Source organism: Bizionia argentinensis JUB59, assembly GCF_000224335.1.
GTDB lineage: Bacteria > Bacteroidota > Bacteroidia > Flavobacteriales > Flavobacteriaceae > Algorimicrobium > Algorimicrobium argentinense.
The window spans coordinates 1-57,671 of record NZ_AFXZ01000047.1 but is presented as its reverse complement, the minus strand read 5'-3'; the positions used below and the strand labels follow the sequence as shown (position 1 = coordinate 57,671).

General features: G+C 34.8%; 48 protein-coding genes (1 of these 48 running past the window's edge). 10 read left to right on the top strand and 38 right to left on the bottom strand.

The annotated features are described in order from the left end of the window. The 5 genes from BZARG_RS11860 to murI form a co-directional block, all read left to right on the top strand. On the top strand, positions 1-559 hold the 3' portion of the coding sequence (locus BZARG_RS11860) for an isoprenyl transferase (RefSeq protein ID WP_040288638.1). It extends 182 nt beyond the left edge of the window; only the last 559 of its 741 coding nucleotides appear in the window; the start codon falls outside the window, past its left edge; the stop codon is at positions 557-559. Then, positions 492-3,170 carry a BamA/OMP85 family outer membrane protein gene (locus BZARG_RS11855; RefSeq protein WP_083823850.1) on the top strand — a complete coding sequence of 893 codons (2,679 nt, stop codon included), beginning with the start codon at positions 492-494 and terminating at the stop codon, positions 3,168-3,170. Before BZARG_RS11860 ends, BZARG_RS11855 begins: the two co-directional genes overlap by 68 nt. Before the next feature lie 161 nt (positions 3,171-3,331). Continuing rightward, entirely contained in the window at positions 3,332-4,348 is a 1,017-nt protein-coding gene (locus tag BZARG_RS11850; RefSeq protein WP_008638635.1) for an OmpH family outer membrane protein, read from the top strand. A 56-nt stretch (positions 4,349-4,404) separates the two neighbouring features. Next, positions 4,405-4,914, top strand: a complete 510-nt coding sequence (locus BZARG_RS11845; protein WP_008638682.1) for an OmpH family outer membrane protein — start codon at positions 4,405-4,407, stop codon at positions 4,912-4,914. A 62-nt stretch (positions 4,915-4,976) separates the two neighbouring features. Beyond that, a complete protein-coding gene (gene murI, locus BZARG_RS11840) occupies positions 4,977-5,762 on the top strand; it encodes a glutamate racemase (protein WP_008638710.1) in 786 nt (261 codons plus the stop codon). A gap of 4 nt (positions 5,763-5,766) precedes the next feature. Here murI and BZARG_RS11835 read toward each other — a convergent pair whose 3' ends face one another. The 4 genes from BZARG_RS11835 to BZARG_RS11820 all read right to left on the bottom strand — a co-directional run bounded on the left by BZARG_RS11835 (position 5,767) and on the right by BZARG_RS11820 (position 10,757). After that, positions 5,767-6,282: a gamma carbonic anhydrase family protein gene (locus tag BZARG_RS11835; RefSeq protein ID WP_008638739.1), complete on the bottom strand. Its 516-nt coding sequence runs from the start codon at positions 6,280-6,282 to the stop codon at positions 5,767-5,769. Between the two features lie 274 nt (positions 6,283-6,556). Continuing rightward, positions 6,557-7,291 (bottom strand): LytR/AlgR family response regulator transcription factor, encoded by a 735-nt coding sequence (locus BZARG_RS11830; protein WP_008638670.1) that lies wholly within the window; start codon positions 7,289-7,291, stop codon positions 6,557-6,559. A gap of 64 nt (positions 7,292-7,355) precedes the next feature. Next, positions 7,356-9,521 (bottom strand): histidine kinase, encoded by a 2,166-nt coding sequence (locus BZARG_RS11825; protein ID WP_040288624.1) that lies wholly within the window; start codon positions 9,519-9,521, stop codon positions 7,356-7,358. Positions 9,522-9,752: 231 nt separating this feature from the next. Next, positions 9,753-10,757, bottom strand: a complete 1,005-nt coding sequence (locus tag BZARG_RS11820; protein WP_008638678.1) for a PorP/SprF family type IX secretion system membrane protein — start codon at positions 10,755-10,757, stop codon at positions 9,753-9,755. A gap of 228 nt (positions 10,758-10,985) precedes the next feature. Here BZARG_RS11820 and BZARG_RS11815 point away from each other — a divergent pair, with 228 nt between their 5' ends. The 3 genes from BZARG_RS11815 to BZARG_RS11805 all read left to right on the top strand — a co-directional run bounded on the left by BZARG_RS11815 (position 10,986) and on the right by BZARG_RS11805 (position 13,284). Further along, positions 10,986-11,888 carry a NifU family protein gene (locus BZARG_RS11815; RefSeq protein ID WP_008638760.1) on the top strand — a complete coding sequence of 301 codons (903 nt, stop codon included), beginning with the start codon at positions 10,986-10,988 and terminating at the stop codon, positions 11,886-11,888. 57 nt (positions 11,889-11,945) lie between these two features. Further along, positions 11,946-12,146 carry a dodecin family protein gene (locus BZARG_RS11810; RefSeq protein ID WP_008638701.1) on the top strand — a complete coding sequence of 67 codons (201 nt, stop codon included), beginning with the start codon at positions 11,946-11,948 and terminating at the stop codon, positions 12,144-12,146. A 319-nt stretch (positions 12,147-12,465) separates the two neighbouring features. Further along, positions 12,466-13,284 (top strand): mechanosensitive ion channel family protein, encoded by an 819-nt coding sequence (locus tag BZARG_RS11805; RefSeq protein ID WP_008638657.1) that lies wholly within the window; start codon positions 12,466-12,468, stop codon positions 13,282-13,284. A 1-nt stretch (position 13,285) separates the two neighbouring features. Here BZARG_RS11805 and tsaB read toward each other — a convergent pair whose 3' ends face one another. The 32 genes from tsaB to BZARG_RS11645 form a co-directional block, all read right to left on the bottom strand. After that, the gene (gene tsaB / locus BZARG_RS11800; protein WP_008638651.1) at positions 13,286-13,963 is read right to left on the bottom strand and encodes a tRNA (adenosine(37)-N6)-threonylcarbamoyltransferase complex dimerization subunit type 1 TsaB; all 678 of its coding nucleotides are present in this window, start codon (positions 13,961-13,963) and stop codon (positions 13,286-13,288) included. A 4-nt stretch (positions 13,964-13,967) separates the two neighbouring features. Further along, a complete protein-coding gene (locus tag BZARG_RS11795; protein WP_237702595.1) occupies positions 13,968-15,356 on the bottom strand; it encodes a TolC family protein in 1,389 nt (462 codons plus the stop codon). Further along, positions 15,346-16,455 carry an efflux RND transporter periplasmic adaptor subunit gene (locus tag BZARG_RS11790; protein WP_008638756.1) on the bottom strand — a complete coding sequence of 370 codons (1,110 nt, stop codon included), beginning with the start codon at positions 16,453-16,455 and terminating at the stop codon, positions 15,346-15,348. The genes BZARG_RS11795 and BZARG_RS11790 overlap by 11 nt, the downstream gene beginning before the upstream one ends. 59 nt (positions 16,456-16,514) lie before the next feature. Further along, on the bottom strand, positions 16,515-17,759 hold the full coding sequence (locus BZARG_RS11785; RefSeq protein WP_008638726.1) for an ABC transporter permease: 1,245 nt from the start codon (positions 17,757-17,759) through the stop codon (positions 16,515-16,517). 1 nt (position 17,760) lies between these two features. After that, positions 17,761-18,990 carry an ABC transporter permease gene (locus tag BZARG_RS11780; RefSeq protein ID WP_008638723.1) on the bottom strand — a complete coding sequence of 410 codons (1,230 nt, stop codon included), beginning with the start codon at positions 18,988-18,990 and terminating at the stop codon, positions 17,761-17,763. After that, positions 18,983-19,684: an ABC transporter ATP-binding protein gene (locus BZARG_RS11775; RefSeq protein ID WP_008638699.1), complete on the bottom strand. Its 702-nt coding sequence runs from the start codon at positions 19,682-19,684 to the stop codon at positions 18,983-18,985. The genes BZARG_RS11780 and BZARG_RS11775 overlap by 8 nt, the downstream gene beginning before the upstream one ends. A gap of 263 nt (positions 19,685-19,947) precedes the next feature. Next, complete coding sequence (locus tag BZARG_RS11770; RefSeq protein WP_008638686.1) at positions 19,948-20,175, bottom strand: hypothetical protein; 228 nt, start codon at positions 20,173-20,175, stop codon at positions 19,948-19,950. Positions 20,176-20,224: 49 nt separating this feature from the next. After that, entirely contained in the window at positions 20,225-20,755 is a 531-nt protein-coding gene (locus BZARG_RS11765) for a DUF420 domain-containing protein (protein ID WP_008638685.1), read from the bottom strand. Beyond that, positions 20,755-21,510 carry an SCO family protein gene (locus BZARG_RS11760; RefSeq protein WP_008638662.1) on the bottom strand — a complete coding sequence of 252 codons (756 nt, stop codon included), beginning with the start codon at positions 21,508-21,510 and terminating at the stop codon, positions 20,755-20,757. Before BZARG_RS11760 ends, BZARG_RS11765 begins: the two co-directional genes overlap by 1 nt. Next, positions 21,503-22,213, bottom strand: a complete 711-nt coding sequence (locus BZARG_RS11755; RefSeq protein ID WP_008638728.1) for a hypothetical protein — start codon at positions 22,211-22,213, stop codon at positions 21,503-21,505. Before BZARG_RS11755 ends, BZARG_RS11760 begins: the two co-directional genes overlap by 8 nt. A gap of 59 nt (positions 22,214-22,272) precedes the next feature. After that, positions 22,273-22,653: a cytochrome C oxidase subunit IV family protein gene (locus tag BZARG_RS11750; RefSeq protein WP_008638637.1), complete on the bottom strand. Its 381-nt coding sequence runs from the start codon at positions 22,651-22,653 to the stop codon at positions 22,273-22,275. Between the two features lie 21 nt (positions 22,654-22,674). Then, positions 22,675-23,655 (bottom strand): cytochrome c oxidase subunit 3, encoded by a 981-nt coding sequence (locus BZARG_RS11745; protein ID WP_008638729.1) that lies wholly within the window; start codon positions 23,653-23,655, stop codon positions 22,675-22,677. Between the two features lie 137 nt (positions 23,656-23,792). Then, on the bottom strand, positions 23,793-24,374 hold the full coding sequence (locus BZARG_RS11740) for a cytochrome c oxidase subunit 3 (RefSeq protein ID WP_008638717.1): 582 nt from the start codon (positions 24,372-24,374) through the stop codon (positions 23,793-23,795). Positions 24,375-24,376: 2 nt separating this feature from the next. Beyond that, entirely contained in the window at positions 24,377-25,270 is an 894-nt protein-coding gene (cyoE, locus tag BZARG_RS11735; protein WP_040288620.1) for a heme o synthase, read from the bottom strand. 60 nt (positions 25,271-25,330) lie between these two features. Beyond that, positions 25,331-27,439 carry a hypothetical protein gene (locus BZARG_RS11730; RefSeq protein WP_008638715.1) on the bottom strand — a complete coding sequence of 703 codons (2,109 nt, stop codon included), beginning with the start codon at positions 27,437-27,439 and terminating at the stop codon, positions 25,331-25,333. Positions 27,440-27,703: 264 nt separating this feature from the next. After that, a complete protein-coding gene (locus BZARG_RS11725; protein WP_008638698.1) occupies positions 27,704-28,423 on the bottom strand; it encodes an energy transducer TonB in 720 nt (239 codons plus the stop codon). 64 nt (positions 28,424-28,487) lie between these two features. Then, positions 28,488-28,865: a VanZ family protein gene (locus BZARG_RS11720; RefSeq protein WP_008638660.1), complete on the bottom strand. Its 378-nt coding sequence runs from the start codon at positions 28,863-28,865 to the stop codon at positions 28,488-28,490. After that, complete coding sequence (gcvH, locus tag BZARG_RS11715) at positions 28,858-29,238, bottom strand: glycine cleavage system protein GcvH (RefSeq protein WP_008638674.1); 381 nt, start codon at positions 29,236-29,238, stop codon at positions 28,858-28,860. The genes BZARG_RS11720 and gcvH overlap by 8 nt, the downstream gene beginning before the upstream one ends. 57 nt (positions 29,239-29,295) lie before the next feature. Beyond that, the gene (gene sov, locus BZARG_RS11710; protein ID WP_008638693.1) at positions 29,296-36,504 is read right to left on the bottom strand and encodes a T9SS outer membrane translocon Sov/SprA; all 7,209 of its coding nucleotides are present in this window, start codon (positions 36,502-36,504) and stop codon (positions 29,296-29,298) included. Positions 36,505-36,510: 6 nt separating this feature from the next. Then, positions 36,511-37,092: a Holliday junction branch migration protein RuvA gene (ruvA, locus tag BZARG_RS11705; RefSeq protein WP_008638656.1), complete on the bottom strand. Its 582-nt coding sequence runs from the start codon at positions 37,090-37,092 to the stop codon at positions 36,511-36,513. Positions 37,093-37,169: 77 nt separating this feature from the next. Then, complete coding sequence (locus tag BZARG_RS11700) at positions 37,170-39,452, bottom strand: NADP-dependent malic enzyme (protein ID WP_008638688.1); 2,283 nt, start codon at positions 39,450-39,452, stop codon at positions 37,170-37,172. 84 nt (positions 39,453-39,536) lie between these two features. After that, a complete protein-coding gene (gene queG, locus BZARG_RS11695; protein ID WP_008638724.1) occupies positions 39,537-40,463 on the bottom strand; it encodes a tRNA epoxyqueuosine(34) reductase QueG in 927 nt (308 codons plus the stop codon). Next, on the bottom strand, positions 40,463-41,797 hold the full coding sequence (locus BZARG_RS11690) for a cytochrome P450 (protein ID WP_008638754.1): 1,335 nt from the start codon (positions 41,795-41,797) through the stop codon (positions 40,463-40,465). The genes queG and BZARG_RS11690 overlap by 1 nt, the downstream gene beginning before the upstream one ends. A 72-nt stretch (positions 41,798-41,869) precedes the next feature. After that, complete coding sequence (gene ruvB / locus BZARG_RS11685) at positions 41,870-42,892, bottom strand: Holliday junction branch migration DNA helicase RuvB (protein WP_008638712.1); 1,023 nt, start codon at positions 42,890-42,892, stop codon at positions 41,870-41,872. A gap of 548 nt (positions 42,893-43,440) precedes the next feature. Then, complete coding sequence (locus BZARG_RS11680) at positions 43,441-45,231, bottom strand: cytochrome c oxidase subunit I (RefSeq protein ID WP_008638659.1); 1,791 nt, start codon at positions 45,229-45,231, stop codon at positions 43,441-43,443. Between the two features lie 36 nt (positions 45,232-45,267). Then, on the bottom strand, positions 45,268-46,335 hold the full coding sequence (locus tag BZARG_RS11675) for a cytochrome c oxidase subunit II (RefSeq protein WP_008638681.1): 1,068 nt from the start codon (positions 46,333-46,335) through the stop codon (positions 45,268-45,270). A 26-nt stretch (positions 46,336-46,361) separates the two neighbouring features. Continuing rightward, a complete protein-coding gene (locus tag BZARG_RS11670; RefSeq protein WP_008638676.1) occupies positions 46,362-47,723 on the bottom strand; it encodes a hypothetical protein in 1,362 nt (453 codons plus the stop codon). 24 nt (positions 47,724-47,747) lie between these two features. After that, positions 47,748-48,215: a c-type cytochrome gene (locus tag BZARG_RS11665; protein WP_008638649.1), complete on the bottom strand. Its 468-nt coding sequence runs from the start codon at positions 48,213-48,215 to the stop codon at positions 47,748-47,750. Between the two features lie 91 nt (positions 48,216-48,306). Beyond that, on the bottom strand, positions 48,307-48,843 hold the full coding sequence (locus BZARG_RS11660; protein ID WP_008638634.1) for a DUF3341 domain-containing protein: 537 nt from the start codon (positions 48,841-48,843) through the stop codon (positions 48,307-48,309). Positions 48,844-48,846: 3 nt separating this feature from the next. After that, positions 48,847-50,592, bottom strand: a complete 1,746-nt coding sequence (gene nrfD, locus BZARG_RS11655; protein ID WP_008638721.1) for an NrfD/PsrC family molybdoenzyme membrane anchor subunit — start codon at positions 50,590-50,592, stop codon at positions 48,847-48,849. A gap of 34 nt (positions 50,593-50,626) precedes the next feature. Continuing rightward, positions 50,627-53,818 carry a TAT-variant-translocated molybdopterin oxidoreductase gene (locus BZARG_RS11650; protein WP_008638664.1) on the bottom strand — a complete coding sequence of 1,064 codons (3,192 nt, stop codon included), beginning with the start codon at positions 53,816-53,818 and terminating at the stop codon, positions 50,627-50,629. Between the two features lie 62 nt (positions 53,819-53,880). After that, positions 53,881-55,176, bottom strand: coding sequence for a c-type cytochrome (locus BZARG_RS11645; RefSeq protein ID WP_008638677.1), 1,296 nt, complete (start codon positions 55,174-55,176; stop codon positions 53,881-53,883). 215 nt (positions 55,177-55,391) lie between these two features. Here BZARG_RS11645 and BZARG_RS11640 point away from each other — a divergent pair, with 215 nt between their 5' ends. Continuing rightward, positions 55,392-55,793 carry an SPOR domain-containing protein gene (locus BZARG_RS11640; RefSeq protein WP_008638654.1) on the top strand — a complete coding sequence of 134 codons (402 nt, stop codon included), beginning with the start codon at positions 55,392-55,394 and terminating at the stop codon, positions 55,791-55,793. A 140-nt stretch (positions 55,794-55,933) separates the two neighbouring features. After that, positions 55,934-56,335 carry an SPOR domain-containing protein gene (locus tag BZARG_RS11635; protein WP_040288612.1) on the top strand — a complete coding sequence of 134 codons (402 nt, stop codon included), beginning with the start codon at positions 55,934-55,936 and terminating at the stop codon, positions 56,333-56,335. 58 nt (positions 56,336-56,393) lie between these two features. Here the strand turns inward: BZARG_RS11635 and BZARG_RS11630 are convergent, their stop codons facing one another. Next, the gene (locus BZARG_RS11630) at positions 56,394-57,083 is read right to left on the bottom strand and encodes a T9SS type A sorting domain-containing protein (RefSeq protein WP_008638689.1); all 690 of its coding nucleotides are present in this window, start codon (positions 57,081-57,083) and stop codon (positions 56,394-56,396) included. Positions 57,084-57,112: 29 nt separating this feature from the next. Then, on the bottom strand, positions 57,113-57,671 hold a 559-nt coding region (locus tag BZARG_RS11625; protein WP_050807311.1), incomplete at its 5' end, for a phage tail protein.

Below are 57,671 nucleotides of genomic sequence, written 5' to 3'. Positions count from 1 at the left end.
CCTTTACGCGTTTTCAACCGAAAATTGGAATCGCCCGAAACTGGAAGTAAAAACACTTATGAAACTTTTGGTTTCTTCCTTAAAAAAAGAAATCAAAACACTTCAAAAACACGATATTCGTTTAACTGCTATTGGCTGTTTGGAATCATTACCCAAAAAAGCACATAGCGAATTACTAGAAGTTATAGATAAGACTAAAGGCAACAAACGCATGTGTTTAACGCTAGCATTGAGTTACGGCTCACGCGAAGAATTAATAAATACGGTTAAAGAAATAAGTCTTAAAGTTAAAAATAATATAATTTCTCTAGAAAATATTGATGAATCAGTTATAAATGAGCATCTTTACACGCAAAATTTACCAGACGTAGATTTGCTTATTAGAACCAGTGGTGAGCAGCGCATTAGTAATTTCCTGTTATGGCAAATTGCATACGCTGAATTTTATTTTACAAAAGTGCTTTGGCCCGATTTCACCAAGGACCATTTGTATGAAGCAATTATTGAATATCAAAAAAGAGAACGACGATTTGGGAAAACAAGTGAACAACTCCATTAATATCACATCATTGAAAACTTATATAGCAGCAGTATTTACTTTTTTATTTTTAGTAAGCAGTTCAAACACTCAAGCACAGGAGTTACAACCGGCGCCAACAGGCAAGAAATACACCGTGGGTGATATTTCCGTTACAGGTGATACGCATTTTAGTGCTCAAACTATTGTAACCTATTCGGGACTTCGAAAAGGTGAAGAAATTATTATTCCAGGAGATAAAATTAGTGAAGCCATTCGTAAACTTTGGAAATCTAATTTATTCAGAGATATTAACATATATCTTTTAAAAACCGAAGACAATGCGGCATTTCTTGAAATTCGCCTATTTGATTTACCGCAATTAAAGACTTTGGAAATAGAAGGAATTAAGAAATCTAAAAAGAAAGACATTATTTCCGAAAATAATTTACAGGAAGGTGTAAAAGTAACTGAAAACCTTATAACGACCACCAAAAACTACTTGACTAATAAATACCAAAAGGATGGTTTTTATAACACCAAAGTTATTATTACAACAACAGAGGTTCAAGATTCTATCAATCGTGCAGCTGTTAATATGTCTTTAAGCATTGATAAAGGCAAAAAAGTAAAAGTGAGCGAAATTAATTTCAATGGAAACGAAGCTATTGCTGACTCGAAGTTGAGAAAAGCCATGAAGAATACGAAACAGAAAAGTTTCATTCGTATTTTAAAACGTTCCAAATACATAAAAGCTGATTATAAAGAAGATTTAGAAAGTGTTATAGACAAATTTAAGGAGAACGGCTATCGTGATGCTCGTGTCATATCAGATTCTATAACGCACATTGATAATAAAAATATTGCTATTGATATTACAGTAGAAGAAGGTGAATTATATTATTTTGGTGATATATCATTTATTGGAAATACTATTTATAACGACGAACAATTAAAACGAATTCTTCGAATTAATAAAGGCGATATTTATAACGGCGTACTTTTAGAGAAACGTATTGCAGACCACACTAAACCTGACGCTGTAGATATTACCAACCTATATCAAAACAACGGTTATTTATTTTCTACAATTAATCCGGTAGAAACAAATACAGTTGGTAATGTTATTGATATGGAAATTAGAATTTCTGAAGGTAAGCCTGTCTATTTTAATAGTGTTTCAGTAGTGGGTAATGATGTTACTAATGACCGCGTTATATACCGTGAGTTACACACTAGACCGGGACAATTGTATAGTAAAGCTAATGTTATGCGTACCATTCGTGAATTAAGTCAACTAGGGTATTTTGATGCCGAACAGATGGCAACCAACTTTAACAACCCAAACCCTAACGAAGGTACTATTGATTTAGAGTATGGCGTAGTTGAAACTGGGTCTAGCCAAGTAGAGCTGCAAGGTGGTTATGGCGGTGGTGGTTTTATTGGTACTTTAGGGTTATCATTTAACAACTTCTCATTAAAAAACATTTTTAATACGGATGCTTATAAGCCAGTACCTCGTGGTGATGGTCAAAAATTAGCCTTGCGTTTACAAGCAAGTCGTTTTTACCAAACCTATAGTTTCTCGTTTACAGAACCTTGGATGGGCGGTAAAAAACCTGTTCAGTTTTCAACTTCAATTTCTCACTCGGCACAATTTTTATACGAGCCTAGAACAGGGAATGCTGATAGAGACAAACGATTTAATATTACCGGTGTAACAGTAGGTTTAGCAAAACGTTTAACAGTGCCTGATGACTATTTTACCTTATCTCAAGCAGTAAGTTTCCAACATTATAATTTAAAAAACTACAATACTGGGTTATTTACGTTTGGTGATGGTTATTCAAATAACCTGGCCTATACAATTGGCTTAACTAGAAATAACACCTTTAACGATCCTGTTTTCCCTACGGGAGGATCTAACTTTAGCGTAAGTGCTAAACTATCTTTACCGTACTCACTAGTTAACGGCGTGGACTACGATCAACTTATAGTAGAGCGTGATCAATGGTTGGAGGTACAAGCTGATCCTAACAATTCTCAAATCATTAGAAACCAAGCCGCAAAACAAGTTGGTAATATTGATCAAGAACGTTATAAGTGGTTAGAATTCTATAAAATTAATATGAAGGGTGATTGGTATATCAATTTAGTTGATAAGCTCGTGGTAAAATCGAGTGTAGAGTTCGGTTTTCTTGGCGCATATAATCAAGCTAGAGGTGTTATTCCTTTCGAACGTTTCTTTATGGGAGGTGATGGATTAGGAAGTTATAGTTTAGATGGTCGTGAAGCCATTGCGCTTCGTGGGTATCCAAATCAATCTTTACAGCCTGTAGATGATCAGAATTTCACAACTAATGATGGTGGTACTATTTATAACAAGTTCTCTATGGAACTACGTTATCCTATAAGTATGAGTCAATCTGCTAAAATATTTGTTTTAGGATTTGTTGAAGGTGGTGTATCATATAATGATTTTAAAGATTATAACCCATTCAATTTATATAGATCTAGTGGTGTAGGTGTGCGTATTTTTATGCCAGCATTTGGTTTATTAGGTATTGATTTTGGTTATGGTTTTGATTCGCTTCCTGGAGAAACGAAAGCAAATGGATGGGAGCCTCACTTTATTATTGGTCAACAATTTTAAGTTTGGCACGGTATTTTCTATTAACATAATTAATTATTTAAATCCCGATTTAAATTGTTTTCAAATTAAAATTCCTAATTTTGAAATCAGCAATTCAAAAAAGGATAGAATAATTTAAAATATCTGTCGTTTTAGAGTTTACATGTCATAAATTATAAAATATGAAACAGATACAATTAAAAGTTCTTTTTTTATTGGCGACCGTATTCATGCTAAGCATATCCAGTTTTGCACAACGTGGTGTAAGAATCGGTTATATAGACACAGAATACATACTTGAAAACGTACCTGAATATCAACAAGCAACCTCACAATTAGAATCGAAAGTTCAAAAGTGGAAAAGTGAAATTGAGCAACAACTAGGAGGTATTGAGCAAAAGCGTAAAGACTTAAGTAATGAAAAAGTACTTTTAACTAAAGAGCTGATTACAGAGCGCGAGGAAGATATTACTTTTGAAGAAACTGAAATTCTAGATTATCAGCAAAAACGTTTTGGTCCGAATGGCGACTTAATGATTCAAAAGAAACAATTAATCCAACCCATTCAAGATCAAATTTTTGCAGCAGTTCAAGATATCGCAGAAAAACAGAAGTACGATTTTGTATTTGACAAATCTGCCGATGTCGTGATGCTTTATTCAGCAAAACGATACGATTTTAGCGAACAAGTAATCAGAAGCTTAACAAGAACGTCCAAACGTACTCAAGCCACGTCGAAAGCAGAAAAGCGCGCTGCAGAAAGTGAGGACCTAGTTATAGAAGTTAACGAAGAGCAAGAGGCTAGAGAAAAGGAAGATGACAGCCGTAGACAAGGTATTTTAAAAGAGCGTGAAGCGCGTAAATTAGCTGCTCAAAAACGTCGGGATAGTATTATCGATTCTAGGAATGCAGCACGAGAAGAACGCGTAAATACTCGCGATCAAGATACAAATGCTGACGAAGATGAGCCTGTTGAAACAACTGTAAAGCAAGACAATAAAAAACAGAGTAATATAGAGTCTAAAACGCCGGAACAAATAGCAGAAGAACGCCGACAAGAAAAAATAGAAGATCGCGATCAAAGAAAACAAGAATTAGAAGAACGTAAACAGCGTATTTTATTAGAAAGACAACGTGCAAAAGAAGAGCGTGAAAACGCTAGGAATAACAAAAATGAAGAAACGCCTGAAGACGATTGATGGCGAAAAACAATTAGTAAATTAAATTTATAACACACATTAATACTATTTTTAAAATGAAAAATTTCAAGACCCTTTTATTTGCAGCAGCCTTATTCATTGGAGCAACAAGTTTCACTCAAGCTCAAGATAAAGTTGCGCACATTAACACCCAAGACTTAATTAAATCTATGCCGGAAATGGCAACAGCACAATCTGAAATGGAAAAACTTGGAAAAACCTATGAAGCTGACATCAGAGCAATGGGTACTGAGTATCAAAATAAAATGAAGCAATACGAAGCTGAAGCGAGTACTAAAACGGATGAAGAAAACCAAAAGCGTATGGTTGAAGTTCAAACTATGGAACAAAATATCCAACAATACCGTAGTACTGCTCAACAAGATATGCAAAAGAAAGAAGTAGACTTATTAAAGCCTATTACTGAAAAAGCAAAAGCAGCTATTTTAAAAGTAGCGAGAGCTCAAGGTTTCAAATATGTTTTAGACTCTACTCAAGGTGGTGGTGTTATCATGGCCGACGGTAAAAACCTATTAGACGATGTTAAGAAACAATTAGGCATCTAATCTTTCTTAAAAATAATCTTTAAAAAGCCACTTATATCAAGTGGCTTTTTTATTTTTGGTATATGAGTACAAAACCTATTGGCATATTTGATTCTGGTGTTGGCGGCACGTCCATTTGGAATGAGCTACATTTACGTTTGCCCAATGAGCATACTTTGTATCTAGCCGATAGTAAAAACTCGCCATACGGGACTAAAACGCAGCAAGAAATTATTGAGTTAAGTATTAAGAATACAGAGTATCTTATTTCGAAAAACTGCAAACTCATAGTTGTAGCTTGTAATACTGCCACAACTAGTGCTATTAAAGTTTTACGAGAGCGCTTTAACATCCCTCTTATTGGTATAGAACCTGCTATTAAGCCTGCAGCCCTTAACACCAAAACTAAAGCCATTGGCATACTGGCTACTCGAGGCACCTTATCTAGTGAATTATTTCACCAAACAACAGATTTGTATAATGATAAGATTCGGGTCATAGAACAAGAAGGGGAAGGTATTGTCCAGCTCATTGAGTCAGGAAAATTAGATTCGGTTGAAATGACCACATTGCTTAAACTATATTTACAACCTATGATACAAGCTAATATTGATTACTTGGTATTAGGCTGTACGCATTACCCCTATTTAATGCCGCAGTTATTAAAAATACTCCCGAAAGAGGTTAAAATTATTGATTCTGGGCGAGCAGTCGCCAAACAAACCGAGCTTATTTTAAATAAAAACAAGCTATTGAATATTTCTGGTAAAAAACCAGAAACGCATTTCTACACCAATGCAGACACACAAGTAATATCACAAATTTTAGGCGATGCTTATAAAGATCACATCTCCTATTTAGACTTTTAGCTATCTATTCTTTAAACCAACTTGAATACGCAACGTAGTTTTCGGCAATTCGATGTATTTCTCCAGAAATCAACTCCTCACTAATATCTTTTACCTTTTTAGCAGGTACACCCGCATAAATACTACCAGTTTTAATGTGCGTGTTTTTAGTTAAAACGGCACCTGCAGCAACAATACTGTTACTCTCAATAATACAATCGTCCATTACAATACTTCCCATTCCAATTAAAACGTTGTCGTGAATAGTACAACCATGTACTATGGCATTATGTCCAATAGACACGTTGTTCCCAATAGTGGTAGGCGATTTTTGATACGTAGCATGAATAACAGCACCATCTTGAATATTCACCTTATTTCCCATTTTAATAAAGTGCACATCGCCTCTAATTACAGCGTTAAACCAAACACTGCAAGTTGCTCCCATGGTAACATCGCCAACAATTGTGGCATTTTCGGCTATAAAGCAATCTTCTGGTATTTGCGGTGATTTTCCGTTTACTGATTTTATAATGGGCATGATTTTATGTTTTTGAAAATTTGTGTTTTGAAATTTAATTTATGTTTTGCTAATGTAAAGCTATTTTTAAGGATTGTTTTTGAGAACTTCAATAAGATTCCTTAACATTGAGCGCTTTCAAATTGTCAGGTTAAGCTAAATAGAAACCTAATTGAAAGGATGAGAAATTAAGCTTGATAGATTTCTCACTACGTTATAAATGCGTTACGATCTTTGCTAGATTGATTGTAATATTTTTAATAGCATATGAGATTTCTGCCTACGCAGGAATTAGTTACTTAAAAAAAGCTAATAAATCCGATTTCCTAGAAGCTGAAACACTTACTTGTTTGCCATTACTCAACACTACACTTCCACCCTTCCCTTTTACGTACTTTACTATTTCATTGACATTAACTAAATAAGATTTATGAACTCTTGAAAAATGACCATCTTTTAATATATCTTCAAAGTGCTTTAAGGTTTTACTCACGACTTTCCTTTTATCATTATTAAGATAAATTTCGGTGTAATTATCATCAGCTTTGCAATATAAAATATCAGCTGTGTTAATGATCTCAAAACCATCTTGCTGTGGAATGGTTATTTTTCCTGCAATCACATTTATTTTCGGCACCAGAACTTGATCTTGAAGCGCGGATTCTTTCTTTCTTATTTCGGTAACATAATCAACCGATTTAATGAGTTCATCTATAGAAATCGGTTTCATTAAATAATAAGATGCATGTGCATTCAAAGCTTCTAAAGCATATTGATTGTAAGCGGTAACGAATATAGTTTCAAAATTAATATCACCTACTTTTTCTAACAAATCGAAAGCATTGCCATAAGGCATTTCAACATCCAAAAACACCAAATCAAGTTCATTATTTCTTATTAAGACTAAGGCCTCTTCTACATTTTCAGCTTCACCTAAAACATCAATATTCGGACAATATTTGGTAAGATAATTTCTTAAAATATCGCGGCTCGTTTGTTCGTCCTCTACTATTATAGCTTTTAGTTTCATATTTTTATTCCTGCTTTCATAGGAATCTCTCTTTATAATTAGTACCTTTTTTAAAGATTTAAATTCAATCCTTTTTCAAAGTCACCAAGACCTGTGTTCCGGTATCTTCCGAATCTTGAAAATCTGAAATAGTAACGTCTACTTTATCCTGATACATTTCATTTAAAATAGTCACGCGTTTTTTAATATTACTCATGCCTTGCGAGCTATGCTTTTTCTGATTATCCGTTTTTAAAGCTCTAGAACGTTCACGGCCAATGCCATTATCTGAAATTGTAATGGTAATCTCTGTGTCACTTTTTTTAGCAATTGCTATGGTTAATATACCTTTGGTAATTTTGTAACGTAAACCATGCCACACAGCGTTTTCTATGTAAGGTTGTAACAGCATTGGTGGAATTTGAAAATCGGAAACCACTACCTCACTTGAAACCGATATCTCGTAATCGAATTTATCTTGAAAGCGAAAATGTTCTAACTTCGTATACAATTCCAATAAAGCGATTTCTTTTTCTAAAGGGATAAAATCTGCTTCACTATTCTCTAAAACAGACCGCATAAGTTGAGAGAAATCGGACAAATACCGATTCGCCGTTCGTTCATCATTGGAAGCTATAAAGCTATTCACCGAATTTAAAGCATTAAAAATAAAATGTGGATTCATCTGACTTCGCAAGGACTTTAAAGCAAGTAAATTATTAGCCAAACGTTGCTGTTTAATGTATTTATACATAAAATAAGCGGTTATCAGCAATAACAGTAATCCACCGATTAAAGAATAAATAATAAGCTGCTGACGCTTGTTGCGTTCAGATGTTAATTGATATTTACTTTCTGATAATTGTCTTTCGGACTCCAAACTAGTAATACGGTTCTGCTTTTCAGCAATTTCTTTACTAAAGCGCGCTGCTTGGATAATTTCTTGTTCTTTTTTTATATAAAGTGTTTCCACCAAATCTGTATACTCCTTATAGGTTTCTAAAGCTTTATTATATTCCCCAGAGCTACTATACACCTCGGATAGTTTACGTTTGGCATCTTTAGCAACGACTAAATCATTTTTAGCGTTAGCTTCATTTATACTTTTTTCTAAATACGATTTTGCACTATCATAATCCTTCTTTAAGTAATAAGCATTTCCAATTTTATAATTTTGCTTCTGAACCGTTAGCGCGCTTTCAATACCAATAGCAGAATCCATTTCAATGCCTTGAATATCCTGAATAGCTTGTTTACGGAGCTTAATTTCATCAGAAAAATTTTGACTTCTATTTTTAAAATCGGCCACTTTCACTTTCTCTTCAACAGATCGTGATTCGGTTTCTTCTAAAGCCAATTCCATAGCATTATTAAAATAATCTCCGGCTTCTTTCTCACTACCAGATTCGCTATAAGTTTGTGCAATTTTAGAGGTTAAATCGGTTTTTTTAGGTGTCATTTGGTGTTTAACTGCTTTTTCTAATGCCACATTGTAAGCTTTTAAAGCCTTTTGAAAGTCTTGCATGGCGTAGTAAGTGTCTCCCAATCCTTCATGCAAAAAAACATGCTGCCTATTGCTTAATTCGTCTTCGGTAATGCTCTTATAAATCGAGAGACTTTCCTGGTAGTTTTTATTGTACCTATAAGCCTTGGCTAATTTTAATTGAACAATTGCCAATGGCAAATTTTGTAAACTAATGCTATAATTGGAAATCGCTAAATCGTATTGTTTCCAGTACACATAAATATCTCCCAGTACTGTATACACTTCAGATTTATCCTTGGTAGATTGACTTTTAGAAAGCCCTTCAGTAATAAATTGAAGACTCTTTTCAATATCTGTTTTCAAGTAGTATTTAGAAGAGTCTACAGCCGCTTGAAACGACAAACCTCGATTTCTTTTTGGCGCTTGGGAAGCGTCTTGATTAGCACGAACTTCAATCTTAATGCGACTATTATCTTTTACGGTGTAATAAACAGTTTTAAAATCTTTATGTTTTACAACCAATTCATCGCCTTTTTTGACTTGAATTCTGAAGTCACCAGACAAATTAGTAGTTGTATAAGCGCCTCCACTAACTTCAATATTTACATTTGGAATGGCTCTATGAAATTCGGCATCGTAAACCGAACCTCGAACAATAAAGGAAGGCGTTTGCTGGTTGTTGTAAGTTGGTGTTTCCTGTGAAAAAACCCTATATGGAATCACACACACAAAGAGAAACATTATAAAAGTTATTAAGAGTTTCATTTATCTTATTTGCTAGCATAAACTTACATACTTTCTGCGGTAAAATAAAATGTGCCTTTATGAATTTAAGTCTGGTTACTTATCAAAATGATACGTATACAAACTCGAAAAGGCTTTTCACGAAAGAAAACGCACTGAATACGCATTCATATTTTTCTATAAACGAAATTGAACAGTATAAAAAAACTCGAAAATTTATTCCGAGTTTCTAAATTATTTATTTCTTCTCTATTAATTAACCGCAGGACATTTGCATTGGTAGCGCTCTTTTCTACAAGCAAAATTATATCCTAAAGTAATTTGATGAAAACCACCATTATTAAATACTACGGAATTCGATTGGTATGAATACGTATATGCCACCATAAATTCTTCAAATGTAACACCCACCAATGGTGAAACATATTGTAATTTCTGGCTTGAAATACTACCATTAGTTTCCCTAAACTCTGCTCCATCTAAACTACGACGATAGGATAATCCACCCCAAACTTTACCAAAATCCATTTCTTTATACACTTTAGCGTTGATGTCGATAGAAGATTCTTTAGTAGCATCTTTATATTGGAACATTATTGACGGCTCATAACTCCACTCGCTACCAAACTTGCCTAAAACAATTCCGGTAGAAAACAAATAGCGTCTTAAATTATTAGTGATTTCAATATCATTATTAATCCCTTCGTTATTCAACATGTTTTTAACCGTAGCATGCGCGTAGAAATTATATAAGAAATATGAAAATCCGAAATCGATATTAAAATTAGTTGAACTTTGCGCGATACCCGAAATAAGACGATCAGGCAGTTCATTTAAAAAAGCGGTTTCATCCAGTTTATATTGAATAGCTCCAACACTTAAACCGAAAGACAACATATTTAAATCGACTTCATTTCTAGAAAACAATAAATGATGCGCATAGGTTAAATAAGCACCATTTTGTGAATGAAATCCGTTTTTATCCGTATAAAATATAGCACCAATTCCAGAATTAGAATCGCCAATTCTACCATTGGCACTCACGGTTAACAACTTGGGAGCATTTTCATGTCCAAACCATTGCTGTCTACCTGTCATACGGATTTTGGCACAATTAGCAACACCAGCCATAGACGGGTGAATTAAATAATAATTATCTGTTAAATAATCAGAATAAACAGGCAAACCCTCTTGAGCGTGTCCAAATTGCGTAAAAAAGGCAACAGCGGCTATTAAAAAAAACCTTTTCATTGTCATAATATATTTTTCAGGATGGATTACTGACATTTCGAATCATAATAATCCTTGTATAAACTTGCATTTCATAATAAGATAATAAAAATCAATTTTTATTTCTCAGTTAAATGATTAAGGCTTATAATTAATTTACATGACTTCTATTAGCAATTGTAATTCAATGTTAAAACTCAAATATATGGATATCTGTAGTTTTGTTTTAGTATTTTTACGTAAAATATATTTACCATGACTCTATATACAGTTTCCATTCAAGAAACCTCCAATAAAACGATTGTTAAATTTGAACTTAATCAGTTTATTACCAACCACCAAAGCTTTGAATTTAGTAATATTGACGAAGCGAAAAACTCTCCTTTAGCACAGCAATTATTTCAACTGCCCTTTGTAAAAAAAGTGTATATCTCTAGCAATTTTATTGCTATTGAGCGCTTTGATATTGTTGAGTGGTCCGATGTTCAAGAAGAAGTTGCCGAGCAAATTAAGGACTACTTAAACTCTGGCGCCAAAGCTGTAAAAGAAACCACAACAGTAAAGAAATCACCTATAACTGTTTATGCAGAAAGCACACCAAACCCAGCTGTAATTAAATTTATAGCCAACAAAAAATTGGTAACGGCTACCTATGAGTTTACGTCTATTGATGAAGCGAAATTATCGCCATTGGCTACAGAATTATTCCACTTTCCTTTTGTGAAAAGTGTTTTTATAGAAGACAATTACGTTTCTGTAACCAAATATGATATGGCGGAATGGGAAACCATTACCATGGAAGTGCGTGAGTATATAAGATCATTTATTGAAAACGGTAAAGAAATTGTTTCTGCTAAAGCACAACAAGAATCCAATAGGACATCAGAAAAATTAGATGCAACTTATGAGACTCTTGATGATACATCAAAAGAAATTATTACAATTTTAGAAGAATATATTAAACCTGCTGTTGCCAGCGATGGCGGTAATATTCAATTTGAATCCTATAATCCGGACACGAAAACGGTTAAAGTTATTTTACAAGGTGCCTGTAGTGGTTGTCCATCGTCCACAATTACTCTTAAAAATGGAATTGAAAACATGCTAAAAGAAATGCTAAAAGGTCGTGTAGAAACTGTTGAAGCTATAAATGGCTAGTTTTATTTTTAATAAATTTTTTAGTAACTTAAGCTAAATTATAAAAATAAAATCATTATGGCCATTCTAAAAGTTATTGAAGTATTAGCAAATTCAGAAAAAAGCTGGGAAGATGCCACCAGAAAAGCAGTTAAGGAAGCATCGAAAACCGTAAAAAACATTCGTTCAGTTTATATTAAAGAACAAAGCGCCATTGTGAATGGTGATAATGTAACCGAGTTCCGGGTTAATTTAAAAATAACCTTCGAGGTTAGTTAATTTATAAAGCATAAGTAATTTATAAAAAACGCTCCATGCAGAGCGTTTTTTTTTATGACTTATTTCTTCATTATAAAGCTTTTAAAACAAATCTAAAATTTGGAATTGATCTCATTGAATCCCGATTTAGTCTTTTTCCATTATTATATTAATACTATATTTAAATAATTACATTATTAAACACCTCCAATTATTCTAAATTAAAGTTAAATTTAGTAATATGATCCTATTTCATTTCCATTAATATTTCTATAATTTTTAGAACGGTGAGATAATATGTAAATTTGCATCTTACTTAAAATCACACATTATATATTTTATGGATAAAAATTTGGATTACTGGATCGATCAAGCAATAGTTTTTGGAACCACTTATGGTTTAAAAGTTATTGCAGCTATTGCCATTTGGATTGTAGGTTCTTGGGTTATTAAAAAAATTGCAAGAGGCGCTACTAAAATAATGGAGAACCGAGATTATGAATTAAGTCTTCAAAAATTTCTTATAAATTTAATTAATGCCCTTCTAAAAATCTTATTAGTTATAACCTTATTGGGAACATTAGGGGTTCCCACAACACAATTTGCCGCTATTATTGCAGCTGCTGGTTTAGCAATTGGCTTAGCACTGCAAGGTTCTTTAGGGAATTTTGCCGGCGGAATTCTTTTAATGATTTTTAAACCCATTAAAATTGGCGATTTTATTGAAGCACAAGGACAAAGTGGTACGGTAAAAGAAATTCAAATTTTCACAACCAAACTTAATACAACAGATAATAAAGAAGTAATTATCCCAAATGGCGCACTTTCAAATGGGAATATTGTTAATTACAGCGTAGAAGATACACGTCGTGTAGATTTCACGTTTGGGGTTGGTTACGATTCAGATATTAAGAAAACTAAAGAGGTTCTTTTTGGCGTTATTAATTCGCATCCATTAGTATTAAAAGATCCAGCTACAGCCGTAAACGTCTCGGAATTAGCGGATAGTTCTATCAATTTTTTCACACGTGCGTGGGTTAAAAAAGAAGATTATTGGACTGTAAAATTCGATGTTATTGAGCAAACCAAAGAAGCACTAGATGCGGCTGGTATTGATATTCCTTATCCACATCAAGTTGAAATACATAAAGAAGGATAAATTATAATTTAGGTTTAGGCTTTAAAGCCACAAAATCTTTTAAGTAATAAGGCTCAAAATAAGCGACATCTTCAGTGTCGCTTTTTTTGTACTTATAATAAGCTAAGGCGCCCATTTGTTTAGCCGAAGGCAATTTATTTTCTACAAAATTGGCATGTTTATGTTGGATAAGAATTTTTGTTTTTGCAACGCCATTTCCTATAAAATAAACCATATTATTTTCTAGATATTCAGCATAAGACATTTCATCTAAAACTTCCGCTTTTATACCTCTTACCGATTTATACTGTGCATTAAAAACATCCGCATATACTTCCATGCGCCTAGCATCCAACATGGGAATAATAAACCCTTCTTCTATTTGAACCTGATGTGCTAAGGCTTCTAAAGTGGAAACACTTATTAAAGGAATGTCTAAGGCAAAACAAAGGCCTTTAGCTGCAGATACTCCAATACGCAATCCTGTATAAGATCCAGGACCTTTACTGACGGCTATGGCTTTAATTTCCGATTTATCGATTTGATTTTCCTTAAGAATATCGTCAATAAATACATGCAAGCGCTCTGCATGAGAAAAACTATTATTATAATCTTCTTTTAAAGCAAAAATCTCTCCTTCTTTTGAAAGAGAGACCGAACAATTGGTTGTTGCTGTTTCTATACTTAATATTATGGCCACGGCGTTATTCTGTTAAAGGGATTCCTAAATAGAAATCTAATACTTTCGTTTTAAATACAAAGTTATATTTAGCGTTAATTAAATTGGCTTGTGCATTTGTATAGCGGTTTCGAACTTGTTCGAGTTCAAAAGCATTCATCACACCAAAATTATAACTTTCCTGTGCATTATTAAACGATTCGTTTTGGGCTTCTAATGATGTTTGAGAAGCCTCAAATTGTTTAAAAGCAGCTTTAGCGTCAGCGTATGCTTGCTCTATACTAGTACGTAAATCTTGCTTTTCTTGTTCTAGCGAATAAGCAATTTTTTTACTATTAATAACTGCACGGTTTACATTTGCTTTGGTTTGGAACCCGTTAAAAATAGGGATATTTAAATTAAAACCTAAATTGTATCCTAAATTATCTTCAAATTGCTGTCCGAAACCGTTGGGTAGCACTGCAAAGTTAGTAGGATCGGATGGATCTGGAAACACGACACGTGTGTCGTTTTGACCTTGAAAATGCTGATATGAAGTTCCTAAACCGGCACCAAAACTTAAAGTAGGATAAAAAGCGCTTTTAGCTATGTCTACATCTAATTGCGCGTTTTCAATACTTAACTCTGCTTGTTTAATTTCCGGTCTGTTTTGAACCGCATATTCATAAATATCATCTGTACTCTTTCCTTGAATCATAACGGACGGAATATTTAATTCTATACTTTCTACCTCAAATCCATCATGAGAAACCTGCAATAGCTGTGCTAGGGCTAAAACAGCCAAATCCACACTATTTTCTGCGTTGATTAAACGCTCTTGGTCACTTGCCAATTGTGCTTGAACTTCATACAGATCGGCTCTTGGGCGAACGCCTGAATCTACCAATTCTGTTATGCGATTAACTTGTTTTTCAGAAATAAGGATTTGCTCCGTCGCCACTTTTAAATTTTCTTTATTCAAAAGAATATTCAAATATTGGTTTACTACATTTAAAGAAATGTTATCTTTTAAAATATCTAATTGTAACTGACTTGATTCAATACCTAATTTAGCCTGTTTAAAAACACTGGTGTTCCGAAATCCATTAAATAGGGTTACGCCAGTGTTTAGTCCAAAGCTGTTTCCTCTAGAATCTCTAGCTACTCGCGTACCGTCTTGACTAATAAATGAGCCGAAGTTCCAGTTTTGAGAGGCACTTCCATTTAAATTCGGTAAAAAATTTCCACGTGCGGTCACCAAATTTTGATCGGCAATTTCCGTGTCTAGCGCTGTTTGTTTAACTCTAATGTTATTTTCCAGGGCGTAATCTACACTTTCTTGTAAGGTCCAAACTTTTTCTTGAGCAAATAGACTAACAGAAAATCCGACAGTGAAAAATGTGAGGGTAAGTAATTTATTAAAATTAATCATCATTGTTATCTTCTTTAGCTTTGTTCCAAACTTTTATTTTATCTGTTTCCGTTACACCATCGGTAATCTCCACATTAATACCATCAGAAATACCTAGTTCCACATATTTTTCTTCAAAAGAACCATCCGCTTTTTGTACTTCTACATAAGGCTTTTCAGTGAATCTGTTAAACTGCAATAATGCTTCTTTTACAACCATTACACTATCCTTGCTTTCCATTTCAATTTCGGCATTGGCACTATATCCAGCTCTGATTTTTGTTGAATCTTCAACATCCACATCAGCTTTAATTACAAATTGTACCGCGCCATTTTCTTCAATACCTTTTGGGGCTACAAATGTTAATTTTGAAGGAAATTGTTTCTGATTAATCGCGCCTAAAATGACAATTATATCTTTACCTTCCTCTAGTTTTCCAACTTCCGATTCATCTACTTTACCTTCAAAAATCATTTTGCTCATATCTGCAATAGTTGCAATCGTTGTTCCGGCGTTAAAGTTATTACTTTCAATAACTTGGTCACCTTCACGAATAGGAATTTCTAAAACCGTTCCTGAAATTTGTGCAACAATATTGGTATTTGCAGAGCTTCCTCCTGATAACGATCCTTGTCTGATAATTTGAAAATCGTTTTGTGCCTGACGTAATGATTCGTTAGATTGATTTAACGACAATTCGCTGTTTTCGAAATCTTGTTTAGAAATTACACCTTTATCAAAAAGCGATTTATTCCTGTCATAAAGAGTTTTTGAATTATCGTAAGATAATTGGGCCGTATTAATACGACTTCTAGCGCTTACCAAACTTTGCTCATTTGGTACGACGCGAATTTTCGCAATTAAATCGCCTTTCTTTACAATATCACCTTCCAAGACCGCAATTTTATCTACGATACCTGAAATTTGTGGTTTTAATTCAATTTCTTCCTCTGGATTTAATTTCCCAGTTGCTACTACTTTTGTTTTGATAGAGGTAAAAAACGGTGTTTCTACTTTAAACTCTTCAATAGCTTTGGAATTTGAGTCTTTAAAATACTTAATTACCCAAACAAATAGTACTAATACTACTATGCCAATGATGATTTTTACTGCTTTATTCATTTGATTGTTTTATTATTTTTAATTGGTCAATGGTCTGTTTATATATCAATTTCTAGGTTTTATTCTTCGCGTAAAGCATCAATTGGTTTGACACTTGTGGCTTTAATGGCGGGAATAAGTCCGATTAAAGTTCCTAAAACAACAAGTATTAGGAGTGCTACAAATACGACTGTAATAGATACGGATGCATTTACAATAGCCGCATCGGGACCTTGCCCAAAAGCAGCGTCTAGAAAAATCAGTATCCAACCGCCACTTATAATTCCAAAAAAACCAGCTACTAGAGTAATAAAAACTGCTTCTAATAAAATCTGACGTTTTATCTCATAAGGTGTAGCACCTAATGCGCGCCGTACACCAATTTCTTTGGTACGCTCTTTTACAGTAATTAATAAAATATTACCAATGGCAAAAACACCTGCTATAAGCGTGGCTATACCAACAAACCAGGTTAGAAATTGCATCCCGACAAGAAAGCCTGTTATTTTTGCAAATTCCTTTCCTAAATTAAAACTTCCAAAGGCACGTTTATCTTCAGGGTGAACTTGGTTTAAGTTTCGTAAAATGAGCTTGGCGTCTTCTTCAATTTGGGTGATATCGTATTCTGGGTTACCAGTAATCATCATCCAATTGATGTTTTCGCCGCGATTATAAATTTGCTGAAACGTTGTAAAAGGAATGTGCATATCAGAGGATGGTCCCATACTCATATTACCATCTTCAAAAACACCAATCACTTTAAAGTTCATACTGTTTATTTGAATCAACTCGCCAATGGCCATTTCATCTTTTTCAAAAAGTTGCTTATACACACTTTCCGATATCACTGCCATTTTTTTATTACCATCAATATCATTTTGATTGATAAAACGGCCGTGAATTAACTTCTTCTTCTGAACTTTATCAAGCAACGGATAATCACCATTAATACTAAAGTTACCAGATAAAAAATTACGAATCACTAGTGCTTGACTCTGACTTCTTGGCACAACAAATTCGATACCTTCTACGTTTTCCTCTATCTTTTTAGCATCAGATAACGTTAGCTGAACGCGTTTCCCCTCTTGAAAACCTTTAAAAGGCTTACTGGTACTTTGTGCCCAAACAAACACACTGTTCGTGGCAAAATCGCCAAACAAACGGTTAAATGAGTTTTCAAGTCCCCGGGCAGAACCCAATAGACCAATAAGTAGTAAAATACCCCACCATACGCCCACCATGGTTAAAATAGATCGTAGTTTGTTTTTACTAAGACTATCAAAAACCTCTTGCCAAGTATCTCTCGCTGTTAAAAATTTAAACATATTAGTCGTCTCTTAGTGCTACAATAGGTTTGATTTGTGATGCTTTTTTTGCTGGCAAGTAGCCCGCAATTCCGCCTGCTACAATCAATGTAACGGTTGCGGCAATTATTAATGAGGGCTGTACACTTGGATCGGTAATAAAATAGGTTTCCAATGTCGGCGCAGCCAATTTTAAAATCCCCATACCGAGTAATAAGCCCACATAACCAGCAATGGCTGTAATTAAAATAGATTCTATTAAAATAATCGAAACAATAGATCTCGGTGTTGCACCTAATGCTTTTCGAATTCCGATTTCTTTGGTACGCTCTTTTACAATAAAAATCATAATATTACTAATACCAACTATACCAGCTGTTAAGGTTCCAAAACCAATAACTAGAATAATAAAACCTAAAGCTGTTGTCATTTGCTCTACTTGTTTGGTTCCTTCCGCCATATTCTGAATTCGAATACCCCGTTGATCTGTTTCAGCTATATCAAAACGATCTTTCATTTTAGTCGTCAATGTCCTACCAAAAGCAATGGCTTGATCATAGCTCATATCCGGTTTATAGGTCAGGTTTATCTGATCGATATAATCATTATTCCCATATAAGCGTTGTGCTGTAGAAATAGGCATAAAAATATAACGTTCTTCATTATCGCCACCATCATCCGAGAAAACGCCCACTACTTTATAAGCAATACCGTCTAGGTTAATGTACTTTCCTAAAGCGAATGTTTTTGGAAACAAATCTTCTTCAACCAGTCGACCGATAACAACAACTTTGGTATGCTGGCTAACATCCATTTCATTGATATAGCGTCCTTGATCGATCATAGTTTTTTCTAAATATTGATGATCGGGATGAACGGCTACAACGGAATAAGTACTTTTTTCATTTTGAAATGTAGCGGTTACATTTCTATAAACGCGTGAGGTTATATATTGAACTTTGTCATTATATTCCTCTTTTAAATATTGATAATCCTCGTTTTTAAATTGAATACGTCTGCCAGCCTGAAGTCCCTTATTCGCTTTGGAAGTCATTCCCGAATAAATCATAATGGCATTATTGGCATCGTCATTAAAGGCTTTCGAAAACGTATTCTGTAAACCATTTGCTAAACCAAAAAGAATGGCAAATAATAAGATAGCAAAGGCTACTGTAAATCCCGAGAGTAAACTTCGCGTTCGGTTTTTATTAATACTTTGAAATATTTCACGCCAAAGGTCTATATCAAACATATTGTTCGGCTCTTACTTGTTCTACAAACTCATCTTCTATAATAACACCATCTTTTAAACGTACAATACGTTTACACATATTGGCTATATCCTCTTCGTGTGTAACCATAAGAATAGTCTTTCCTTCATCGTTTAACTGCTGAATAAAAGCCATAATCTCATAAGACGTTGTGGTATCAAGTGCTCCTGTAGGTTCATCGGCGAGTAATAATTTAGGATTTGCAGCTAAAGCTCGCGCAATTGCTACACGTTGTTTTTGTCCACCTGACAATTCGTTTGGTAAATGCTTTGCCCAATTGGCTAAACCTACTTTTTCTAAATGAAACATAGCTAATTCCAAACGTTCTGCACGTTTTAAACCTTGATAGTATAATGGCAATGCAACATTATCAATGGCGTTTTTATAATTAATTAGATTAAAGGATTGAAAAATAAATCCTAAAAACTTGTTTCTATAAATAGCTGCTTTTTTCTCGGTAAGATTTTTAATAGGCACGCCGTCTAGAATATATTCACCTTCATCGGCTTCATCTAGCATACCAATTATATTTAACAATGTAGATTTACCTGATCCAGATGAACCCATAATAGCGACCATTTCACCCTCTTCAACAGAAAGATCAATACCTTTTAAAACATGTAAACTTGAGTCACCTATTGGATAGGATTTGTGCAGTTTGCTGATTGATAACATAATCTACTTTGGTTGGTTTAAATTCTATTCTACAAGTAAGACTTGCAAAACAACTAATTGTTACACCAAATGTAGATATATTTTAAACGATGGTTTTTCGAAATGTGTTAAAACTTTTACAAATAATTGGTTTTTAACAGGTTATTGTCTTAAAATCACGAATAATTTGATTAAGAATTTATTAGAAATCGCTATTTATCAAATTCTGACATAATGCCATCTTTAAAAAATAAATAAAATAAAACCTCTAAACATCAGTTGTTTTAGTTTTTATCCTTTTTAGTCCTAAAACTGCGAAAAATAAATAAACCTATACCACCAACTAAAACATACGGTACCGCCATTAAGTATACAATACCATTATTAATACCTTTAGCTTGTCCTTGACCTTCTTCAGTTTCTAAAACGGCGCGACACATGGCGCACTGTGCTTCAGCAGGAATAACATAAAAGAGTGTTATAATTAGGGTAAGAATAATTGCTTTTTTCATAATTAAAAATTAAACTATAATCGATTAAACTTGCACCATCATTTGCATATTAAGCGTAGTATGGTGAAATCATAATAAATACCACAACACCAGAAACCGCAACAAATAACCATAATGGAAAGGTTATGCGCGCTATCGTTTTATGACGCTCAATATTATTAGTAATAGCACGAACATAAGTTATTAATACAAAAGGAATAACTACGATTGACAAAACTATATGTAAAAGTAAAATAACATAATACACATATTTAATAACACCTTCTCCACCGTATTTTGTAGAATCGCTTGTCATATGATACGCCACATACATAGCTAAAAATGCCACGGAAAGCATAATAGCAAGCTTCATTAACTTTTCATGTAATTTTCGTTTGCCATTGGTAATTGCTAAAAAGCTTGCAACTAAAACCAAAGCAGTAAAGGCATTAATTGTTGCATAAATTGGCGGTAAAAATGTAAGCGGCTCTACATTCGGTATTTTAACACCAAAAAGAACGGCTACTACGATAGGAATAACCACAGACAGGATAATAATCCATTTGTTATATTTCTGTTCTGCTTGTACGTTTGAGTTCATTATTCTTTCAACAATTTAGCGATATCCTCTTTTAGCATACTAATTTCTTGCTCTTGTCCATCCTCATCATATTTTTCGGCTTCACTAATAATTCCTGAATAGAAAATTTTAGGATTACCAAAATGATCTTGTCTAGAACGTACAAAGCCATTTTTATCAATTAAAGCGAAATTCCCTGAATGTTCAAAACCAGCTTCCTCCGTTTCTTCTTCACCCACAAAGATATTAAATCCAATATTAGCCAATTCGAAAATAGCATCTTGATCACCCGTTAATAAATTCCAATTTGGATTGGTAATTCCATACTCTTCAGCATAAGCTTTTAAAACCTCAGGTGTATCAGTTTTTGGCATAATGGTAAAAGATGCCACACCGAAATTTTCATAACCTTCAAATTTATTTTGAATCTGCACCAAATTTTTATTCATTCTTGGGCAAATTGTTGGACAGGTTGTAAAAAAGAATTCAACCACATACACTTTACCCTCATAATCTTTTTCTGTAATCGTTTCACCATCCTGATTGGTAAAACTAAAAGAAGGCACCTTTTTAGGTGTACCATTGATATTTATAAAGTCCAAAGGGGCCGTTTCGTCTACAGAAAAATCGGATTTAGAAACCTGCTCACTTCGGTTGTCGTTTCTAACTGTATCTCCTTTGGTAATGCGATCTACAATTCTAGGTATAAACCATATTCCAAACACTAATATAACAAAGGCAATGCCTACATACGAATAACTAGTTTTCTTACTCATGACTTGAAGGTTTTAATTCATTAGCCCGACGTGTTTCCGAATCGAAATTACCTTTACGCTTTTGGCGATATTCAGTAAAAAGGACTCGTAAATCCTCGGAACTCATTTTATTTTTAATAATAGATACTTGAATAGAGTTATAAGCATCCAATGAATAGGCTGGTTTATTATTCTCTCTTTCTTTATCGCTTCGATCATCTAATCGACCACGTTGATGGCGATCCGTATCAATAATAAACACATTATCAGTAGCTAAGTTGTTAGAGAGGCTAAAAGATGCTTTTAAGCCATTAAAAGTTTTCTTAATTGCTTCTTCATCTGCATGAACAAAATGCCAAAAGCGCAAATCTTCATAACGTGCAATTTCTTTAAATAAGATTTCGGATTCTTCCTCTGTACCGAAAGGTACTAACACCACAATTTGAAATTTTTTAAAACCTTTAAACTTCTGATAGACCAATTCTTTTAAGTTAGAAGCGGAAGTTGCCATTTCCATAGGCTTTTTACCGAAAAAAGCTAGAACAGTAATATGCTCGTCTAATTTAATGCCTTTATCGTTTTTGGGAAGCTCAACGACGTTCTCATTAATTATTTCAAGAGGATTGTAGTTGTCCTCTGAAAGGGATAATACCAGAACAAACATGACTGGTAATAAGAATAAAACCCCTAAAATAACATTCCTTTTTATCTGCTTTGTTCTCATAGTGCAAAAATAAAAAAAGGCGGTTTAAAAAACCGCCTTTTGTAGAATATTTAACTGATTTAAAAATCTTGTTTTACAAAACCATTTGCAAACACATCTCCTATATAATCACCTTCTTGAAGTAATATAAAAATAAGATAGGAGATTAAGAAAACGCCTGTCCATATAGCCATACGCCTAAATGCTGCGGTTTCATCACGCATATGCATGAAGTCCCAAGTAATATAATAAGCTTTTACGATGGTTAGAATAATAAAAATCCAGTTCAGAATACTCATCCCTAGAACATTACCCATTAAAATCCCAGGTTTATAAATACCTAAAACTACTTCTACTGCTGTAACAATGGTAAGTAAAATTAAAACTCCCCAAATTTTTTGAGTATTAGATTTGAATTTCACTAAACCTCTAAATATTTCTAAATTATGTGCGTCTGCCATTTTTAACTGTATTATCTATAATTAAACAAGGTAGAAGAAAGTGAATACGAATACCCATACTAAATCTACAAAGTGCCAATAAAGACCAACTTTCTCAACCATTTCGTAACTTCCCCTGCGTTCGTAGGTTCCTACTATGACGTTAAAGAATACGATTATATTTAACATAACTCCAATCGATACGTGAAATCCGTGGAATCCTGTAATAAAGAAGAAGAAGTCTGCGAATAGTGGTGGACCATATTCATTTTGAATAAGGTTAGCACCTTCTACTACATTTTTCCCTTTGGTTTTTAATTCGTTTAATGACTTGCTTCTAGATAAAATGATTTTTTTGCCATTTTCGTCTGAATAAGTCGTCTGAACCAATAAGTTTGGATTGGCTTCAAAACCTTTTACAACTTCGTTAAAAGTAAAACTTGGAAGCGAGGTCTCACTTGTAAACCAAATCCCCTTTTTACTTTCATGTCTCTCACGTGCCGAAGCTTCTGCTGTTGCAAAATCTTTTAGCGCAACACGATTACCATCTGTATCAACAAAATGGATAATGTTTCCACCATGAGTTCCAACAGCACCATAATCACCTTTTATGAATGTTGACCACTCCCAAGCTTGAGAGCTTAAGAATATAACACCACCTATAACGGTTAAAAACATGTATAGTGTTACTTTAGCTTTATTCATATGGTGACCAGCATCCACGGCTAAAACCATTGTAACAGACGACATGATTAAAATGAACGTCATGAACGCTACGTAAATCATTGGTAACTCTTGCCCATGTAAGAAAGGTACGTGGGTAAATACGTCATCGGCAATTGGCCACGATTGACTAAATTTAAATCTGGAAAAGCCATAGGCTGCTAAAAATCCTGAAAACGTCAAGGCATCCGATACGATAAAAAACCACATCATCATTTTACCATAACTTGCTTTTAGAGGTTCGTTTCCGCCTCCCCAGGTTTTACCTTCGGTTCCAGTTTTTACAACTGTAGTACTCATATGTCAGATTTAGTTAATAAAAGTTGTACAAAAATAATCAATTTATCTTTTTAAAGAAATATCCACTACTATATTTTAGAAACATATAGCGCATATTAAATAATAGGTGTTTTTGTTGGTATGTTTAAGCGTCAATTTTACCCCACGAAATATAGGAATAAAAAGAGATAGACCCAAAGTAAATCTACAAAATGCCAGTATGTTGCGATTAACTCTAAGCCCAACATTTGGTTGGCTGTATACTTTTGTTTAAAATGATTATAAATTACAACCAACAAGCTAAATAATCCAACCGCCACGTGAATAATATGCACCACTGCTATCAAATAAATATAACTCATGGTAACATTACTGGTTGGTCCCGTGAAATTATAACCCAAATCTATAATTTGTTGAAAACCCATAAACTGGGTAGATATAAATGCAATACCCAAAACAAAGGTTGTTAATAACCAAACCGTCGTCATTTGCCTGTTACTTTGCGACATGCTCCGTTTGGCCATCCAAATCGTCATGCTGCTAATTAAAATAACAATTGTACTATAAATAAATGCTTGTGGTAATTGAAAATCTGTTGCCCAATCTGGTCGCGTGCTACTAACTACAAACGCACTTGTCCAGCCTGCAAAAGACATAATTAGTGACAATATACCAAACCAAAGCATCATTTTTTTTGCTCTGCCTCTTTTCTCTTCTAAAGTTCCTTGGGTTAAATCCATGGTTATCTAATAAATTTATCTACAACGTAGATTATTTGTAATAATGTGATATAAATTACGCTCACCAACATAAGATGTCTTGCTGATAGAACCGTCATTTTTTTATAGAGCTGAATAGCGTAATACAACATACCTAATCCAAGCAAAAAAACTATTACTGATGCTACAATAGACAATTGTAATCTACCTGTAAATCCGAAAGCTGGAACAATAGACACTAATAAAGTCCAAATGGAGTACATTATAACTTGTTTAGCCGTCCCTCGATCTTGTTTCCCTGTTGGCAACATAAAGAAGCCGCCTTTTTTATAGTCATCAAATAGAAACCATCCGATAGCCCAAAAGTGCGGGAATTGCCAGAAAAACTGAATAGCAAAAAGAGTTCCAGCTTCAATACCAAAATTATTAGTAGCAGCTACCCAACCCAACATAAAGGGAATAGCACCTGGAATAGCACCAACAAAAACGGACAATGGTGTTTTTGTTTTTAATGGCGTATAAACACAGGTATATAAAAATATAGATATGGCGGCAAACATAGCTGTTTGCTGATTAATAAAATACAAAATACCAATACCAAAAACAGTAAAGACACATCCCATAGCGAACGCGTTAGTTACAGATATACGTCCAGCGGGAATAGGTCTGTTTTTGGTGCGATCCATTAAGGAATCCAAATCTTTTTCAATAATTTGATTAAAAATATTAGAAGCACCTACCATAAAATAACCACCGAAAGCTAGTAAAATAAGAATAGAAAAATCGACAATTTCAGCACCCAAGAGATAACCTGCCATTGAAGAAAAAACAACGCTTAATGATAAGCGCATTTTCGTGATTTCTTTAAAATCAGAAACTAAAGAATGTTTAACTGAGAACGTGGCTTGCTTACTCAAAGTAATGGTTTGCTTTTTACGCGTTTATTGCGATTGCAAAGATACTTTGAAAAGTTAATTTTACAAATCAAAATACCAATTAAATAAATCAGTACGAATTCCTAAATTAAACCACACCGTATTTGATTTAAACGTAGTCGCATTTACTGTATCTGGATTAAAATCTCGGAAAGTAATATCGCCAAATATTTTCAAATTAGTTGCCGGATTAATTAAGTAGCCCGCTTGTAGATTGGCGAAAAATGTCGTGGCTTGATTTCCTTGCCCAACTGTAACACCTTTATCATAAGGTCGTTCCCCATAACTACGATAAATATCTCCACCATAACTAAAGTTATCAGTACCATCATTAAAATCTAATCCACGCTTGCCCATTACTAATTTAGCATTCCCAAACCACCGTTCATAATGGTAGCGACCTATAAGAATAAACTCACTAAAATTGGCTCCCCATAAATGTGCCATGCTCTGATTGTTGTGCCCATAATTAAGTACAACCGTATTATGAGAATAAGTATATGGACGTACACGGTTATATTCTGCCTGAATCATCAAGTTTTTAATCTTAAAAGCATCGTAATATTTAGCACCTAATTGATAACCATATTTGTTTTTCCAGCTTTTTTCGCCTCCCGTGATATCCGATAATGAGAATTCGTCTAAAATAAATTGTCCGTAAACATTTATTTCGTCACTCAATTTATATTTAGCGGACATTCCCATAACCGCATTTCCAGATTTCTGTCCCGTTTCAAATTCGATAGCACGATAAAAAATAATAGGGTTTAAATAACTAACATCGAAACCGCGATTATCTGATTTTGCCCAAATTACAGATTCGAAAAAACCAATATTTAACCGTTTCGTAGCATTCCAACTTAAGTAATGCGTTGCCATGTATTTTGTTAAATACGCGCCTTCAGGATCAATAACATCCCGTCTTGAATCTTTAAGCCACATCCATGTGTTGGTATATTTAATTTTCCAAAATGTTGTATTTAACTTTAAAAAGGGATTCGGACTTGCTACATCACTCGTAAATAGCGACCGATGTCCATCTCCAATAAAGTTTTTTCCTTGTCCAAACTGTACATTAAAGTAATTAACTGGCGTAAACGACAAATACGCTTCAGCAGCAGGATAATCGTATGCATCGTCTTTAAAACGTTTTGCTATACCACGTCCAGGCACAACAGCAACTTCATCCTTTGCTTTTATAGATTCGGCATATTGATTATAATATTCCGCAAAACGTCCTTGACTTTCAAAAACCGACGCGTAAAAACTAAATTTCTTACCCAATCCTCCCTGGATATTAACACCACGTGTGTTGTTGAATGTATAACTAAAATCCGCATCCAAATCCTTTCCAATTTGTAAATCGAAAATGGGATCTATAGTAAACCAATAATCTTCACCTTCTACCCGAACAAAACGTTCATTCCATAGTTTTCTACCAGTAAATGTTGACGTTGTTTTAGCTAGCGCTTCCTTTTCAGCTTCAAAGTTATAATATGATGAAACATCTTCATATAAAAACGGTTTAGAGCTAGTATGACTATTAGTTCCAACAAGGTTCATATTTTTACCAAATCGGGAATAAAACTCATGCGTAAAAGGAATATTTAACTGACTGGTATATTCTTTATTAGAAAACGGTTTTAGTTTCGTATTTACACTATCGTACTCTTGCCGGGCTCCGCGCTCTAATTCTGCTAGCTCTCGATTAATTGCTAAATCTTTAGTTGTTGGATCCGTTTGTTTAATTAAAGGAATTTTTAAGGCAAATGAATATTGCTTAAAAGTTGGATTCCCATTATAAGTAGCGGGTTTGATTTTTGGAAAGACTTCAAAAACACGTCGTGCTTCATCTTTTAATTCTGAATACAACGCATCAACATAAATAACACGAAAGACACCTTCTTTATCCACTTCGAATAAAATAACCACTTCACCTTTGTAATTATCTATCGAAACGACATCAGGAATCTTAAAGGAATTAAAAACTATATCAAAAACACGATTATCAAAACAAACTTGTAAGCCCGAAAGCTCAACCAATTCACATTCCGGAAACACAGGTGGTTTCTCATAATATTTGTTGTCTTGCGCGAACAAAACAATTTGAACTAAAAGAAGCAAAAAGGTAAGGAGGTTCTTTTTATTCATTTATAAAGAATTTTAGGCATTTGAAAGATACTATTTTTTTAATAACACGCATAAAAAATCATTTAACAAAACCAGCTTGACGGCACTGATTTACTTTTTTAAATACGCCAACGTTGCCTGTTTAAAAAAGGAAATACACTGAATGTCTTCCTGTTTTATAAGACCTAAACACCAACATTTATAAGACAATAAATGACTAAAATAAAAAATCCCGATACTAAAACGTATCGGGATTCTAATTTTATATAAAAGCGTATTTTTTATTTAGTCTTGGACTTGGAACTTTATAGGTAAAAAGTAAGGAACTCTTACGGCTTTTCCTCTTTGTTTTCCAGGCTGCATTTTAGGCAATAAACCAATAACACGCCTAGCTTCTTTCTCTAAACTTGGGTGCGGAGCTCGTGCTTGAACATCTACAATATCCCCATTTTTATCAATTTTAAAGAATACACGGATTTGCTGGATACCTGATAGACCTAATTCCTGAGCTAAATCTGTATTGAACTTTTTACCAATGAAATCTCTCAATTTCTCATTCATACAGTTCTTTTTATCTTCGTTGTTCCCTTTTTCACAACCTGGAAAAACTGGAACGTTTTCGATAACTGCAAAAGGAACCTCCTCTAATTCTGCTATCTCTTCTACTTGAACCTCTTCAATTTCAATAATCTCTTCTTCCTGACTTGTTTCAGTTGACTCGATTACTGTTTCTTCAATCTCTTCATCATCCTCAACAATTTCAATTATTTCCGGTGCTGCTGGTGGCGGTGGCGGTGGTGGCGGTGTAGCAATGGTTTCAGTAATTGGAACTTCTTCTTCTAATTCGTCACCCATATCCAAAGTACCGATATCAATCAATTCTTTATCATAGGTTTTATAATTGATAGCATAATTTGTTAAAAACAACATTAATGCTAAACCAATAGCAAAGAACAATGAACTGTTTCTGCCAACGTTTGCTTTCGGGTTTTTTTTAGGTTCCATAGTTATAGATTTATTACTGCCTGCTAAATAACCAAAAAAATGGTTATGAAACAAACGATTAATATTATTTAACGTCAGATTTTTTGAAAAAGAGCACTAAGTAAGTGGCTAAAAGTACACCTCCCACATTGGCTAATATATCATACCAATCAAAATAACGCGTGTTTGTTAATTCTTTTTGTAAGACTTCAATAATTATACCAAACGCAATACACGCAGTAGAAATAATTAACAAAGCTTTAATTCTGGACATATTATACCTATAATTAAAGGTATAAAACCAAACTCCAGTTAAAACCCCATATGCACCAAAATGAAATACTTTGTCTGCAAATGATGGTATTATAGTTTCAATCTCACTAAAATCCAACCTTATTAAACTAACCGCTAGTAACGATATCGTATAAGCTATAGAAATTAATAAGGTGTGTTTTTTAAGCACCCACTAATTCTTTATAATCGTCTGCAGACATTAGTTTAGCCACATCTGATACGTCCGAACATTTGATTTTAATCATCCAACCCTCACCATAAGGATCGCTGTTTACTAATTCTGGAGCATCTTCAAGTGCTTCGTTAAACTCGATGATTTCACCAGAAATTGGTAAAAATAAGTCAGATACAGTTTTAACGGCTTCTACAGATCCAAAAATTTCGTCTGCATCTAAAGTCTCATCTACAGTTTCAACTTCTACGTAAACGATATCACCTAATTCACTTTGAGCGAAATCAGTAATACCTACAATTACTACATCACCTTCTAGTTTTACCCATTCGTGATCTTTTGTATATTTTAATTCAGCTGGAATATTCATGTTTATATATTTTTTACAAATGTATTTATTCGTTTCATATTTTCAAACTAATAACTCTTAATTACCAAAAGTATATCGGAGAGTGATTCCAGAACGTATAGTTGTTTGTGGAAATGCCGTTGAAATAGCGTACTCTGAAAAGGCATAATCAAAATAGAAAATACCGGTTAAGTTTTTACTAAAGGAATAATCGGTCGAAAACTTTAGCGACCAAATTGTCTGACCAGATGTTACTTGATTATTTTCTAAATCCAAGTAGCGAATGATTGTTTTATTATCACGAACCGAAATATCAGCCTTTATATTTAAATCACTCACTATACGCTTTTTAGGACCGGCTAATTTAGATTTAATACGGACATCTTTTATCCGATATCCCATTCCAATAATATATTCATTACCCTGAATTTCGGTCATTAAATTATTATCAAAACTCAAGGATAACAAACGATCTTTTTTCATTTCTAATAGGATTTTAATGGAGCTTTTCATTTCCATATCAATCCGGAAAAGTGGACTAAACATTTCACTTAAGTTAATATTACTATATAGATTTTCATTTTTATAATTTCCACTTTGATCTACTGCTGAAGGGTTTTCAACGTCATAATCTAAATTAGAGCGGAATTGATTAATAGTATAATTAGAGCGATACCCATGAACAATGGAAAAACGCTTAAACTTACTCTTAAACCATTTTACATTCATTAAACCGGTATATTTAACATCCCAGTTTGGAATAGGTATATCACGGAAAGCGCCTAAAGAAACCTTTTCAGCGTTCTGCCCTGAATAGGCTGATAAAAATGACGGCAACAACACAGCTTGGTTGTTTTTACCAAAGCCAACTGGATAACCTTCCGCATCTAAAGGATATGAATTACCACCGTAGTAGCCTTGCGCTAATCGGTTTGCAACTTTTATACGGTTTGATCTAAATTCATTAAATGTTTGAGACTGAATTTCATTACTTTGACTAAATGCCGTTTTTATTAGTATGGTTGAAATATTAAAGTTTCCAAAAGAATTTGGTGTAAGCGATTCATATTCATAGCGACTACCTAAATCGTTTACACGGTAGTTTTCTGTAAAGTTTTCCGCATACATTCTATTTCCTACAACATCAATCTTTAAATCTTTAAAGGGCTCTATATTTGCCGAATAATCAAACTGACGTGTTTTATTAACACGATACTGATCATTAAAATCCGGATACATGGTTAACCAACCACGTCTTGCCGCCATATCACGAACATCATTTTGGCTACCAAAAGTAAAAGCTGTTGTGGGCTTTAAAGTTCCAACAAATCCAGGTGTTTGCAAGTAACCTGGCAAATATGTTCCGCTGGTTTCTGCGTAATTAAATTGAATTCGTTTTACGGCTGTAACTATATCAATTCCCGTATTTAAAAGTTTGGTTCCTGCGCTATTTTTAGATATTTTTTCAGCTCCCTTTGGCTTCTCTGCAATTTGAAGATCTTCGGCTCCAGGTGGTGTTGGCGTTCTTTTAGCATTTCGTGAAGCCGTATTTCTTTTAACCGATTTCTTTTTTAACCCAATATGATTATAAAATTTACTCATATTTAAGGTGGTATTCAAATTATGCTGATTGGCATTAGAGATGACGTTTCCTAAATCATAAGTGATACCGTTTACGTCTAAATCTCCCAATAAATCAGATCCTTTTTGCCATTGAAATTCTCCACTATAAGAATATGTTGCATCCAGAAAGGCAAAAGTTGGTATTTTATTTATAGGAATTTCGTAATTCACACCTAATTGTTGATATTGGGTGTTTGGATCTCCAAAATCGAAGAATCCATCCCAAACATCTAAACTTGCATCTTGTTCACCATTCCTAATATTATTTTTAAAATAATTTCGAACAATATTTACATTGGATGCTGTGAAATTCATGGATAATGCCTTGGTTAAATTATAATTCACCGTGTAACCAAAGTCAAATGTATAATTTCGTCTATATAATTCCTCAAGCCCAATATTGGCTCCTCCCAAATCAATTTCTCTAAATTTCTGTTTATTAAACTGTCTATTTATATTAGAGTTAACAGTAAAACTTGCAGGTAGCGGATTGAAATTAAAATCCTTTAATAGTTTCCAATACTTACTTGTAAACAAAGAATCATTTTTCTTGAATGGCTCTATATTTAATGGCGCAAAATTATAGGCATAATTGACCCCTGTTCGCAGATTTTTATCAACAGCATTTTCTATTTCAAAATCACGATGTTCTACTTTATTATATGAATAATTAAGGGTGAAGTTTTCCACATCATAGAAACGCGGCGCAGATTCGCCTGTTCTAATTTTTCGAACTCCAATAAAATTAATACTCTTACGCTTGGTATAATTTTCGTTGACATTTAATATAGAGTCTTGGTTTACGTTATTATCTAACTGCGTCTGCAATTCAATATCGCGATAAAACTCATCAAATCGCGGCGTAATTTTTTCTTCACCTACACCGTAATTAAACGGAATTTGAACACCCCATTTTTCAGGTAGCAACTGCCCTACATTTACATTAGTAACCACGTCATACTGTTGTACATCTTCACGGCTGCGCTCCTCTGGACCTTGCTCGATACTTCCAAATCCTGCAGTACTTTTTCTTCCAGTTGCACTTATACTTGCAAAATCGGCAATATTAGAATCCATACTTAAAACAGCTGCCCAACCACCTTCACTATCCATATCTGATAGTCGTAATTCGTTTATCCAAAGTACCGCACATTTACTAACAGACGCTCTGTTTTTTACACCAACCATTAAGGTTCGTATATCCCCAAAGTTTGGATTACCAACAATAGCCACTCGATGAAATTGATCGGAATCCGATAATCCAACAGGCAATGGATCGTATTGATTTACGGGGTTTTCTGTTAATTGGTCTCTTATAACATCATAGTAAGTTGGGTTATTACTACTAATATTTCCAGCTGCAATAGCTTTAGATTTAATTTCTTGTAATACTTTTAATGGTATATTTACTTGGTTTGCTTCTGGCCATAGCGCTTCTTTTGACAGTCCTTGCGATACTTTAAGAGGCACCATAATTTCGTAATAGTTTTGGGTTAAATCGTTACCCATTCTAATATATCCAAATAAGTCGTCGTCATTTAAACCAGGCTGCGAACCTTCCTCGGCGTGCATATACATGCGTAAACGTTTATATTGACGCATATCCACATTAATATTCTTAAAAACTGCACGACCATCTTCAGACTCTAAATCACAAACATCTAACAATAAAGATTGCTCGTTCTGTCTGATAACCGTATTGTTATTATACAATTCTTCTGGATCTACTCCTGGTGGCGACTGGTAACTGCCGTCATTTTTTAAGGTACTGATTACACCTACAGAAAAATCCGTATTATCCAATGATGGATCACCTAAATCCACATCTAATGTTTTTGAATAGCGTCTCCATTCACTTCGTACTAAATCTAAAGTACCAAAACGCATGATGGTTTGCTCTGTAAATTGCTTTAAGTACATTCTTGCAAAACGAACCGAACGTAAATCGGAAATACCACCAATAGATGTTTTTGCAACATCGTCAACCGGAATTCTAAACTGATACCATTTTGGTGTAACTGTTTGTCCGTTTGGTAAAGTTCTTATTTGATTTTCTTTAATATCAACAATGTATGGGTTGTTGATATTTAAATCACTTGGAGTAATATCCAATTCATACTCATAGTAACTATCTATAGTATTCATGGTGTTATCCCGGTTTACATCTTCCACATCCGGTTGTGATGTTGAACCACGATTTGTATCTGAAAATGTATCTGGCGAGTTTCCTTCTACACCGTTATAGTTTTTGTAACGCTGAAAAATATCGCCATCCGTATTTAAAAAATAAGTGTAGTTATCGTTTGAAGGATCGTCTAACATACCATAATTTGGAAAAACAATTCGTTCGTCGGAATCACTTAAACCATCATAACCAACATCTTGATTGTCTCGCTCCTGTCCAGTGGTATCAAAAGCATAAATAAGTGATTGATTTTGCGGATATGCAGCACCCCAAGAGGTAGATTGTGGTAAAACACCTAAAACATTTCCATCGACAGGCAGACCATTTTCATAGAGTTTACGACCATCCTTAACAACATCCTCGGAAATATTACCTAAATTAAATACCAACTTTCCACCTGGATTCGTCTGGTTTTCTTGAAATGGGTCTTGTAACCAAAACTCAATATATTCCACGTTTGCCTGTTCAAAATCGGTAGACGTTAAACCTCTTGTTATACCTCCCCAGCTATTTGCTGGATTGGTTAGTTGATTATCTGGAATAACAACATTAGAGGTTTGAAAGTTATAAGGACCACGTTCTTCTGGATAATATGCTAAATCCAAAGTGTATAAAACCGTACTTTGACCTTGCGCAATATCTTGACCTGGAAATAATTCATTTATAAATACGCGACTGGTATATAAATTAGAAATATCATCATCGGTAATTCCACTTGGACTTCTATTGCTGTAAAAAATAGGATCAATAGTGTACCAGTTTAGTAGGGCGCGATCGAAACCTTGCTCTATGCCGTTTTGATCGTCATTATTAGCGTTTATACCACGAGGTCTACTTGATAAAAACCAAGATTGCGGAGATTTTAAGTCAATATTACTTTGAGAACCTTCAAAGTCGTCCACATAAGTTGTTGCTTCGCCTTCAAAGTCAGTTCCTTTTGGAGACCCTGGTGCTAAATAAGCAAACTCACCACGTACCGATAAATTAGACATAACGTCTGTATCAATATTGGGAAGCTTATTAGCCAAACGTGTTAAAAACGGTACTTCGGTGGAATAATTTCCATTAAATCCGAAAATATGGTTATTAATAGGTTCCTGACTATAATTAGCTTTTTGTGTAATTGGCCGTTCATTAAGGTGCAACCATGTTCCTCCAAGTACAAAGTTTTCATTAAATTTATGTTCAACATTTACACCAGTAAAACGCTTGGTTTGCTGTCCGAAAACAGCATTATTTTCTGTCGAAACCTGAATTGGTGTATTAGACGCCTTCAAAGATTCATCTAAAATCTGAACCGTTCCCGCTTGATAGTTTACGGTGTAATCTACACCTTCCACTAACGTTCTACCACCCGCTGTAACTGTAACAGACCCACGTGGTACATTAAATGCACCAATAGGAATACCGTCGCCACCCTCGGATTTGTAACGCCCTTTTATTTTAAATTTATTCTTATCAGACTCTTCTAAAGCCGCCGACTTCGTTTGCTTATACAATACATCATAAACGTATTTTTTCTGATTGTCGTTATAAGTTGCTGTATTGGTATAATCTTCAGAATTGGCTAATGATAAAGTTTCAAATAAATACTGACCAAACGGCTCGACTTTGGTAAAAACAATTTTACCATTTTGCGGTAAGACAGTTATTCCAGGAACAAAATCGAAAAACCCATCACCATTTTTTTGCGGGTCATTATTAAAGTTTAGTCTATCAAAATTAAATAGCCGTAGTAAAGTTGTTTCGCTTATTGGATTTCCTTCAAACTGCGGAAAAGGTGTGCCAGAAACAGGTGTAATAAAGTTAACTGGTGATGCTTCGTTATAAAAAATATTCAATTTGAAATCTTCCCTACTTAATTGGTAGGCCCCTGTGTCATAAATATTCTTCATCATTAAGTCCCAAATAGGCTGTTGCACATTTGTAATCGGACTCTTTAATAATTTCAAAACAAGGGTGTTGTTGGTAACAGTTGTTATTGGTCCAGAAGTATCTACGCCAGTTGGGTCCACGCCTCCATTTGCGAACTCTCCCACTTGATAAACTTTTCCACCAACCGTATATTGAAATGCAACCGCAACAACTTCATCGTTATTTAAACGTTGATTTAAAGAAATATATCCTAATTGCGTATTCAAGGTAAACTCCTGACCTTCTGTTAATTTACGAGCATTTTCTAATTTTGCATAATCAGAACCTTCACTAACGGCACCAGATAAACTTCCAAAACCTTGTTGTGCGGTGGCAATATCTCTAATACTTTTATTTAAAATTGAACCCGAACCAATAGTTGTCGGGTTAAAATCGTTATTCTTGTTATCTGGATAAGCATTTGGGCCTGCATTTAAAAATCCCGGAGGAACAGGGTTTAGCAAAATATTATTCGCCGATGGGTTTGAGTTTGACTCTCCTAAATCCTGAAGTGCCACAATATTTCTAACGTTTTCTGTTCGGTTAGTTTTATTAGTTACCCAAACTTCAACGCGTGTAATTTGCACATTGGAAAAGATATGCGGATAATTTGCCAAAGCCGTATCATAATTATCTCTAAAATAGTGTGCTAGGAAAAAGTGACGGTTTTCATCATAATCTCTTGCAAAAAAATCAAACTCTTCCAACGTTCCACCACCTTGAGCAATAACCGTTCGCCTGTCGGATTTCTGTTCAGAAAACACACCTGTAATGGTTGTTTTACCAAACTGCAACTGTGTTTTAACACCAAATAAACTTTGAGCTCCAGTAATTAAAGAACTATTTAAAGGCATACTAACGTTACCAACTTCAATTTTCTGAATAATATCATCTTCAGTTGGTGTGTATTCTAATTTTATTAAATTTTGAAAATCGAAAGTAGATTGTGTATCATAATTAGCCGTTACTTGTAGTCGTGTTCCCACTTTACCTAGCAAGCTTAAACTTATACGCTGATCAAAATCGAATGTAAAACTACTTCTGTTTCTGGGTGAGAAAGCAGGATTATCTTGTTTAGTAAACAAGATACCCAAATCCATTTCTACGGAACCTTGAGGAATGACTTCAATAGTATCACTTCCGAAAATAGTTTCAAAGAAGCCTGAATTGACATAAAACTCCGGTAATAAATTCTTCTGACCTTCATCACTACCTTCCTTTTTTCCATCGAAAGCATCAATTTTTTGCTTGTAATAAGATTGCACACCTTGCTTTACAATTAAATCTTGATATTCTTTAGGCGTTAAAATTATGGGATAATTAATATTAAACTCGCCAATAGTTTCCGTATAAATATAGCGATCTGTTATAGGGTCGTATTTATATTTAGATACAATACTAGACGGATTTGGCATTTGCATATTGCCAAAATTAAAACCGGTTTTTGTTGTATCTTGCTCAACAGGCTCTGTTTGCGACCAAACCAACACTGAAAAAAGTAAGGCACCAGCAACAAGTACTTGATTTTTTAAGGTTTTTAATAAATTAGGATTGGTTGTATTCAAAATCTATTATAAATTTTTTAACGCTTGCTTTATTATGGTTTCGACATCCGCTTGTGGCTCTTGAGTTAAAAACTTGTCTACCACGCGTTCTGATTGTTTCTTGGAGAAACCTAAAACCTCTAAAGCCGATAACGCTTCATCTTTATTTGTATTGCTTTGCGTTGTAGAATTTTCATCAATATCGTAGACTTTCAAAATTTTATCTTTCAAATCTAAAATAACGCGTTGAGCCGTTTTTGCGCCAATTCCTTTAACGGATTGAATTAAGGCAACATCACCAAGCGCTATTCCTTCACGCACCTGTACAGGTGTTAAAGAGGATAACATAGTCCTGGCTATACTTGAACCAATACCACTAACTGATATGAGTAAACGGAAAATTTCGCGTTCAGCAAGCGTTGAAAACCCAAACAACGTATGCGAGTCTTCCTTTACCTGAAGGTGTGTATACAACTTAAGGTTTTCGCTATCTGGTATTTGCGAAAAAGTATGAAGTGATATATTTAAATGATAGCCAACACCGTTGCAATCTATAACAACGTCTGTTGGCTTTTTTTCAACAAGTCTTCCTTGAATATGTGTAATCATTAATTAACATTATTTTAACTCTCAAATGTAATAAAATTATTTCCAAATCAAAGCTGTTTGCTAACTGAATACACGTTTTAAAGATCTGCTAATTTCTCTTTTAGTTGGGCATCAATTACTGCAATTGCAGTCATATTTACAATTTCGTCCACACTGGCATCTAATTGTAAAATATGTACAGGCTTGCGCATTCCCATCATGATTGGTCCAATAGAATCTGCTTGATTCAATTCTTTTAGAAGTTTGTAAGTAATATTTGCCGACTCTAAATTCGGAAAAATTAAGGTATTTACTTTCTTTCCTGCTAGTTTAGAAAAAGGGAAGGCATCTTCAAGCATTTCCCTGTTTAAGGCGAAATCGGATTGTAATTCGCCATCCACTAATAAATCAGGGTGTCTTTGATGTAAATACGCAACCGCTTCACGAACTTTAGTGGCTGTTTGATTTTTTGAAGAACCAAAGTTAGAATATGAAATCATAGCCATAACTGGTTCCATTCCAAACATTTTAACCACACCAGCCGTCATTTGAGCTATTTTCATTAAATCGGTAGCTGATGGATTGATATTTATAGCCGTATCACTTAAGAATAACGGGCCACGTTCGGTCATCATTAGATTGGTTGTAGCCACACGCGTAGAGCCAGGAGCCAGACCAATAACTTCCAGCATCGGTTTTACAACCAAAGGATAGCTCTGTGAAAAACCTGAAATTAAGGCATCTGCATCGCCTTCATGGACCATCATAGCTGCAAAATAATTTCGCTCACGCATCATTTTCTCTGCTGAAAACAGGGTAATTCCTTTGCGTTGACGTTGCTGCCAATATACTTTAGCATATGCATTTTTACGTTCTTCTTCTTCATCCGATTTTGGATCGATAATTGGAACCTCTGCATCAAATTCAATCTCAAGCTTTAGGCGTTCAATAACATCGCGACGACCTAATAAAATAGGAAGTGCAATACCTTCATCATGTGCAATTTGAGCTGCTTTCAATACGTCTAAATGATCTGCTTCTGTGTAAACAACGCGTTTTGGATTTAACTTGGCGCGATTTAAAAGCAGACGCACCATTTTATTATCAGAACCTGAACGTTCTAAAAGCTCGTTTTCATATTTATCCCAATCTGTAATTGGATGTTTTGCCACACCACTTTCAATAGCTGCTTTGGCAACTGCAGGCGGGATTTTTGAAATCAATCGTGGATCAAAAGGTTTTGGAATAATATACTCACGACCAAAGGTTAGGCGTGTTTCATCATAAGCTATATTTACTTGTTCTGGCACAGGCTCTTTGGCTAAATTAGCCAAGGCTATAACTGCCGCCTTTTTCATTTCTTCATTAATTTTCGTAGCACGAACGTCTAAAGCACCTCTAAAGATATAAGGAAATCCTAAAACGTTGTTTACTTGGTTAGGATGATCACTTCGGCCAGTAGCCATAATTAAATCCTTTCTGGTAGCAACGGCTAACTCATATTCAATTTCTGGATCCGGATTTGCCATTGCAAAAACGATCGGATTATCGGCCATGGTTAATAACATGCTTGGCGATACGATATCAGACGTAGATAACCCGATAAATACATCGGCATTATTCATTGCATCTTCAATGGTTGTAATATCTCTATGGGTTGCAAACTCTGCTTTTTCGGGTGTTAAATTATCGCGATCTTGACGAATAACACCTTTACTATCTAGCATTACCATGTTTTCACGCGTGGCACCAAAAGCTTGGTATAAACGTGAGCAAGAAATAGCGGCAGCACCTGCACCACTAACAACTATTCGCGCATCTTTAATATCTTTTTCAGCTAATTCTAAAGCGTTTAATAAAGCTGCAGCTGAAATAATAGCTGTTCCGTGTTGATCATCGTGCATAACCGGAATATCCAATTCTTCTTTTAGTCGGCGTTCTATTTCAAAAGCTTCCGGCGCCTTAATATCTTCTAAATTGATACCACCAAAAGTTGGGGCAATCATTTTTACGGTTTGAATGAATATTTCAACATCTTCGGTATCCACTTCAATATCGAAAACATCAATATCTGCAAATATTTTAAAAAGCAAACCTTTGCCCTCCATAACTGGTTTAGATGCTTCAGGACCAATATTTCCAAGACCTAAAACGGCTGTTCCGTTGGTAATAACCGCAACTAAATTTCCTTTGGCTGTATATTTATAAACATTGTCTTTGTCTTTTTCAATTTCAAGGCAAGGCTCAGCAACTCCTGGTGAATATGCTAACGATAAATCACGCTGACTAGCGTATTTTTTAGTTGGTACAACTTTTATCTTTCCAGGTGTAGGTTTCGCGTGATACACTAATGCCTCTCTTCTTCTGCTTTGTTTGCTCATTTATATATCTGTTTATTAAGACAAACAAATATACATTTTTACAACACAAAATGACAGGAAAAAGCGTGAAGACTTTTAGAATTTCTATCCTTTTATGAAATCAATATTCCGAGTTAATCCTGCGAATTTGGTGCGTTTTACTGCCGATTTTTTAAATACTTTTTTAAAAGTGTCTTCGGTTATTTCTTCCCAATCCTTTTTAGTCATTTCCAATAAGTCGGGATGTGGATTAAAAAGCGGTTCGCTATGTGCTTTTGAAAAACGATTCCATGGACAAACATCTTGACAAATATCACAGCCAAACATCCAATCTTCAATCTGGCCTTTAAATTCGGTGGGAATATTATCCTTTAATTCTATAGTAAAATAGGAAATACATTTACTACCATCTACGACATAAGGTTCCGCAATGGCATTGGTTGGACAGGCGTCAATGCATTTGGTGCATGTTCCACAATGATCGGTTGTTATAGAATCGTATTCTAATTCTAAATCGATAATTAATTCGGCAATAAAATGAAACGAGCCTGATTGTTGTGATAACAGTAACGTGTGCTTTCCTACCCATCCTAAACCAGATTTTGATGCCCAAGCTTTATCTAAAACGGGCGCAGAATCTACAAAAGCACGACCACCAACTTCGCCTATTTCATCTTGAATAGTTTGTAAAAGTGATTTTAATTTATCTTTTATAACGAAATGATAATCGGTTCCGTACGCGTATTTAGACAATTTATAGGTTTCGTTTTGTTGCGTTTCTTCAGGATAATAATTTAGCAAAAGCGAAACCACACTTTTAGAACCTTCCACTAATTTAGTAGGGTCTAATCGTTTATCAAAATGGTTTTCCATATAGGACATTTCACCATTCATATTCTTATTAAGCCAATTTTCCAATCGTGGCGCTTCTTCCTCTAAAAACCCTGCCGGACTAATACCACAGGATAAAAAACCAAGTCGTTTAGCTTCGGCTTTAATCAGTGCGGTGTATTTAGCCTTGTTGTTTATCATTACTTCCTTTTTATAAAAGTCAAAAATGCATTTTTAGGTTTTAAAGCTATTAACGGCGTGACTTCAATAGTTTTAAAATTAGGTTGAATTTTATAGGTTGACACCAATTCTGAAACGGCAATAATCATTTCAAACATGGCGAAGTTATTTCCTATGCACTTTCGTGGCCCAGCTCCAAATGGGAAATATTGGGATGAGAATTTTCGACTGCCTTCCGCAAAACGTTCTGGCAAAAACTCATTAGGCTGCTCCCATAAATCAGCATGACGGTGAATTTCGTAGATAGAAAATAAAAGATTCGATTCAGCTTCAAAATCTAAACCACTAAAATGGTCTGGCTCGATATTAACCCGGTCTATAAAATAAACAGGCGGATATAAACGCATAGCTTCTTCTATAACTTGCTGACAAACTTTAGATTTTGTAACCAAATCCATCAAGTCGTCACTTTCCTCTTTTATTTCGAGGCGTTCCTTATAAATTTCATCTTGCCACTCTGGATGCAATGCTAATAGTTGAGATGTGAATGTGAGTGCATTGGATGTGGTTTCATGTCCAGCGGTAAAGAGAATTAAAATTTCATCTATTAGCTGTTCCTCTTCCATTGCTGAACCATCATCATATTTGGCATCCAACAGCATATCTAGCAAATCGTTTTCTTTTACTTCAGAAGCACGACGTTCATTCACAATCCGCTTTAAAATGTCTCGTGCTTCACGCGTTAATTTTAAATGCTTTTCAATTTCCCCTCCAAATTTAAACCACCAACCCAAATATGGTTGGCGCAATTCTCTGACCAACATTTTTTGAGCGTCTTCGGTAATATATTGCAAGCGATTAATATCTTCTTGATTGGCAGCACTGCTGAACAAAGATTTAACAACCGTTTGAAAAGCCAAATCGTTTAGAATAGGAAATACATTAATTTTTGTTTCTGCCGTAATTTTTTGAAGTTCTAAAACAATGGCATTTTTTATACTGTCTAATAGATTTTCTAATTGTTTTTTATGAAAAGCAGGCTGAATAAGTTTACGCTGTCTTTTCCAGTGCTCGCCTTCTGCCGTTAATAATCCTTTTCCAACGTATTTTACTAAATCTACCGTTTGAATTTTAGATTTCTTATAGTTTTTTTGGTTCTTTTGAAGAACATATTCTGCAAAAGCAGCATCGCGAATAAAAACGACACTATTTTTAAAGCCAATTTTTAATCTAAAAATATCACCCTGTTCCGTAAAATTTTTATGATGAAATGGCAAAGGGTTTTTAAGAATTTCTAATGAATTTCTTATAAATCTAATTAATGGAACAGTTGGTATTTGACTTTTAGCTTTCAAATTTAAAATAGGGATTACATTACAATTTATGACAAATTTGTGATCCTTTGTTAAGGCTGAACAAATGCGCCTTTAAAACAAACCACTTTGCGTTGGTCCTTTTACCCGGCCTAAATGTTTATAGGCAAGATCCGTAACTTCACGACCTCGCGGTGTACGCATAATAAATCCTTGTTGGATTAAAAATGGTTCATATACCTCTTCAATGGTTTCGGCACTTTCACTAACGGCAGTTGCAACGGTATTCAATCCTACAGGACCGCCTTTAAATTTATCAATAATAGTGGTTAAAATTTTATTATCCATTTCATCCAAACCGTGAGCGTCCACATTAAGCGCTTCTAAAGCGAAGCGTGCAATTTTAATATCAATATTACCATTACCTTTTATTTGTGCAAAATCCCGTACGCGACGCAGTAATGCATTGGCAATACGAGGCGTTCCCCTACTTCTTCCTGCAATTTCTACCGCTGCTTCCATAGAAATAGGAACATTTAGAATATCTGAACTCCGTTGAACGATAGTTGTTAGTAATTCCGTGTTATAATATTGTAAACGACTTTGAATTCCAAAACGCGCACGCATTGGTGCTGTTAATAATCCAGAGCGTGTTGTAGCCCCAATTAACGTAAAAGGATTTAAATTAATCTGAACGGTCCTAGCATTTGGTCCAGATTCGATCATGATATCAATTTTATAATCTTCCATCGCAGAGTACAAATACTCCTCCACAATGGGACTTAATCTATGGATTTCATCAATAAACAAAACGTCACGTTCTTCCAAATTGGTAAGCAACCCAGCCAAATCCCCTGGTTTATCTAAAACAGGCCCAGAGGTAACTTTTATGCTCACGCCTAACTCGCTTGCGAGAATATGAGCCAAAGTAGTTTTTCCTAATCCTGGTGGTCCATGAAATAAGGTATGATCTAAAGCCTCTTCTCGACCATTTGCAGCTTGTACAAATATTTTAAGATTCTCCAATATTTGTTCTTGGCCTGTAAAATCGTCAAAAGATAAAGGTCTTAATTGTTTCTCGACATCGTTTTCTTCCGGAGAAAAATTTTCGTTTGTTGGATCTAGATTTTCGTTCATGTTTACTTCCCACAAAAGTGGGAATCTTTTTATTCTATTCGATTTAAAAATAGATTCGAATATATTCTTTAAATATAAAGGTACTTCTTGAACACTCTCATAGGTTATCTCTATTCAAACAAATATACGAAGTGTGCTATACATTTTTATCAAAAAACAGAAAAGCCTTTCTAATTTAATAGAAAGGCTTTGATATTGTGAATCTCTTTTATTCAAAGTGAAAACAAAAAATGCTTCATCATATTTATTGCATATCAAATAAACAGAAAATTCGGTAATCTTTATAATCAAAAAAGCCTCTCTAAATTAATAGAAAGGCTTTGATAATATGAATATCTTTGCGAGATCCCTTTTTCCAGCCAAATTTCTGCGAAGGCAGGAATCTATTTTGTTCAAAGTGCAAATAAAAACTTCTTCATCATATTTATTGCATGTCAAATAAACAGAATATTCGGTAACCTTTATAATCAAAAAAGCCTCTCTAAATTAATAGAAAGGCTTTGATATTATAAATCTCTTTGCGAGACCCCTTTTTTCAAAGGGAAATTTTAATGTAATTCTTCTTCACCCTCTTTTAAAGGTACGTTCTGCATAACAAAATCGGTGTCATGACCAGGTTTGCTATAATCATAAGGCCAACGGTAAACATGAGGAATTGCTCCAGGCCAGTTTCCATGAATATGCTTCACAGGAGCTGTCCATTCTAAAGTTGTTCCTTTCCATGGATTCTGCTCTGCTTTCTTACCATAAAACATACTTACAAAGAAGTTATATAGATAAAGAATTTGTATAGCTGATCCAATAATTGCAAATACTGTAATAACAACGTTTACGTTCGCTAAATCATCAAACAACGGGAAACTTGAGTTTGTATAGTAACGTCTTGGTAAACCTGCCATTCCAATAAAGTGCATTGGGAAGAAAACCCCATAAGCAGAAACCGCTGTTATCCAGAAATGGATATAACCCATTTTCTTATTCATCATGCGTCCAAACATTCTTGGATACCAGTGATAAATACCAGCGAACATACCATACAATGCTGATATACCCATAACCAAGTGGAAGTGAGCAATAACGAAATACGTATCATGCACGTTAATATCTAAAGCACTATCTCCTAAAATAATTCCTGTTAAACCACCAGTAATAAATGTAGAAACAAAACCAATAGCGAATAGCATGGCGGGATTCATTTGAATATTCCCCTTCCATATTGTAGTAATCCAGTTAAAGGCTTTTACCGCAGATGGAATTGCAATTAATAAGGTTGTAAAAGTAAATACAGATCCTAAAAATGGATTCATACCTGATACAAACATATGGTGTCCCCAAACAATTGTTGAAAGGAATGCAATAGCCAAAATAGAAGCAATCATAGCACGGTAACCGAAAATAGGTTTTCGTGAGTTGGTTGCCATAATTTCGGATACTAATCCCATGGCAGGAAGAATAACAATATATACTTCTGGATGCCCTAGGAACCAAAATAAGTGCTCGAATAAAACTGGCGATCCACCTTGATAATGTAAGACTTCACCTTGAATAAATATATCGGACAAGAAGAATGATGTACCAAAGCTTCTATCCATTATTAATAATAGTGCAGCTGCAAATAATACAGGAAACGATACCAATCCAATAATAGCCGTTACAAAGAAAGCCCAGATTGTTAATGGTAAACGTGTCATAGACATACCTTTTGTACGTAAGTTAATAACTGTAACCACATAGTTTAAAGATCCTAATAAAGAGGATGCAATAAATATAGCCATAGATATTAACCAGATAGTCATACCCATTCCAGAACCTCCTTGTGCCATTGGTAATGCAGATAACGGTGGATAAATTGTCCAACCAGCTGCAGCAGGTCCAGCCTCTACAAATAGAGAACCAACCATTAATATACTAGAAACAAAGAATAACCAATATGACACCATATTTAGAAATCCTGACGCCATATCGCGCGCACCAATTTGCAAGGGAATTAACAGGTTACTGAAAGTTCCACTTAAACCAGCTGTTAATACAAAGAACACCATAATGGTACCGTGTATGGTAACCAATGCTAAATAAATATCTGCATCCATTACACCACCTGGCGCCCATTTACCTAGTAAAGCTTCAAATAATATATTTGGTTCTCCTGGCCATGCAATCTGGATACGGAACATAACGGACATTAATACGCCTATAATTCCCATTAAAGTACCTGTAATTAGGTACTGCTTGGCAATCATTTTATGATCCTGACTAAATATATATTTAGTTATAAATGTTTCCTTATGATGATGTCCGTGATCGTCGTCGAGAGCGTGAGTATCTACATGTGTTGACATAATCTTCTATATACTTTTTTTAAAAACCGTTCTTAATTACTTAATTAAAGAATCTTTAAATTCTTTTTGTTCTGCTAACCAAGCGTCATATTCCTCTTGGGTCTCTACTACTATTTTCATTTGCATGTTATAATGTGACGTACCGCAAATTTTATTACATAATACTAGATAATCAAATTCATAAGGATCCAAAACTGCTTCACCTTTAGCTGCTAACTCTATACTTTTCTCCTCACGGATATTGTTAATGTTAGCCACTTTATCAATCATTTCCGGCGTCAGTCTCATATCAGCTGTGGTAACCGTTGGTGTAAATCCAAATTGGGTTATCATTCCTGGTACACAGTTCATCTGCGCTCTAAAGTGTGGCATATAAGCCGAGTGCAAAACGTCTTGCGATCGCATTTTAATTAATACTGGCTTTCCAACTGGTAAATGCAATTCGGTTGTAATTTTATCGTCTTGCGAGTTTGGATCTGCTTCATCAACACCAAGAATGTTGGCATTGTCATAGTTAATTAAACGCACGTTTGCTTTTCCTAATGTATTATCATTTCCGGCGTAACGCACTTTCCAGTTAAACTGTTGCGCATATAATTCCACTATTAACGGATCATCATCTTCACTAACATTCATAATGGTAGTCCAAGTGAATAAACCATAAATAATTAATCCAGATAATACAATTACAGGAATAATGGTCCAAATAGCTTCCAGCGTATTATTATCAGCATAATACAAGGCCTTTTTGCCTTTTTCACCGCGATAGATATATGCAAAGTAATGTAATAGAAATTGGGTAATGATTTGCACAGTAAAAAGAACTATCATGGAGATAGTCATTAAATTATCTACATCAGCACCATGTTCAGATGCCGCATTAGACATCAACGGTAAATCACCCCAGAAAACTAGGGAAACAATCGTGATACCATAAATGAAGACTAAAAAAGCCAACATTAAGTATGCATTAATCTTATTGTCTTTATCGTTTGCTATTTGGTCATTTGAAACCCCTACTTGCGAAAGGTCAAATATTTTTACCATTTGCCATATAGCAATAGCAATAAAAAGAACTATTATAATTGTCAAAAAAGCTGTCATTGTCTCTTCTCTTCTTTAATTAATTTTTAATAATGAAAATGTTCACTTTCTTTAATAAACGGATTCCCTTTGGCTAATAATGGCGCTTTTGTTAAGGCTGTAAAGATAACTAGCATAAATAGACCAGCAAATAATAAAACGGCACTAATTTCAGGAATTCCAATAAACCATCTATCGCCCACTGTGGCGGGCATAATCATTACGAATATATCTATATAATGGCCCGCTAATACAATTACCCCAGTCATTACCACAAACCAAGACATACGCTTATAATCACTATTCATTAATAGTAATAAAGGGAACACAAAGTTTAAAACAACCATTCCTAAAAACGGCAATTGGTAATCTTGGAAACGCGTTACAAAATATGTTACTTCTTCCGGAATATTTGAATACCAAATTAACATAAACTGTGAGAACCATAAGTACGTCCAGAAAATACTCATACCGAACATAAATTTAGCTAAATCGTGTATATGGCTATCATTTACAAAATTTAAAAAGCCTCTAGATCTTAAGTAAATAGATACCAATGCAATTACTGTAATACCACTTACAAACATACCTGAAAACAAGTACCATCCAAATAAGGTACTAAACCAGTGTGGATCTACACTCATAATCCAGTCCCAAGACATAATTGATTCCGTATAGATATAAAACACTAGGAATCCAGCTGCAATACGGAATGATTTTTTGAAGTTACGATTATCATTAATATCGGCATTATCTTGCGCAATAGAAAATTTACGTGCAAAATATGCGTATAAACTCCATCCTGCAATAAATATTAAACCTCTAATTGCAAACCAAGGAATATTTAACCAGCTTTCTTTATTTTGAATAATTTTATCGTTGGCAACAACCTCTGGATCCATCCAGATAAATAAATTGTAATCACCAATAATACCAGAACCCACAGCAATTGCTAAAACAATTAAACCTCCCGGTAAAACGTAAGCCGAAATACCTTCCATAACTCTAAAAAGCACTGGCGACCATCCTGCTTGTGATGCAAACTGAACGGCATAAAAAGCTAAAACACCTAAAGCAATCATGAAAAAGAAAAATGCGGCAACATAAATAGCGGACCAAGGTCTATTTGCTATTTGGTGCTGTACATGCTCCACATGTTCTTTGTGCTCGTTTACATGACTAGCAACTGTAATGCCTTCTGAAGCACTATCCATAGTCATATCACTTGTTGTGGCTAAATCATCTGAAGCCTCTACTGCATGACCTCCGTGGGAAGCTTCAGCAGCAAGCATGGTTTCAACGTCTTCAAAAGATTTATGAGATGTCATAAAACCATAAACAACACCTATTAGGCCTAATATAATTAGGGCAACAGAAAATGTCTTTAATTTATTTGAGAATGTGTACATATCTATATATAATCTTTATCTATCTTATTTTTCTAAATTGGCTTTTAACTCTAAAACATAAGCCACTACTTGCCAACGTTCTTCCTCATTCAACTGGTTGGCATAAGAACCCATGGAGTTTTTACCATAATAAATAGTATGATATGTACTACCCGCAGTAATTGCTCTTCCAACGTCCGAATAACTAGGTATACCAAGAATTTTTTCACGTTTCACCAAGACTCCTTGACCATCACCTGTTGGGCCATGACAAATTCCGCAGTAAATATTGTACAATTCTTTTCCTCTAGGACCATCTAACTGTGTTGAATCCAAAGGACTCATTAATGATGCTTTTGCTTCGTTAAAACCGTCCAATGTATTATCTATGTCAAAAGGCATATACCCTCTTGCAATAGAACCTTCGACTGGAAGTTGTGCTTCTTTACCATTTCTAAAAGCGCTTGTTTCCTGATATGTTTCATAACCAACAGATTGATACATGTTTGGCATGAATTCATAGTTACGACTTCCTTGTTTACTACAAGATACCATCGTTACTAATACCAATGCTATAATTGTTATTTTTATTAAGGCCTTCATATTAATGTGCTTCTTCTTTTTCAACAATATTTATTTCAACTGCACCCGTTTCCTTTAATAGGTTTACCAATTCATCTTGATTATTATGAATTGAAATTTCCATTAAAAAATGGTCATCTGTTGTTCTTAAATCTGGATTTTCAGCTTTCTTAAATGGCCACAATTTACTACGTAAGTAAAATGTAATTACCATTAAGTGGGCAGCAAAGAAAACCGTAAGCTCAAACATTATAGGTACAAAAGCTGGACTATTTTCTAAATAACTAAAGCTTGGTTTACCACCGATATCCTGTGGCCAATCTTCAATCATAATAAAGTTCATCAGCCATATAGAAAACACTAAACCAATACTACCATAAATAAAGGAAGTAATAGCCAAACGTGTTGGTGCTAAACCCATAGCCTTATCTAGTCCGTGAACTGGAAAAGGGGTAAAGATTTCGTCAATATGATACTTTTCAGCTTTAACTCTTTTAACAGCCGACATTAATACATCGTCGTCTGTATAAATAGCGTGAATTACTTTTGATGTTTCCATTATCTACGCTTCGTTTATTAGTTGTTTAGCTTGTCCAGACCAGTCTTCACTTTCAGCTCTTCCAGGGAATGAACCTGTGATTTCATCTAACAAGGTGTATTCGTTATTTGTCAATTTACTTATCTGAAGTAATGTATAGATTCCAATGCTGTTAAGTGCATCTTCCATATTTGCATCTATACCAACAATTCTCTTCAGATCATCTGCATTTTGTAGTGCTGGATCAAATTTACCAATACTACTTAATAGCATATTTATTCTATCCGTGTTATCAACAACAGGTGTAACAGGTGTATTTGGCGCTACAGGTTGAGTTGCAACAACACCAGATGTTCTAGCATCTGCTCCCGTACCCATTAAACTGTCGCCACGATCTCTAATTCTCTTGTAACGCTCACCTGACGATTTTAAAATAGTTTTAATCTCCGCTTGCGCAATTACTGGGAACGTTCTAGCGTATAATAAAAATAATACGAAGAAGAATCCAATGGTTCCAATAAAAATTCCAATATCTACAAATGTTGGTGAGAACATAGTCCAAGCTGATGGCATGTAATCACGGTGTAATGACGTTGCAATAATAACAAAACGCTCAAACCACATTCCGATGTTTACCACAATAGAGATAAAGAAAGAGAACATAATACTGGTACGTAATTTTTTAAACCACATAAACTGTGGGGAGAATACGTTAAAGGTCATCATGGACCAATAAGCCCACCAGTATGGCCCAGTTGCTCTGTTTAAAAACGCATATTGCTCATATTCTACACCAGAGTACCAAGCAATAAACAGCTCGGTAATATAAGCCACACCTACAATAGAACCCGTAAGCATGATAACGATGTTCATTAACTCAATATGTTGAACAGTAATATAATCTTCTAAGTTAGACACTTTTCTCATTATAATAAGAAGCGTGTTTACCATGGCAAACCCAGAGAAAATTGCACCAGCAACAAAGTATGGTGGAAAAATAGTGGTGTGCCATCCTGGTATAACCGATGTTGCGAAGTCAAATGATACAATAGTATGCACAGAAAGTACTAATGGCGTTGCTAAACCTGCAAGTACCAAAGACACTTCTTCAAAACGTTGCCAATCTTTAGCTCGTCCTGACCAACCAAAACTTAATAAAGAATAAATTTTCTTTTGAAAAGGCTTAACTGCTCTATCACGAATCATGGCGAAATCTGGTAGTAAACCTGTCCACCAGAAAACTAGCGAAACCGATAAATACGTTGAAATAGCAAATACATCCCAAAGTAATGGCGAGTTAAAGTTAACCCATAACGAACCGAATTGGTTTGGTATTGGTAATACCCAATACGCTAACCAAGGACGCCCCATGTGGATGATTGGGAATAAACCCGCTTGCACAACAGCAAAAATTGTCATTGCTTCCGCAGATCGGTTAATTGCCATTCTCCATTTCTGACGGAAAAGTAGAAGTACCGCAGAAATTAATGTTCCTGCGTGACCAATACCAACCCACCAAACGAAGTTAGTAATATCCCAAGCCCAACCTATGGTTTTATTCAAACCCCAAGTTCCAATACCTGTGGAGACTGTATATATTATACACCCAACTCCCCAAAGGAAAGCGATAAGTGCGATAGAAAATACAATCCACCAAGATTTATTTGCCTTACCCTCTACAGGCCTTGCCACATCAACAGTAACGTCGTGATATGATTTTTCCCCTATAACTAAAGGTCTTCTAATAGGTGCTTCGTAATGAGACGCCATAATCCTTATATAATTATTTTCTTAATTCGTTTTATTATGCTTCGGTTGTATTTCTCACTTTTGTTTGGTACATCACATTTGGTTTTGTTCCAAGGTATTCTAATAAGTGATACATACGATTATCTTCTTTAAGTTCTAAAACTTGACTGTCTTCATCGTTAATGTCTCCAAAAACCATAGCTCCAGTTCCACATGCTGCAGAACAAGCTGTTTGGAATTCGCTATCTTTAATTACGCGGCCATCACGCTTAGCATCTAGAATAGTTTTCTGTGTCATTTGAATACACATAGAACATTTTTCCATAACACCTCGTGAACGAACAGTTACATCTGGGTTTAATACCATACGACCTAAATCGTCGTTCATATGGTAATCAAACTCATCATTTTCACTGTATAAGAACCAGTTGAAACGACGTACTTTATAAGGACAGTTGTTTGCACAATAACGTGTACCAACACAACGGTTATAAGCCATATGGTTTTGACCTTGTCGACCATGTGATGTTGCTGCCACAGGACATACAGTTTCACACGGTGCGTGATTACAGTGCTGACACATTACTGGTTGGAAAACAACTTGAGGATTATCGGAAGGATCCTCCATTTCTTTAAATTCATTTAATGAACTTGACAATCCATGAATGTTTTCCTTCTTTTCAATATCTTCCGTAAAGGTCGATTCAGATGAGTAATATCTGTCAATACGTAACCAGTGCATATCACGACTACGACGTACTTCGTCTTTACCAACAACCGGCACGTTGTTTTCTGCATGACAAGCAATAACACAAGCACCACAACCTGTACATGAATTTAAGTCGATAGACAAGTTAAAGTGATGACCGATAGAACGATCAAAGCTATCCCATAAATCTACTTCTGGCGAAGTAACTGGCGTCGGCTTATGGTTTAATGACACCATTGGCATCGCATTCCAGTGCTTCTTATCTTTTGTATTAAAGATTTCTAAAGTAGTTTCTTTAATAATATCTCCACGACCCATTAGCGTATTATGAAGCTGAACACAAGCAAATTCATGCTCACCGCTAGCAACACTCATACTAACATTATCTTGTGATAGACTAAAGTCTGCGTATAATGGAAACGCATTTACACCCGTTTGCATTTCTTCTTTTAAACCAGCTCTACGTCCAAATCCAAAGGCTAAACCAATAGATCCTTTTGCTTGACCAGGTTGAATTAAAGCAGGAGCAGTTAGAGTAACGCCGTTAACAGAAATCTCAACATTACTTCCGTTTAATCCACCATTAGCAACGTTCCAGTTTTTAATACCAAGTTCAGTTGCATCTGCTTGAGAAACGGTAACATAATTATCCCATGTTGCTCTTGTAAGTGGATCAGGCAATTCTTGCAACCAAGGGTTGTTTGCATGTTGCCCATCACCCATTGATGTTTTTGAATATAACGCTAATTCTAATCCATTAGATGTAGATGTTGCTCCTAATTTTCTAGCAGCATCGCCACCAGAAACTGACGCGATTTCACCTAATGTATCCTCTTCTTTATTATTTAAACCAATACCTTGAGCTACATCATCAATAACACCACCAACCCAGGTTTTGTTATCTTTATCTGTTACCCCATTGGCTGTTTCTGTAGTACCTAAAACTGCAGAACCATTTACAAATACACCATCGTGCAATGCTTGACTAAATGATGTACCACCTAAAATACTTGTATTCCAAGTTTGCTTCACATAATCATGGTAAGACATGCTATTATCAGTCCACTTTAATAACGCTTCTTGAAACTGGCGTGTATCAAATAATGGACGAATAGTTGGTTGCATTAAACCGAAATGGCCTTTTTTCAACTCAACATCTCCCCAAGATTCTAAATAATGTGGAGCAGCAGCTTGATATTCTACTTCCAATGCTGTTTCATCTGCCTTCATGGTAAACGAAACTGAAAGATCAGTTTGTTTTAAACCTTCAGAAAATTCGCCAGCATTTGGCAATGTATATAGTGGATTAACACCACTCATAATAATAGCACCTACTTTCCCTGCATTCATATCAGCAATTAAAGTAGAAACATCATTATCATTTCCTTGTCTTGTTTTTATTAGTGTTTTAGTATCGAAGGCTTGACTATTCAAGTAAGCATTAATCGCTAAAACAACTGTTTGTGCATTCACATCTTGAATACCAGTTACAACAACACCTTTACTTCCAGCTTTTTTCAACTCTGAAGCGGCTTTCTGAATAGCATCATTAAGACGCTGCGGCAAATCGCCAGAAACAGAACCGCCAACTACATAACTATATAATTTAGCAAGCGCCACCTTTTGCTGACTTGGTGTTAAAGCAATACGTGTATCTGCATTAGCTCCAGTTAAGGACATGTTTGATTCAAACTGAATATGACGCGACATTTTTCCATTAGCTGGAACTCTGTTTTTTACATAGCCCGTATCAAAACCGCCACCTTGCCAATCTCCTAAAAAGTCTGCAGCCACCGAAACGATTGTCATAGCTTTAGAGAAATCGTAATTCACTAAACCACGCTCACCGTAATTAGCTTCAAAAGCATCTAAAGCAGCAGATTCGGAAATGGCATCATATTGTACATGACGAACATTTCCAAATTTCTCTTTAAACTCGCTCACTAATTTGTAGGTAGAAGGACTCGCAAAGGTTTGCGTTAACAATACGATAGCTTTTCCTGATCCACTTAAACTAGTAAGTTTTTGTCCAACTTCAGCATCCAATTCACTCCATGAAATTGGTTCGCCCGCTTTCATTGGTCCTTGGATTCTCATACTGTCGTATAAACCTAAAACAGAAGCATTCACCCTAGCATTTGCATGACCATTGGTAGCAGCTAATTTGTTGTTTTCAATTTTAATTGGACGACCTTCACGAGTTTTCACTAAAACAGACGCATAATCATAACCATCTGCAACCGTTGTTGCATAGTAGTTTGCAACACCAGGAATAATTTCTTCCGGTTGCACTACATATGGTATAGATTTAATAACTGGTCCTTCACACGCAGCTAATGATGCAGCTGCAGTACTAAAACCAACATATTTTAAGAAATCACGACGTGTTGTTTTAGAGCTTTCCAACGATTCTTTATTACCTAAAAAATCATCTGTTGGTATTTCCTGAACAAATTCGTTTTGTTTAAGCGCCTCAACAATTGAGCTATTCTCGTTTAGCTCTTCAACACTTTTCCAGTATTTCTTGTTTGATGACATATTATATAATTGAATTACTTCTTATTAATTAATTTAAAGCTTTAAATCCCTTTTAAAAGACTTTAGTAGTGACACTTACCACATTCCAGACCACCCATTTGAGCTACTGTTAACTTATCTACACCATATTTTTTAGATAATTCTTCATGAATTTTCGTGTAGTATGCGTTATCCTGTACCTTAACATCCGTTTCTCTGTGACAATTAATGCACCATCCCATTGTAAGCGGTGCATGCTGATACATAATTTCCATTTCTTCAACAGGACCGTGACAGGTTTGACATTCAATACCTCCTACCGAAACGTGTTGTGAATGGTTAAAGTAAGCAAAATCTGGTAAATTATGTATACGTACCCATTTTACTGGTTGTGTATCACCTGTATATTTCTGTTCTGCATCATCCCAACCGACAGCATCATAAAGCTTTTGAATTTCACCATCGTAAAACTCTTTGCTATATTCTGCCGTTGCTGTTTCCGGTGAAACCTCGTAAATTGATTTATGACAATTCATACAAACATTTAAGGAAGGAATCCCAGAATGCTTACTTACACGAGCAGATGAGTGACAGTATTTACAATCAATACCGTTATCGCCAGCGTGGATTTTATGAGAATAATGTATTGGCTGAACTGGTTGATAGCCTTGATCTACACCAATCTGCATGAAAAAGCCATATACAAAATAACCACTAGCTAGTAACAGTATAATTACTGAAACCAACACTAAAAATTGATTCTGAATAAATGCTTTCCAAATTGGGGTTCTTTTCGGCCCAGAAACATCAACACCTTTTGCTTCAGCAAAGCGGTTTAATGTTTGCCTTACAAAAATTAACGCCATGGCTAATATTGCAAAAAGCACAGCCATTGCACCTAATATAATTTTATTAGAAAAACTAGCATCATCTGTTCCGCCTCCTTGAGAAGAACCAACGGCTAGATCAACGGCTGGTGGTGCAGGTGCTTCTTCCGACGTGTAGGCCAAAATATCACTAATATCATCATCAGACAATTGTGGGTAAGCTGTCATGGCAGCGCCGCCATACTCATTGAATATTTTATTGGCATACGCATCCCCAGCCTTAATCATGGCTGAACTATTACGAATCCATGCACTTAACCACTCTCTGTCAAGACCTTCATCATCGGCAAGTCGTTGTTCGACATTACGTAATGCGGGCCCTGTCATCTTCTTATCTAATTGGTGACAAGCAGCACAGTTGGAATTAAATAAAGATTTACCTGTTACTGGATCACCCTCTTGCGCTGAAAGTGACGTGGAAAATGCTAATAAAATAACTAAACTTAAACGTAAAAAGTTCTTGCCTAATTTTCGGTGATTCACCTGTTTCATATTATTGGTTGAATTAACTTCTAAAACTTTGGTATGCTTTTTCAATTAACAAAAGAAAAAAAATACAATAATAAAATCTCTCGCAAAAGTAACATATAAAGTCGATTTTAGAAATGTTACAGAACTGTTAATTGGTAATTTAGAGATGTTCTAAATAACAAAAGCAAGTTGTTTTACGTTATAATCTTTTACTTTTGTTTCAAATACTATTGAAAATGAATTTATTGAACCTATATTCCACCACCTTATTAACCTTAAGCATAGCTCTAAGTGTTAGCTTTTCTTACGCCCAACAAGGTACAGTTACTATTAATAAATCGTCTGAATTGGACGCTTTATTGTTAATTAAGAAAGAAATGAGTGTTTCTAATAACGATTCCGACCGTTATAAAATTCAAATTTACTCCGGTGATCGTGCAGGTGCAGATGATGCCATCAAACATTTTAAGGTATTCTATCCAAATTGGAATGTAATAGATCTATACGATCCAAATAATTATAAAGTATGGGTTGGTGATTTTAGAAACCGTTTAGAGGTAGATCGTGCACTAATAAAAATTAAAGAAGAATTCAGAGATGCCTTTCGTTTGAAACCTAAAAATAAGGAAAAGAAATAGAGCTCCAAATCTGTTTAAATAGCCTTTATGAAGTCTTTTTATAAAATGGCATTGAATTTATAAGTACGCCAAATTCTATATACTAAAAAGAAGTACTTTTAAGTAATAATCTTTTACATTTGTATCAAATATTATTGAAAATGAATTTATTGAACCGATATTCCACTGCTTTATTAACCTTAAGTCTAGCATTAAGCATCAGCTTCTCTTATGCCCAACAAGGTACTGTTACCATTAATAAATCGCCAGAATTGGACGCTTTATTGTCAATTAAGAAAGAAATGAATGTTTCTAATAACGATTCCGACCGTTATAAAATTCAAATTTATTCTGGAGATCGTACAGGAGCCGATAGAGCCAAGGGTAAGTTTAATGCTACTTTTGAGAAAATCCCGTTACTTTTGGTGTACGAAACACCCAACTATAAAGTCTGGGCTGGAAACTTTAGAAGTCGTTTAGAAGCTGATCGCGCGCTTGTGAAAATTAAAAAAGAATTTAATGACGCTTTCCGTTTTAAACCTAAAAAGAAGAGCAGAAATTAAGAAATAAAAAAAACGCTAAAATTGACTTTAGCGTTTTTTTTGTGCTTAAATTTCAATTTCACTCCTTAATTAGCTTTTTTACAAGCATATAATTTTTCCCAATAAGTTTTACAAAATACACACCCTTTGGCAGATTAGAAACATCAATACCTTCTCTTATATGTGACTCTTTACGTAGCAATTTTCCATTTATATCATAGATTTCAAGCATTAATATTTCACTACTAGAATCAATTAATAAAACAATATTTTTGGCTGGATTAGGTATTAATTGAATATGATTAGTAAAATTGTTATCAGAAACACCTAAAGTAAAATCTTGTACATCTCCCAAAAAATCAGCATTGGCTTCTGTTAAATTTCCTGTGCAACCACCTTCTGTAAGACTTATGTTTTCCACCCAAATTCCAAGTTTCAAACTAGGTGGGTTTGGCGTGGATGGATTAGTATTGGTAAACATTAAATAAGGCTCAAAAAAGCCACCATTACCACTGTCAGCTATAAATTCCCAACGCGCTTCACTTTCATTCCAGTAAATTCTAAATTCACATGTACCCAAACCGCCACAATCAACTTGACCATCTATAGGCCTCGTTTCATATACATTCCGTCCTGTGGTATCTAACCCTAAATTAGTAAACACAAAATTTTGATCATCAAAAAACGGATGACAGCCATTAAATGTAATTTGCGAATAACCAAAATAGGATAGCAGTAAGAACGAGAAAAATAAATAGTTTTTTTTCATTTGGTTCGGTTTATATTTCTAAATTTCATTTATGGTCGTGACGGATATATTCCTTGCAAGGCAATAATAAACGTTACTGTTTGATACGGCTGCATATTATTTACAGGCTGATTGTTACCTGTATTCCCAATCATACTAGAATTCATTGTCGTATTTGAAGTGTTTGCTGAATACTCTTTATCCAATAGCTTTGTATTAGCAGGAAAGTTATATTTAGGTGAAGCGCTATCTCCATCATCTAACACAGCATTTACTTGATGATTATGTGCTGGTAAATTAGCAACGGTTAAAGTGTTAGATTCCGAACCCCCGCTTTGTCCTTGAGCATACGCGGATAAACCGGGACCATTACCATAATGCATAGGTACTCGACCTCTTAAATCTGGAAGTCCAAATGTTGTTTGTCCATCTCCTCCGTAATTAGTACCTAGTAAGGAAAACAAAGCTGAATTTGAGGAAATCGCCAATAATTGTCCTTCACATTTAGCCCATCCTACTGGGGCATAATTACCAGCAAACATTCTGACTTCCCCCAGAAACTGATCTTGTGCGTTAGTTGTATTACTAAAACTTAAACATAGTAATAAA

Coding starts and splice junctions, on each gene's coding strand:
- BZARG_RS11855 (WP_083823850.1), top strand. CDS start 492: ATGAAGCAATTATTGAATATCAAAAAAGAGAACGACGATTTGGGAAAA.
- BZARG_RS11850 (WP_008638635.1), top strand. CDS start 3,332: ATGAAACAGATACAATTAAAAGTTCTTTTTTTATTGGCGACCGTATTC.
- BZARG_RS11845 (WP_008638682.1), top strand. CDS start 4,405: ATGAAAAATTTCAAGACCCTTTTATTTGCAGCAGCCTTATTCATTGGA.
- murI (WP_008638710.1), top strand. CDS start 4,977: ATGAGTACAAAACCTATTGGCATATTTGATTCTGGTGTTGGCGGCACG.
- BZARG_RS11835 (WP_008638739.1), bottom strand. CDS start 6,282: ATGCCCATTATAAAATCAGTAAACGGAAAATCACCGCAAATACCAGAA.
- BZARG_RS11830 (WP_008638670.1), bottom strand. CDS start 7,291: ATGAAACTAAAAGCTATAATAGTAGAGGACGAACAAACGAGCCGCGAT.
- BZARG_RS11825 (WP_040288624.1), bottom strand. CDS start 9,521: ATGAAACTCTTAATAACTTTTATAATGTTTCTCTTTGTGTGTGTGATT.
- BZARG_RS11820 (WP_008638678.1), bottom strand. CDS start 10,757: ATGACAATGAAAAGGTTTTTTTTAATAGCCGCTGTTGCCTTTTTTACG.
- BZARG_RS11815 (WP_008638760.1), top strand. CDS start 10,986: ATGACTCTATATACAGTTTCCATTCAAGAAACCTCCAATAAAACGATT.
- BZARG_RS11810 (WP_008638701.1), top strand. CDS start 11,946: ATGGCCATTCTAAAAGTTATTGAAGTATTAGCAAATTCAGAAAAAAGC.
- BZARG_RS11805 (WP_008638657.1), top strand. CDS start 12,466: ATGGATAAAAATTTGGATTACTGGATCGATCAAGCAATAGTTTTTGGA.
- BZARG_RS11795 (WP_237702595.1), bottom strand. CDS start 15,356: ATGATGATTAATTTTAATAAATTACTTACCCTCACATTTTTCACTGTC.
- BZARG_RS11790 (WP_008638756.1), bottom strand. CDS start 16,455: ATGAATAAAGCAGTAAAAATCATCATTGGCATAGTAGTATTAGTACTA.
- BZARG_RS11785 (WP_008638726.1), bottom strand. CDS start 17,759: ATGTTTAAATTTTTAACAGCGAGAGATACTTGGCAAGAGGTTTTTGAT.
- BZARG_RS11780 (WP_008638723.1), bottom strand. CDS start 18,990: ATGTTTGATATAGACCTTTGGCGTGAAATATTTCAAAGTATTAATAAA.
- BZARG_RS11775 (WP_008638699.1), bottom strand. CDS start 19,684: ATGTTATCAATCAGCAAACTGCACAAATCCTATCCAATAGGTGACTCA.
- BZARG_RS11770 (WP_008638686.1), bottom strand. CDS start 20,175: ATGAAAAAAGCAATTATTCTTACCCTAATTATAACACTCTTTTATGTT.
- BZARG_RS11765 (WP_008638685.1), bottom strand. CDS start 20,755: ATGAACTCAAACGTACAAGCAGAACAGAAATATAACAAATGGATTATT.
- BZARG_RS11760 (WP_008638662.1), bottom strand. CDS start 21,510: ATGAGTAAGAAAACTAGTTATTCGTATGTAGGCATTGCCTTTGTTATA.
- BZARG_RS11755 (WP_008638728.1), bottom strand. CDS start 22,213: ATGAGAACAAAGCAGATAAAAAGGAATGTTATTTTAGGGGTTTTATTC.
- BZARG_RS11750 (WP_008638637.1), bottom strand. CDS start 22,653: ATGGCAGACGCACATAATTTAGAAATATTTAGAGGTTTAGTGAAATTC.
- BZARG_RS11745 (WP_008638729.1), bottom strand. CDS start 23,655: ATGAGTACTACAGTTGTAAAAACTGGAACCGAAGGTAAAACCTGGGGA.
- BZARG_RS11740 (WP_008638717.1), bottom strand. CDS start 24,374: ATGGATTTAACCCAAGGAACTTTAGAAGAGAAAAGAGGCAGAGCAAAA.
- BZARG_RS11730 (WP_008638715.1), bottom strand. CDS start 27,439: ATGAATAAAAAGAACCTCCTTACCTTTTTGCTTCTTTTAGTTCAAATT.
- BZARG_RS11725 (WP_008638698.1), bottom strand. CDS start 28,423: ATGGAACCTAAAAAAAACCCGAAAGCAAACGTTGGCAGAAACAGTTCA.
- gcvH (WP_008638674.1), bottom strand. CDS start 29,238: ATGAATATTCCAGCTGAATTAAAATATACAAAAGATCACGAATGGGTA.
- ruvA (WP_008638656.1), bottom strand. CDS start 37,092: ATGATTACACATATTCAAGGAAGACTTGTTGAAAAAAAGCCAACAGAC.
- BZARG_RS11700 (WP_008638688.1), bottom strand. CDS start 39,452: ATGAGCAAACAAAGCAGAAGAAGAGAGGCATTAGTGTATCACGCGAAA.
- queG (WP_008638724.1), bottom strand. CDS start 40,463: ATGATAAACAACAAGGCTAAATACACCGCACTGATTAAAGCCGAAGCT.
- ruvB (WP_008638712.1), bottom strand. CDS start 42,892: ATGAACGAAAATCTAGATCCAACAAACGAAAATTTTTCTCCGGAAGAA.
- BZARG_RS11680 (WP_008638659.1), bottom strand. CDS start 45,231: ATGTCAACACATGTAGATACTCACGCTCTCGACGACGATCACGGACAT.
- BZARG_RS11675 (WP_008638681.1), bottom strand. CDS start 46,335: ATGACAGCTTTTTTGACAATTATAATAGTTCTTTTTATTGCTATTGCT.
- BZARG_RS11670 (WP_008638676.1), bottom strand. CDS start 47,723: ATGTACACATTCTCAAATAAATTAAAGACATTTTCTGTTGCCCTAATT.
- BZARG_RS11665 (WP_008638649.1), bottom strand. CDS start 48,215: ATGCCAAACATGTATCAATCTGTTGGTTATGAAACATATCAGGAAACA.
- BZARG_RS11660 (WP_008638634.1), bottom strand. CDS start 48,843: ATGGAAACATCAAAAGTAATTCACGCTATTTATACAGACGACGATGTA.
- nrfD (WP_008638721.1), bottom strand. CDS start 50,592: ATGGCGTCTCATTACGAAGCACCTATTAGAAGACCTTTAGTTATAGGG.
- BZARG_RS11650 (WP_008638664.1), bottom strand. CDS start 53,818: ATGTCATCAAACAAGAAATACTGGAAAAGTGTTGAAGAGCTAAACGAG.
- BZARG_RS11645 (WP_008638677.1), bottom strand. CDS start 55,176: ATGAAACAGGTGAATCACCGAAAATTAGGCAAGAACTTTTTACGTTTA.
- BZARG_RS11640 (WP_008638654.1), top strand. CDS start 55,392: ATGAATTTATTGAACCTATATTCCACCACCTTATTAACCTTAAGCATA.
- BZARG_RS11635 (WP_040288612.1), top strand. CDS start 55,934: ATGAATTTATTGAACCGATATTCCACTGCTTTATTAACCTTAAGTCTA.
- BZARG_RS11630 (WP_008638689.1), bottom strand. CDS start 57,083: ATGAAAAAAAACTATTTATTTTTCTCGTTCTTACTGCTATCCTATTTT.